This is a genomic window from Vibrio sp. Vb1337, from assembly GCF_033338715.1.
Taxonomy (GTDB): Bacteria; Pseudomonadota; Gammaproteobacteria; order Enterobacterales; family Vibrionaceae; genus Vibrio; species Vibrio alginolyticus.
Genome location: NZ_JAWOTD010000010.1, coordinates 1 through 57,671, shown reverse-complemented (window position 1 = coordinate 57,671; position 57,671 = coordinate 1). Strand labels below are relative to the sequence as shown.

The 57,671-nt window shown below is 44.5% G+C and carries 54 protein-coding genes and 1 tRNA gene (1 of these 55 running past the window's edge); 13 read left to right on the top strand and 42 right to left on the bottom strand.

The features are described from left to right. On the top strand, positions 1-222 hold the final stretch of the coding sequence (gene ebgR, locus R7E42_RS12955) for a transcriptional regulator EbgR (protein WP_005380173.1). 765 nt of this gene lie to the left of the window's left edge; the window shows 222 of its 987 coding nt (coding positions 766-987); its start codon lies beyond the left edge, outside the window; its stop codon occupies positions 220-222. A gap of 169 nt (positions 223-391) precedes the next feature. Here ebgR and R7E42_RS12950 read toward each other — a convergent pair whose 3' ends face one another. After that, positions 392-1,309: a LysR family transcriptional regulator gene (locus R7E42_RS12950; protein WP_005380171.1), complete on the bottom strand. Its 918-nt coding sequence runs from the start codon at positions 1,307-1,309 to the stop codon at positions 392-394. A gap of 112 nt (positions 1,310-1,421) precedes the next feature. On the opposite strand from R7E42_RS12950, the gene chrA reads away from it, so the two are divergent. Both chrA and R7E42_RS12940 read left to right on the top strand, forming a co-directional pair. After that, entirely contained in the window at positions 1,422-2,561 is a 1,140-nt protein-coding gene (gene chrA / locus R7E42_RS12945) for a chromate efflux transporter (RefSeq protein ID WP_137282332.1), read from the top strand. A 113-nt stretch (positions 2,562-2,674) separates the two neighbouring features. Beyond that, on the top strand, positions 2,675-3,790 hold the full coding sequence (locus R7E42_RS12940; protein WP_154205074.1) for a phosphatase PAP2 family protein: 1,116 nt from the start codon (positions 2,675-2,677) through the stop codon (positions 3,788-3,790). Positions 3,791-3,889: 99 nt separating this feature from the next. On the opposite strand, the gene R7E42_RS12935 is transcribed toward R7E42_RS12940, so the two are convergent. The 14 genes from R7E42_RS12935 to R7E42_RS12870 form a co-directional block, all read right to left on the bottom strand. Then, entirely contained in the window at positions 3,890-4,903 is a 1,014-nt protein-coding gene (locus R7E42_RS12935; protein ID WP_005386465.1) for a tetratricopeptide repeat protein, read from the bottom strand. 20 nt (positions 4,904-4,923) lie between these two features. Next, a complete protein-coding gene (locus tag R7E42_RS12930; RefSeq protein WP_005386462.1) occupies positions 4,924-5,865 on the bottom strand; it encodes a type II secretion system F family protein in 942 nt (313 codons plus the stop codon). A gap of 2 nt (positions 5,866-5,867) precedes the next feature. Next, complete coding sequence (locus R7E42_RS12925) at positions 5,868-6,836, bottom strand: type II secretion system F family protein (RefSeq protein ID WP_046875024.1); 969 nt, start codon at positions 6,834-6,836, stop codon at positions 5,868-5,870. Positions 6,837-6,845: 9 nt separating this feature from the next. Further along, a complete protein-coding gene (locus tag R7E42_RS12920; RefSeq protein WP_046875025.1) occupies positions 6,846-8,291 on the bottom strand; it encodes a CpaF family protein in 1,446 nt (481 codons plus the stop codon). A 12-nt stretch (positions 8,292-8,303) separates the two neighbouring features. Next, a complete protein-coding gene (locus R7E42_RS12915) occupies positions 8,304-9,512 on the bottom strand; it encodes an AAA family ATPase (protein WP_318072741.1) in 1,209 nt (402 codons plus the stop codon). Positions 9,513-9,516: 4 nt separating this feature from the next. Beyond that, a complete protein-coding gene (locus R7E42_RS12910) occupies positions 9,517-10,050 on the bottom strand; it encodes a TadE/TadG family type IV pilus assembly protein (RefSeq protein ID WP_005386454.1) in 534 nt (177 codons plus the stop codon). Then, positions 10,047-10,511, bottom strand: a complete 465-nt coding sequence (locus tag R7E42_RS12905) for a TadE/TadG family type IV pilus assembly protein (protein WP_031781046.1) — start codon at positions 10,509-10,511, stop codon at positions 10,047-10,049. The genes R7E42_RS12910 and R7E42_RS12905 overlap by 4 nt, the downstream gene beginning before the upstream one ends. Position 10,512: 1 nt before the next feature. Beyond that, a complete protein-coding gene (locus R7E42_RS12900; RefSeq protein ID WP_137282334.1) occupies positions 10,513-11,832 on the bottom strand; it encodes a pilus assembly protein TadG-related protein in 1,320 nt (439 codons plus the stop codon). A 25-nt stretch (positions 11,833-11,857) separates the two neighbouring features. After that, positions 11,858-12,082 (bottom strand): hypothetical protein, encoded by a 225-nt coding sequence (locus R7E42_RS12895; protein WP_031781045.1) that lies wholly within the window; start codon positions 12,080-12,082, stop codon positions 11,858-11,860. Positions 12,083-12,095: 13 nt separating this feature from the next. Then, entirely contained in the window at positions 12,096-13,559 is a 1,464-nt protein-coding gene (locus tag R7E42_RS12890) for a type II and III secretion system protein family protein (RefSeq protein WP_318072740.1), read from the bottom strand. 7 nt (positions 13,560-13,566) lie between these two features. Continuing rightward, positions 13,567-14,322, bottom strand: a complete 756-nt coding sequence (gene cpaB / locus R7E42_RS12885; protein WP_005386448.1) for a Flp pilus assembly protein CpaB — start codon at positions 14,320-14,322, stop codon at positions 13,567-13,569. 13 nt (positions 14,323-14,335) lie between these two features. Next, positions 14,336-15,649, bottom strand: a complete 1,314-nt coding sequence (locus tag R7E42_RS12880) for an AAA family ATPase (RefSeq protein WP_165401630.1) — start codon at positions 15,647-15,649, stop codon at positions 14,336-14,338. 62 nt (positions 15,650-15,711) lie between these two features. Continuing rightward, positions 15,712-16,200 (bottom strand): prepilin peptidase, encoded by a 489-nt coding sequence (locus R7E42_RS12875; protein WP_031781044.1) that lies wholly within the window; start codon positions 16,198-16,200, stop codon positions 15,712-15,714. Continuing rightward, positions 16,200-16,373: a Flp family type IVb pilin gene (locus R7E42_RS12870; RefSeq protein ID WP_031781043.1), complete on the bottom strand. Its 174-nt coding sequence runs from the start codon at positions 16,371-16,373 to the stop codon at positions 16,200-16,202. The genes R7E42_RS12875 and R7E42_RS12870 overlap by 1 nt, the downstream gene beginning before the upstream one ends. Before the next feature lie 336 nt (positions 16,374-16,709). Here R7E42_RS12870 and R7E42_RS12865 point away from each other — a divergent pair, with 336 nt between their 5' ends. Continuing rightward, entirely contained in the window at positions 16,710-17,435 is a 726-nt protein-coding gene (locus R7E42_RS12865) for a helix-turn-helix domain-containing protein (RefSeq protein ID WP_151515083.1), read from the top strand. Positions 17,436-17,583: 148 nt separating this feature from the next. Then, a complete protein-coding gene (locus R7E42_RS12860) occupies positions 17,584-19,275 on the top strand; it encodes an AMP-binding protein (RefSeq protein WP_031779037.1) in 1,692 nt (563 codons plus the stop codon). Between the two features lie 68 nt (positions 19,276-19,343). Here the strand turns inward: R7E42_RS12860 and R7E42_RS12855 are convergent, their stop codons facing one another. Next, positions 19,344-19,544 carry a DUF1127 domain-containing protein gene (locus tag R7E42_RS12855; protein WP_224721253.1) on the bottom strand — a complete coding sequence of 67 codons (201 nt, stop codon included), beginning with the start codon at positions 19,542-19,544 and terminating at the stop codon, positions 19,344-19,346. 106 nt (positions 19,545-19,650) lie between these two features. Here R7E42_RS12855 and R7E42_RS12850 point away from each other — a divergent pair, with 106 nt between their 5' ends. Further along, positions 19,651-20,598, top strand: a complete 948-nt coding sequence (locus R7E42_RS12850) for a LysR substrate-binding domain-containing protein (RefSeq protein WP_017820432.1) — start codon at positions 19,651-19,653, stop codon at positions 20,596-20,598. A gap of 118 nt (positions 20,599-20,716) precedes the next feature. On the opposite strand, the gene fusA is transcribed toward R7E42_RS12850, so the two are convergent. Together fusA and radA are read right to left on the bottom strand one after the other, a co-directional pair. Continuing rightward, a complete protein-coding gene (gene fusA / locus R7E42_RS12845) occupies positions 20,717-22,807 on the bottom strand; it encodes an elongation factor G (RefSeq protein WP_005386444.1) in 2,091 nt (696 codons plus the stop codon). A gap of 215 nt (positions 22,808-23,022) precedes the next feature. Continuing rightward, a complete protein-coding gene (gene radA, locus R7E42_RS12840) occupies positions 23,023-24,402 on the bottom strand; it encodes a DNA repair protein RadA (RefSeq protein WP_005386443.1) in 1,380 nt (459 codons plus the stop codon). A 136-nt stretch (positions 24,403-24,538) separates the two neighbouring features. Here radA and R7E42_RS12835 point away from each other — a divergent pair, with 136 nt between their 5' ends. Continuing rightward, positions 24,539-26,887 carry a PilZ domain-containing protein gene (locus tag R7E42_RS12835; protein ID WP_005380143.1) on the top strand — a complete coding sequence of 783 codons (2,349 nt, stop codon included), beginning with the start codon at positions 24,539-24,541 and terminating at the stop codon, positions 26,885-26,887. Positions 26,888-26,951: 64 nt separating this feature from the next. On the opposite strand, the gene serB is transcribed toward R7E42_RS12835, so the two are convergent. Next, entirely contained in the window at positions 26,952-27,932 is a 981-nt protein-coding gene (gene serB, locus R7E42_RS12830) for a phosphoserine phosphatase (protein ID WP_005386439.1), read from the bottom strand. A gap of 91 nt (positions 27,933-28,023) precedes the next feature. On the opposite strand from serB, the gene R7E42_RS12825 reads away from it, so the two are divergent. Continuing rightward, a complete protein-coding gene (locus R7E42_RS12825; RefSeq protein ID WP_005391677.1) occupies positions 28,024-28,629 on the top strand; it encodes a YtjB family periplasmic protein in 606 nt (201 codons plus the stop codon). Positions 28,630-28,724: 95 nt separating this feature from the next. On the opposite strand, the gene deoD is transcribed toward R7E42_RS12825, so the two are convergent. The 4 genes from deoD to deoC all read right to left on the bottom strand — a co-directional run bounded on the left by deoD (position 28,725) and on the right by deoC (position 33,079). Continuing rightward, a complete protein-coding gene (gene deoD, locus R7E42_RS12820; RefSeq protein WP_170890503.1) occupies positions 28,725-29,444 on the bottom strand; it encodes a purine-nucleoside phosphorylase in 720 nt (239 codons plus the stop codon). A gap of 143 nt (positions 29,445-29,587) precedes the next feature. Further along, positions 29,588-30,808, bottom strand: a complete 1,221-nt coding sequence (locus tag R7E42_RS12815; protein WP_170890504.1) for a phosphopentomutase — start codon at positions 30,806-30,808, stop codon at positions 29,588-29,590. A gap of 68 nt (positions 30,809-30,876) precedes the next feature. Then, positions 30,877-32,205, bottom strand: coding sequence for a thymidine phosphorylase (gene deoA, locus R7E42_RS12810; protein ID WP_025768209.1), 1,329 nt, complete (start codon positions 32,203-32,205; stop codon positions 30,877-30,879). Between the two features lie 97 nt (positions 32,206-32,302). Next, positions 32,303-33,079 (bottom strand): deoxyribose-phosphate aldolase, encoded by a 777-nt coding sequence (gene deoC, locus R7E42_RS12805; RefSeq protein WP_005380133.1) that lies wholly within the window; start codon positions 33,077-33,079, stop codon positions 32,303-32,305. Between the two features lie 90 nt (positions 33,080-33,169). Here deoC and R7E42_RS12800 point away from each other — a divergent pair, with 90 nt between their 5' ends. Next, entirely contained in the window at positions 33,170-33,304 is a 135-nt protein-coding gene (locus R7E42_RS12800; protein ID WP_005391675.1) for a hypothetical protein, read from the top strand. 358 nt (positions 33,305-33,662) lie between these two features. Here the strand turns inward: R7E42_RS12800 and R7E42_RS12795 are convergent, their stop codons facing one another. The 6 genes from R7E42_RS12795 to R7E42_RS12770 form a co-directional block, all read right to left on the bottom strand. Next, positions 33,663-34,946: a NupC/NupG family nucleoside CNT transporter gene (locus R7E42_RS12795; RefSeq protein WP_005380131.1), complete on the bottom strand. Its 1,284-nt coding sequence runs from the start codon at positions 34,944-34,946 to the stop codon at positions 33,663-33,665. Positions 34,947-35,150: 204 nt separating this feature from the next. Then, positions 35,151-35,924, bottom strand: a complete 774-nt coding sequence (locus tag R7E42_RS12790; RefSeq protein WP_318072739.1) for a TatD family hydrolase — start codon at positions 35,922-35,924, stop codon at positions 35,151-35,153. Further along, the gene (locus tag R7E42_RS12785) at positions 35,911-36,108 is read right to left on the bottom strand and encodes a DUF5363 family protein (protein ID WP_005380125.1); all 198 of its coding nucleotides are present in this window, start codon (positions 36,106-36,108) and stop codon (positions 35,911-35,913) included. The genes R7E42_RS12790 and R7E42_RS12785 overlap by 14 nt, the downstream gene beginning before the upstream one ends. A 94-nt stretch (positions 36,109-36,202) precedes the next feature. Then, positions 36,203-37,792, bottom strand: a complete 1,590-nt coding sequence (gene prfC, locus R7E42_RS12780; protein ID WP_005380123.1) for a peptide chain release factor 3 — start codon at positions 37,790-37,792, stop codon at positions 36,203-36,205. Between the two features lie 285 nt (positions 37,793-38,077). Continuing rightward, the gene (gene rimI / locus R7E42_RS12775) at positions 38,078-38,533 is read right to left on the bottom strand and encodes a ribosomal protein S18-alanine N-acetyltransferase (RefSeq protein ID WP_158174144.1); all 456 of its coding nucleotides are present in this window, start codon (positions 38,531-38,533) and stop codon (positions 38,078-38,080) included. Between the two features lie 12 nt (positions 38,534-38,545). Continuing rightward, on the bottom strand, positions 38,546-38,944 hold the full coding sequence (locus R7E42_RS12770) for a DNA polymerase III subunit psi (protein ID WP_017635885.1): 399 nt from the start codon (positions 38,942-38,944) through the stop codon (positions 38,546-38,548). 159 nt (positions 38,945-39,103) lie between these two features. Between R7E42_RS12770 and R7E42_RS12765 the strand changes: the two genes are divergently transcribed. Beyond that, positions 39,104-39,550 carry a hypothetical protein gene (locus R7E42_RS12765; RefSeq protein ID WP_176311148.1) on the top strand — a complete coding sequence of 149 codons (447 nt, stop codon included), beginning with the start codon at positions 39,104-39,106 and terminating at the stop codon, positions 39,548-39,550. A 62-nt stretch (positions 39,551-39,612) separates the two neighbouring features. On the opposite strand, the gene R7E42_RS12760 is transcribed toward R7E42_RS12765, so the two are convergent. Beyond that, positions 39,613-40,116 carry a GNAT family N-acetyltransferase gene (locus R7E42_RS12760; protein WP_005380119.1) on the bottom strand — a complete coding sequence of 168 codons (504 nt, stop codon included), beginning with the start codon at positions 40,114-40,116 and terminating at the stop codon, positions 39,613-39,615. After that, on the bottom strand, positions 40,100-40,627 hold the full coding sequence (locus tag R7E42_RS12755) for a ubiquinone anaerobic biosynthesis accessory factor UbiT (protein WP_005394645.1): 528 nt from the start codon (positions 40,625-40,627) through the stop codon (positions 40,100-40,102). The genes R7E42_RS12760 and R7E42_RS12755 overlap by 17 nt, the downstream gene beginning before the upstream one ends. Positions 40,628-40,990: 363 nt before the next feature. On the opposite strand from R7E42_RS12755, the gene R7E42_RS12750 reads away from it, so the two are divergent. The 3 genes from R7E42_RS12750 (at position 40,991) to R7E42_RS12740 (ending at position 45,076) form a co-directional block, all read left to right on the top strand. Next, positions 40,991-43,030, top strand: a complete 2,040-nt coding sequence (locus R7E42_RS12750) for a bifunctional diguanylate cyclase/phosphodiesterase (RefSeq protein WP_005380112.1) — start codon at positions 40,991-40,993, stop codon at positions 43,028-43,030. Positions 43,031-43,163: 133 nt separating this feature from the next. Beyond that, positions 43,164-44,177: a ubiquinone anaerobic biosynthesis protein UbiU gene (locus R7E42_RS12745; RefSeq protein ID WP_005380110.1), complete on the top strand. Its 1,014-nt coding sequence runs from the start codon at positions 43,164-43,166 to the stop codon at positions 44,175-44,177. A gap of 20 nt (positions 44,178-44,197) precedes the next feature. Next, positions 44,198-45,076, top strand: a complete 879-nt coding sequence (locus R7E42_RS12740) for a U32 family peptidase (protein ID WP_318072755.1) — start codon at positions 44,198-44,200, stop codon at positions 45,074-45,076. 53 nt (positions 45,077-45,129) lie between these two features. On the opposite strand, the gene R7E42_RS12735 is transcribed toward R7E42_RS12740, so the two are convergent. The 11 genes from R7E42_RS12735 to R7E42_RS12685 all read right to left on the bottom strand — a co-directional run bounded on the left by R7E42_RS12735 (position 45,130) and on the right by R7E42_RS12685 (position 57,539). Continuing rightward, on the bottom strand, positions 45,130-46,476 hold the full coding sequence (locus tag R7E42_RS12735) for an MATE family efflux transporter (RefSeq protein ID WP_062730457.1): 1,347 nt from the start codon (positions 46,474-46,476) through the stop codon (positions 45,130-45,132). Between the two features lie 124 nt (positions 46,477-46,600). Then, positions 46,601-47,023 carry a MarR family winged helix-turn-helix transcriptional regulator gene (locus R7E42_RS12730; RefSeq protein WP_005380103.1) on the bottom strand — a complete coding sequence of 141 codons (423 nt, stop codon included), beginning with the start codon at positions 47,021-47,023 and terminating at the stop codon, positions 46,601-46,603. A 99-nt stretch (positions 47,024-47,122) separates the two neighbouring features. Then, on the bottom strand, positions 47,123-48,043 hold the full coding sequence (gene nlpI / locus R7E42_RS12725) for a lipoprotein NlpI (RefSeq protein WP_318072738.1): 921 nt from the start codon (positions 48,041-48,043) through the stop codon (positions 47,123-47,125). A gap of 178 nt (positions 48,044-48,221) precedes the next feature. Further along, positions 48,222-50,357 carry a polyribonucleotide nucleotidyltransferase gene (pnp, locus tag R7E42_RS12720; protein WP_170890507.1) on the bottom strand — a complete coding sequence of 712 codons (2,136 nt, stop codon included), beginning with the start codon at positions 50,355-50,357 and terminating at the stop codon, positions 48,222-48,224. A gap of 292 nt (positions 50,358-50,649) precedes the next feature. Then, on the bottom strand, positions 50,650-50,919 hold the full coding sequence (gene rpsO / locus R7E42_RS12715; RefSeq protein WP_005380094.1) for a 30S ribosomal protein S15: 270 nt from the start codon (positions 50,917-50,919) through the stop codon (positions 50,650-50,652). A 141-nt stretch (positions 50,920-51,060) separates the two neighbouring features. After that, the gene (gene truB, locus R7E42_RS12710; protein ID WP_025768208.1) at positions 51,061-52,014 is read right to left on the bottom strand and encodes a tRNA pseudouridine(55) synthase TruB; all 954 of its coding nucleotides are present in this window, start codon (positions 52,012-52,014) and stop codon (positions 51,061-51,063) included. After that, positions 52,014-52,409 carry a 30S ribosome-binding factor RbfA gene (gene rbfA, locus R7E42_RS12705; RefSeq protein ID WP_005380087.1) on the bottom strand — a complete coding sequence of 132 codons (396 nt, stop codon included), beginning with the start codon at positions 52,407-52,409 and terminating at the stop codon, positions 52,014-52,016. The genes truB and rbfA overlap by 1 nt, the downstream gene beginning before the upstream one ends. Positions 52,410-52,523: 114 nt before the next feature. Further along, a complete protein-coding gene (infB, locus tag R7E42_RS12700; RefSeq protein ID WP_005380086.1) occupies positions 52,524-55,235 on the bottom strand; it encodes a translation initiation factor IF-2 in 2,712 nt (903 codons plus the stop codon). Between the two features lie 22 nt (positions 55,236-55,257). Next, a complete protein-coding gene (nusA, locus tag R7E42_RS12695; protein WP_005380084.1) occupies positions 55,258-56,745 on the bottom strand; it encodes a transcription termination factor NusA in 1,488 nt (495 codons plus the stop codon). A gap of 36 nt (positions 56,746-56,781) precedes the next feature. After that, positions 56,782-57,237 carry a ribosome maturation factor RimP gene (gene rimP / locus R7E42_RS12690; RefSeq protein ID WP_005386424.1) on the bottom strand — a complete coding sequence of 152 codons (456 nt, stop codon included), beginning with the start codon at positions 57,235-57,237 and terminating at the stop codon, positions 56,782-56,784. 225 nt (positions 57,238-57,462) lie between these two features. Further along, positions 57,463-57,539 (bottom strand) — tRNA-Met (locus R7E42_RS12685). Positions 57,540-57,671: the final 132 nt, after the last annotated feature.

Sequence of the window (57,671 nt, the reverse complement as noted above, 5' to 3'; positions counted from 1 at the left end):
GAATTTGGCTTAAAGATACCAGAGGATATTACGTTGATTAGTATGAATGATATTCCTACTGCTCGCTTTACCTTTCCGCCGTTGTCTACAATTCGTATTCACTCTGAGTTGATGGGAACTCAGGGAGTGAACTTACTGGTGGAAAAATACCGAGATGGACGCTTACAACCTCTTCATGTATACGTGCAAACAGAGCTTAAACTACGTGGTACAACTCAATGATACCTTTTCCATTAATCTCTTTTATGAATTAAATCTGGAACATCCCCCCCAACCAAAGACATTCATTTTGCTCAATCAGTACTGTTTCGGTATAACGCCGATAACTCAGCGGGTTGTAAGAAGTTCAACAACAAATAACTCTAAGCACCATGAGTGCCCCAAATGTTTATCATTTAGAGGTGATGGTCGAAGAAACCAACTCGCGTAGCCAAATGCCTTTGTCTTCATTGTTTCGGCTGGAATGCCACAGCATAGCAATATCAAAATCCGCAACGGCGATCGGCGGCTTAACGGTAACGAGATCGTCCGAAAAGCCCTCCGCCAATGCCATTTTTTCTGGCACGATGGCAATGAGATCGCGTTTTTTCAATAGATGCCGAATAGTGAGAAAGTTGCGCGACGCCACGGTGACTTTGCGGCTCAAGCCATGTTCTGCAAGCTTTTGGTCTACTTGTGTCTTTAAGCTCCCATCGGGACTTACCAGAGCTTGCTCTATGTTCGCGAACGCTTCCAGAGACAGCTGTGTTTCCCCTTGCAATACCTGTTTATCACACATGCACACGTGCTTTTCGGTGTACAAGTACAAGCTCTCAAAGTTGTCATCCAACACCGGCATGCTGCCAATAATGACATCGAGCTTTTCATGCTCAGTTAATGCCACGTAGTTGCTACGATTGACGTTAATAAAACTGATCTGCGCCTCTGGGGCGCGCTGGCGTATTTCGTCATAAAGCCGAGGAGCAAAGATAAACTCGGCATAATCCGTTAACCCGATGCGACATACACCCGCGTAATTTTCAGGTTGGAAGGCAGACTTAGTGAGCAAGTCTTTGGCGATAGAATCCAACAAGTGATGCACAGTTGGCGCGATGTGGTGAGCGTGCTCGGTGGGCTCCATCTTGTGCCCTTTTCGCTCAAAAAGCGGGTCGTCAAACAACAACCTTAAACGAGACAAACTATGACTCATCGCCGACTGGCTAACGTAACTTTTCTCTGCCGCGACGCTAACGCTTCGATAGCGATACAAGTAGGAAAACGTCACCAATAAGTTCAAGTCAATGTTGCGCCACTGAATGTCCTCTTTCACTCCAACATCCTCATCCCATTTCATTCATAGATGAAATTAAAATCATCAATTTGAGTCATTTTAGAGCATTCGATAAATTAGCAACAATGCTTTTTAGATAAACAGGCTCGACATGTTCACCATATTCAAAACTTTTTTCTGGCTGGGTTGGTTCAGCTTCGGCGGCCCGGCGGCTCATATTGGTTATTTTCGCCAAACATTTGTTGAGAAACTGAAATGGCTTGATGACAGCGAGTACGCGCAAATTGTCGCGCTCAGTCAGTTTTTGCCGGGACCGGGCTCAAGCCAAGTTGGCTTTGCTTTAGGCTATAAACGTGGCGGTTTAGGTGGCGCATGCGCAGCATTTGTCGGATTCACGCTTCCTTCAGTGGTCATCATGTTGGCGCTGGCGATGGTGAGCAGCCAAATCACCGACACCGCAGTGTTCCAAAACATCGTTCACGGCCTAAAACTGCTCGCAGTCGTCGTCGTGGCGGATGCGACTTGGGGCATGTACAAAAACTTCTGCCAAAGCAAACTGACCGCGGGTTTGTGCATCGCGACTGCGATTGCGTTGCTGGTGGCACCAAGCATCATGACGCAAATGTTCGTGTTGATCGCAGCAGGTTTTGTCGGAATGCGATATCTGAAGAAAGACTCCGCGCCATCAGCCGAGTCGTTTAAACCGTCTATCGCGGCATTGGCTCTATTTGCGATGCTTTTACTCGGCTTACCGTTAGTGGCTCATACGTTACCTTTGCTTGGGCTGTTTAGTGATTTTTTCCAAGCTGGTAGCTTAGTGTTTGGTGGCGGTCATGTGGTTCTGCCGCTTCTGCAAAACATTGTTGGCGACCAGCTCAGCCAAGATGCATTTTTAACAGGCTACGCCGCTGCACAAGCTGTACCAGGGCCAATGTTCACCTTTGCGACTTTTATCGGTTATGAGCTTTCGGATACGCCAATTTTAGGCGCTCTGATCGCAACGCTTGGCGTATTCCTCCCAGGGTTTCTTTTACTGCTTGGCGTTCTTAAAAACTGGCAAGCACTGGCAGGCAAACCGCTGGTTTCCGGCGCCATCAACGGTGTAAATGCCTCGGTAGTAGGGTTACTACTCGCGGCACTTTACCAGCCAGTATTTAGCAGCGCAGTTGTTGCTCCCATCGACATGGCGTTAGTGGTTGCAGGTTTTTATCTACACAAAAAGCTCAACCTATCGGTTCTGTGGATGATCGTGTTTTTTGTGGCGGCAGGCCTTGTCACGGGCATGATTTAGCCTGCTGATACGCCAACTATTGAATCCAGATAAACCACGGGCACTCAAATACGAGTGCCCGTTTTCTCAACTAAGCTTAATGATATTGGAAGGATAGAGATGACGGATCATCAATGGAACAAGACAACAATTACGAGCTCAACCTTAGCTGGCAGCAAAAAGCATCGGCTTTACTCACATCAGTAAAGAATGAGTTATTGAACGATAGGATTTTCTACACCTATTGCTTTATCTCGACTGCTGTCATTTATCTTTGTTCTTTGTATCTCGATTTCCCTATCGATTACTCTTTTACCACTTACCTTGAAACACTCATACAAGCTTTGTATGTCACAGGTTTAAGCTGGTGTATCTACTATTATTTCTATCTCATACTGCGCAAAGAAAAACAGCCAGCAAAGCGCTTCATACGAAAACTGAAGCATCTTATTTTTCCGCTGTACCGACCTGTATCAGTGTTTGTTTCGATGATGGCACTCAACCTGATTTTCTCTAACCACACGTTTTTGAAATCGCTGATTCCAATCATCAATCCATTCAAGTGGGATCTGACCTTTGCGAATATTGATTCGTTGCTACACTTCGGGTTTGCTCCGTGGGAGTTGACCCATGCATTATTCTCCAATGCTTGGGCCTCATTAGGGCTAAATGTAGCCTACAACGCATGGTTTTTTTGTATGTGGGGCATACTCATCTTTTTCCTTATCTACAAAAAATACCCGTTGGTAAGGCAACAGTTTTTACTCACGTTCGCATTGTCTTGGATGATTCTTGGTGTCTTCTTCGCCACGTTGCTTTCTTCAGCAGGCCCATGTTATGTGGAGCTTATCACTGGAGATGAACAGTTTGTTCCTCTGATGAAAACGCTCGAAGTCCAAAGCCAATATCTTACCAATGTAGACGCTGGGCAATTGTGGGCATTGCCTACACAGCAATATCTTTGGGATGAGTACATCGCGAATGCCAATGGTATTGGCTCTGGCATTTCGGCAATGCCGAGTTTGCACGTTTCCATTGCTGTTTTGATGGCGCTATCAATTTATAGACTCAACAAAACCATCGGCTACTTTGCTTACGCTTTCGCAGTCATCATTCAAATCGGTTCGGTACATTTAGCCTGGCATTATGCGATTGATGGCTACCTCGCAACACTCTTGACGGTGATGTTATGGAAGATAGTTGGTTGGGCTTTACGGCGCTATGCTTCTTACCCTGAAAGAAGCGAATGACGGCTAATTGAACAAACACCTTTGCAACGGACTACTCCCCATAAATGAAAAAGCCACTCTATCTTGCAGAGTGGCTTTCTTTTAAAAGGGTCTTCAAATTTATTGGAGAAGCGCGGTAGAGGTATCCCCTCGCTCTCTCACCATTGCCAATGCTCGTTCTAGGTTTTTATTTGCCAGTTCATAGTAGGCAGGGTTCTTATCAATAGCCTGTTGTAGATAAGGAATCGCCTCGCCTGGTTTGCCTTGAAGGATCAAGAAGTAACCAACATTATTGAGTGCTTCCGGCTCTGTCATGTGTCGACTAAAAATACTCAGAGCTTGTCGTGGCTGATCTTTAGCTAAAGCAATGAGACCTAAATTATTGATTCCTCTCTCATCTCCTGGCTTGATACTTAGTGCGGCTTGAGTAAAGTGCGCCGCTTTTGAGTAAGCTTTTTCCATGTAGTAGGAGTAGCCAAGGCTGACCAAAGCGTTTACGTTTCTTGAGTCAATATCCAACGCTTTTCGAATTAACGCCTGCGCAATATCGTGGTCGCCACGAATGTCGTAAAGCACACCTAGACCGGAGTAAGCAGAGACTGGTGATTTATCATCATAGCGATATGTTGCAACGCTCTCTGCAGTAATGTTGTCTTTAGTGATGGTAGGATCGCCATCCATGCGAATTTGGTCAGCATTCAAAGCGCGTATGTAGTAGCTTTTCCCAACGTCCTTTTCTCCACGCTTCGTGTATAAAGTACCAAGCTCAGTCAGGGAGCCAATATGATCGGGGTTCTCAGCCAAAGATGCTCGAAATGATTTATCGGCGAGTTCTGAATTCTCCCTAGCTAAATGGATGCGCCCCACGGTGTACAAGGTTTTATCTTTATGGACCGCATTCGGGAAAGAGAGCGAGCGAATATATTCATACAAGGCTAAGTCGACATTTTTGTTGCTTAATGCAATATCCCCTCGTGAGATTGCCTCTTCCTCTGTTTTGGGTGGTTCATCATTAGTGAGAGACTCAACGGGCTTACCTGAGTACAGCGTTGAATCGAAATCTGATGACTGTTCAGTTGTTGAACATGCGGTAAGCACCAACAACGAGATGATGACGTATTTCTTAATCCACATAACGATCCCTATTTTGCTTTTTAATTAGAAAATGCCTCAGCCAATGAAATTAACGCAGGTCCGATAGCCACTATAAAAAAGCAAGGCCAAATAAATAGCACCATTGGAAACATCATTTTGACTGGGATTTTTGCAGCAATTTCTTCTGCTGCTTGTTGACGCTTATCCCTGTAGTCTTCGGTATATTCACGCAAGGAGTTGACTAAACTCCCCCCTATTCGAGAGGCATGGCTAAGCATACTTACCAGCCCCATTAATTCTTCTAACCCTGTCCTTAATACTAGCTCCCTCAGCGCTTCTGGCATTGGTTTGCCCGCTTTAATTTTGTTGCACACCGTATCGATTTCATCAGCAAGCTCTGGGTGAGAGATAACCAGTTCATCAGCAACCCGACGCAACGCTGCATTAAAGCCAAGCCCTGATTCGGTACAAACCACCAGCAAATCAAGCATGTCGGGCACACCTGCACGAATCGCTTGCTGACGCTTGTTCACCATTCGACGCAAAATAAAATCAGGAAATAAAAGCCCAATAAATACGGATAACGCCATATACGTGTACAGGTATTTAGATTCCGGAACCGAGAAATACACCAGTGCCGCGACCATCACACCTAAGATTGTCGTGACCGATTTAATGGCATAAAACATCGATAATGCATTGCTTTCATGAAACCCAGCATGCATCAGTTTATTGCGTGTCGTTTGGCGCTCTTTTTCACTGGTTGGGGAAGTTAAAGGCGCTAACGACTCCAAGGTGTCTGACATTTTCTTGTTGTGATGAGAGACTTCTTTCTTATCACCAGACAATTCGGCTAACTTTCGTTTAATTGGCGAGTTAACCCCGATAATTATCGAGCCTAACGTCATCACAACCAACACTGTAGTGATGAGGATCAACCCCATAAGCAGTGTTTCTTGGCCGACAGCAAAATCGTTTAACCATCCTTGAATACTTTCCATGGCTACACCTCAATATTGACGATTTTACGAATCCAAAGCGTGCCGATAAACAACGCTACCATCCCACCAATGACCATTTTGATCCCCATTGGATGCGTGTGGAGTAACTCAATATACTCAGGTCGAACAAGGGAAATGATGACGTACAAACCAAAAGGCGCTAATACTAATACCCATGCCGACATTCGAGATTCCGCCGAAATGGTTTTTATTTTTCGAGCGAGTTTGAAACGAGCACGTAGGATATGGGAGAGCTTCTCAATGTTTTCGACTAAGTTACCACCCGTTTCCTTTTGCAGTAACACAGCACTGGAGAAAGCAAGCATAGATACGGTAGGAGTTCTCTCCGACATTTGCATAATCGCCAAGCGGAGGTCATAACCATAGTTGAGTAAGTTAAAGGTATTCATGAACTCAGGACCAAGCGGTGCACTAACCTCTCTGCCTACTTCTCCAAACCCCTGCGTAATTGGCTGCCCTGCCTGCAAAACTCGCTTGATGATATCGAGAGCCTCTGGCAGTTGCTCTTCAAATTTCATTAAACGATCAGCAATCCTTTTCTGTATGTAGAAGTAAACAGACACCCAGCAAGCAAACGCAACGCCAGCACAGAGGTACCAAACTTGCCCGAACAAGAACAGAAATAGACCAACCGCAGTCCCTCCGAGGAATGTGAGGAAAATAAACCGACTGAACCCCATGTGTATCCCAGCCAGTTCCAACTTCTTCTTAAAGTTATCGAACAGGCTAAACCTCACAAGCCATCGCTCTAATGGCGATAGATTCTTGAGCGAGTTTTCCCTTAATAAAGAAATACTCTCTTGATCAATATGTTTATGGCTTTCGTGTATCCGCTTGATTAATTGCTTATGCTTAACCTTTTTACCCGCAGAAGGCAGAATTAACGCTTGGCTAATAAAGAATACGGACAAAAACAGCAGTACAAGAAAAAGGGGGAATTGACTATCCATAGCAATCTCCTAACGGGCTTTTTCATTGAATATTTCAAATGGTACGTCTAAGCCTCGTTTTACTAATTGGTCATGGCAGCTTGGTACAATCCCTGTAGCCATGTAATCACCTAACACATTGCCTTCTTGATCGACCCCTCTTCTTTGGAAGGTGAAGATCTCCGACATGGTAATAACGTCACCTTCCATGCCATTGATTTCTTGTACGCTAACCATGCGACGTTTACCGTCTTCCTGGCGATCCATTTGCACAACAATATTGATGGCAGACGCGATCTGCGCTCTCAAGTTTTTTGTCGACACATTCCACCCTGCCATCGAGAACATATTCTCAATCCGGCTCAACGCATCTCTTGGTGTATTCGCGTGGATAGTAGCCAAAGACCCATCATGACCCGTGTTCATTGCGGATAGCATATCCACCGCTTCTGAGCCACGAACCTCACCAACAACTATCCGATCGGGACGCATACGTAGTGAGTTTTTTACTAAATCACGCTGAGAAATTTCACCCTTACCCTCGATATTGGAAGGACGTGTTTCCAAACGGATAATATGTGGCTGTTGGAGTTGTAACTCTGCCGAGTCCTCAATGGTTACAATGCGTTGGTCGCTAGGAATAAAGCTCGACAAAATATTTAGCGTGGTTGTTTTACCAGAACCTGTACCACCAGAAATCAGGATATTCATTTCCCCCACAACCGCCGCATTAAGAAACTTCGCCATTTCAGGAGACAACGATCCAAGTTCTAATAGGTTATCCATATTCAAACGTTCAACCGCAAAACGTCGAATAGAAACTGAAGGCCCATCAATAGCAAGAGGAGGTATAATCGCATTAAAACGTGAGCCATCTTTTAGTCGAGCATCCACCATGGGTGAAGCCTCATCGATCCTTCGACCCACTTGGCTTACAATACGGTCGATAATGTTGCGCAAATGGCGTTCGTCTAAAAAGGTGTGCGGTGTTTTCTCCAACTTACCAAAACGTTCGACGAAAATATTTTTCGGGCCATTTACTAAGATATCTGAGATTGTTTGATCTTCAAGAAGTGGCTCAAGAGGCCCTAGGCCGAACACTTCATCTTCAATTTGATGTATTACGCGGTTTCGCGCTTCTGAACTCAATGGGTGTGTTTGATCTTCCGCGATGAGCTGAACAACCGCTTCGCGCAACTCCTCTTTCGCGCGATCTTCTTGCAAGTGCGATAGAAGCCCGAGATCCAAGGTATCCAGTAGTTTCTTGTGGTAGTAGTGTTTTATCGAGAGATCTTGTTCTAATTGCTTTTTCTGCTCCTCGATCGCTTTCATCTTGGCTTCTACCGGCGACAAAGACTTTTGCTCATCTGACGTGTCTTCATCAGATTTTGCCAACTCGACATTCACAACTTTGGATTCTTTTGTTTCATCTACGGAATTGAAAGAACTCCCGACGCCTTTCCGTTTGAAAAACATAACTCCCCCTTACTAAGAAAATAGTTTTTTTATCCAACTTTGATTCTCTTTGGTCGGACTTTCTAATAAGTGCGATATTTCAGCCAAAGACGCTTTCAGCGCACTATTTTTCTTAGATTGAACAATTGGGTTGCCCAAATTAGCGCTCTCGATAGCAATAGCAAAGTTATTAGGTACTAAGTGTATTGCATGTCCACTAACCGCATTTTCAATGTCTTTCAACGATATTGTCGATTTCTTTTCAAAACGATTAACAATTAGTTCAACCTGATGACTACTTAAACCATAGTCTAATTCTAAAGAACGTATATAACTAACAGCATGCTTCACCGAGGTAACATTCTGTTGCAGAATCAAAAAAACATGTGTTGCCGGAGAAACAATTTGTTGATAAACGTGCTCAACGCCATGAGATAAATCCACAATAATATGTGAGTAAAACTGCCTCAAAATAGGTAATAATTTACTAACTTGAACCGCATGCTTGTAATTACCTTTTGGATCATTTTGGTTAAAACACAAATAATTCAAACCTGAAGGATGCTGGTAGACTAGTCCTTCTAGTGATAATTCATCTAAATCATTAACAGAATCAATCACATCATTAATATTGTATTTAGGCTTACAGTTTAAATAATCAGCGGCATCACTAAACTGCATATCCAAGTCAACGAGCAACACTTTACTCTTAGCATAGCTTGATAATTCTATTGCTGTATTAATAGCCAAAGTGGTTGCTCCAGAGCCGCCTTTTGTATTAATAAACAATGTTAGATCGCCCATTTTCTTATTGGCAATCTTTTCATCCGCGGTAGATTTTAATAAAGGATATAGCTCGCCAAAATCAACCGAACGAGACAAATAATCTGTTGCCCCAAGCCTTAATGCCATTTTAAGGGATGCAGTATCGTTCTCGTCGCCAAATACAATCAAAGCGGTATGATTATGCTGTAAACTGCTGTCACTAGAATAAACATGAGCCACTTTCTGAGCCCAGCTTTCACCGGTTTCAATATAAATGAGATCAGGAACTTGCTTATTTTTCACAAAGTCCAAGTTAAAGGTATCTAGCTCTATCCAATCAATATTTATATTTACACACCTTGATAGTTCATCAGCAATGTGAATTTTAAAATTTGATGTAGAGTAAACTATCCAAATAATCAAGTTAGTTTTTAAACTTTTATGTGTTTCATTATCCATTTTGACTGGTTTCAACATAAAGCTACTCCGCGGAACAATCCGAATAAACAGCTGGGTTATCAGCTTCAGGCTTTAATACACCTAAGCTTTCTGCCGGCAATACAGTTTCAAAAGCAGGCGTTTTTCCTACTGCACTAATAAGCGCAGCTAACACAAAAAACTTAAATTCATAATCAACTGCTCTTGCTTGAACATATTTTATTTTTGAAAACTGAGCATCTAACACTGTAGATGCTGCAGGTGGAGTACTCAAAAAGTCCGACACATCAACAGTTGCACCTGTATCGTCTAAATATTCGATTTGTAAATTATTAGCGGTAAAACCTGAAGGATATAGACTCTCCAAAGCTTGATGATTAGGTATTTCATCACGTTCAGAAATAAAACAAACCGTGGCAAGTCGTGCCGCTCGCCTGGTAATTTCGTTGACCATTTGCACTGAATAAAAGTAGATTGCAAACTCAATAATCATGAACAGTACTAACATTACCGCAAGTGCAATTAACGAAAACTCAACTTGGGTCAGTCCTTTCTGTTTCCTTATCCATTGTTTCATGGGCTAGTCCTCATTGACGCAGAAGAGCCAATACTGAAAGCCAAAGAGGTTCCGGTAAAAGGTAAGGTTGAGAAAATAGGCTCATAATTATAAGTAGCCGATATGGTGACAACCTTATTGGTGTCCGTTGGTTGAGTCACAATAATGTCAGCAGCTTCAATATAGTCGATTACCGGCGTACCAACGCCACTCGGCGTGCCATAGATCACCACATTTTTAATATCAGATTCTTCAGCTATACCTTCAAAATCTAACGTGCCATAAGTATCAACCACGGCATACCGTGCGCCATTTTGCAACGCTTTGTTGACCTCTGTGTATTGAATAAAAGCTCGGCTCACGTCGATAACTAATACGGTCAGCATCAGTAGCACTGGCAATGCAAGAATAAACTCTATAATTGCCAGTCCTTTCTGGTTAGCCATCTTTTTCATCTGATGCTTTCTATTGGAGTACATCATATTAAGACCCTCCACTTGACGGGTCTTTGTATAGAACGATTTTGTATGGCCCAACTCCATCTTCATCCGGATCTACCCCAGACGACGCATTTTTTACCGTACAATCCTCTAGAAACTGACCGAATATTTCCGATTCATTCCCCTTGTTTTGCACTTCCTGAGTAACAAAAAAGCATCCTAGGCCCAGTACTTCTAAATCCATCTTGCCGCCTTTTTTTGGAGCTTCATCACAACGAACGATCGGCACTCGTAATACCCTTCGATCGGTTTTCCCATCCGCTCGGTAATATTGCGACTTGCACGCGCCAGGCCCCCCCGTACAAGCGGCTAACCCTTCGACATAATCGGCATAATAAAACGCATCGTTATCAACGGCCGGATCTTCCGCATCCTGATATTGTTGTTGGTAATTGTCGTATGTTACGTTGGACTCTTCGATGTACTTATCTGAAGTAATGCCTTCATCTGGCTTACCCCCATCAAATCTCGTATTTAGACCTTGAGCTACTGGTCCCGTACCTTTACCAGTCTCTGTTGTGACTAAATCACCGACTGTTATGCACTCCTCAGTATCCCCTGCCAGCATTTCTCTTACTGTATTTTTACCGGAACCAAAGTCTAAAAGGTGGTAGTTACCCGAACCAATGCCACCATCCGTGTGCCCTGATGGTTTCAATACATGAATAGTGTCAGCATCTCGATCTTGTGCGCCATTGTAGTTTGGGTTTGAAGAAGGAATGTATCCCCACGCCAGATCAGCTGAGCCTACATCGCCACACATAGCAATAGGCGACACGTTACATGTAGTAATGCTTGGCGCACTTGGTCCTGCAACAGCACTTGCTGACACCCCTTTGTCGAGCCCAAACATGCCACTTAAATACTGTGTCAAAAGAACATTACTAACGGCAACACGAACATAGATGTCGCTGTCACTGCCCAAAGAGAACTCTCCAGCTTCAACAAATGAGCCTTTAGCGTTCGAATTTGAGAAAGTTACATCTATGTTTTCCCCCGTGTAAACTAATTCTTGGTTACCATCAGACGCAGCAGAATGAGTCAGAGCATCATTCGCCGCTTGCGTCGCTAAACTAAGCCGCTCAGCCAAATCTGCCGCGTCGGTCCTTTCATCGACGACAACCGCAGCCGCTAATGCAGCGGAGTCGACCGCGTTTTGTAGTCTTGTTTTATTGAGTACTTGGTGATTCAAATCAATACCAAAGGCTGCAACACCAAGTAAAAATAATAAAACTAAACTAATTAATACCAAGGTAATCCCTTTCTGAGCTCTCCTTGGCGCTATATGCATATTCCTTCGCATAGCCCCTCCTAAGTGAACGTATCACTTAATCATCTTTGGCTACCCCATTGTTGTTATATACCTCTAAGCTAACTTGTGTGCGCTCACCACTACCTTCCGGTAAGTAGCCCAAATTCTCATACCAGGCTTCTGGATTCAGAGTTTGTTCAGCGCGCAGCTGGCTAACCGAGATACCAAGCTCGGGGTCATTCGCACAGCCAAACAAGCCGAATGATGTGAAACAAATGGTCATTATCATTATGCTTTTCATCTTGTTCTCCCACTTATAGACTGTGCCCAAACTTGCCCTCAGAGCCACCTTCTGACGAACCGTATTGAATATAATTGTTGTTAGTATCTTCTTCACTAATGTCGTTTAGCTGGTACCTATCGAAATCCAACTCAGCACCTTTACCAAGCAAATAGAACTCCACATCGTTTGGAGCAACAAAACCATCTGTTGGTAGAGTGATTCGACGTCGATCAATTGGGGTTGCTAATCGAGGAGTAACCAGAATGACTAGTTCTGTTTCCCCAGAGGTAAATTCTTCACTCTTAAACAAGCGGCCTAACACAGGTAGATCACTCGCACCAGGTATACCATTCGCAACGTTACGCGCGTTTTCACTCAATAGCCCCGCAATACCAATGGTTTGACCATCTGCTAGCTCAATCGTTGTACCAGCACTTCGTTTTGTGATTGGTGGAATAAAGAAAGTGGCATTCACTTCGTTTGGATTAAACGTCAACACACCAGAATTGGAAATTTCACTCACATTGACGTTCAGTTTGAGATTGATTCTCTTATCGCTCAAAATAAACGGAACAAAGTCGAGTTGAACACCGTACTCTTTGTAGTCGATGGTAATGCCATCTTCATTTGGTACTGGAATTGGGAATTCACCACCAGCGACAAACTCGGCTTGCGTACCACTTAATGCGGTAAGGCTAGGCTCTGCCAGCACTTTCGCTACGCCATTTTGCTTCGCCACATCAAGCGCAAAGGTAAACAAGGTATTACTGTCGATAAACGATCCGAGAAAACCGAAATCTTCGACTGTTGGGACGTTCAAAATCGGTCCAATGCCATCAATACCGCCACCAGCAGTCGTACCACCCCAAGTAAAATCCCCACTTCTTTGGAAAAAGTGGAAGTTTGAGTCGAAGCGTCTTACAAGTGTGCGCTGTACTTCGGCAACGGTAACTTCTAGCGTCACCTGCTGAGCACCACCAATAGAAAGTAGATTGATGACCATACTTTCATCATCTTTAGAGCTATCATCTTCTTCATCTGCCGCTTCACCCAAAGCAAAGGTTTCAGCAATTTTGACCGCAGTGTCCATGTTTTGCTGACTGCTGACCAAGCCTCTAAGTACCACTTTTTCTTGCGCACTGTGCACTTCGATATTTTCATCCGGCAAGAACTGATAAAGCTTCGACTTAAGCGTATTTAGATCATGCGTGACTTCCACGTTAAACTGCTCAATTAACCGGCCTCTGCGATCCCACACCGACACATTCGTGGTACCTAACTTCTTACCAATAAGAAACAGCTCGTTCGATCTGAGCACTAAAATATCCAAGACTTCTGGATCCCCTAACGTCACTTTCTTTGCTTGGCCTGATATCATCAATTGAGTTGATTGGTGATGTGCAACGGTTACGACTTTTCCTGACTGCGCCGTAGCTGCGTTAACAGACAAGCTGACGAAAAGTAACTGGCTAACAAGTAATATTATTGTTTTCATAATTCACCTAATTGCTGACTCGGACACTGGATGCCTGAGATCCCTTAATAATGGTCACACTAGGTCGTGGCGTGTATTTTCTTGCTACAACAGGTTTATCCACTTCATGAGGGTTGCGCAGAGCAAGCTGTATATCGCCTTTGCTGTTCGCCGATAAGAGCTTTTCTGCCTCTTTCGGTGTTACTTCTAAAGTCACAGCGCGTACAATCACAGGTTTGTTATCATTCGTTTTGGCTGTTTGGTCCACCGCAAGAACATTGATATTTTTAAGCACTGTTTTTGTTGTGGCGTTTTTACCTTGTCCATAACTCACTGTATTCAGGACATCGACCTTGTTGCCTGGTAACAAAAAACCTGCCACACCGATAACGTCATTTACGCGAATAGTGATTGCTCGCTTGTTTTCTGGAATTAATGCAGCAAGTGTTGCGCCTTCACCAGGTAGGGCAAGGCGATGAGGGTTAACAAGTTCACCCGCGTAAATAGTATTGGCAACGATTCTTCCCAATGCCTGTTCTTTTACTTTCAATGTTTCATCATCTATCCAGTCCACTTCCATGAGCTTAGTAGACAAATGTTTCTCAGAGAGAATAGTTCCTGGTTCTAGCTCCATGGCGGCAACTAAAACGGGATGCCTTTCGACCTCTTCTAACTCGACTGTTGGTTGGTTTCTGCCATCCATCCATTGTTTAGCTATCAACACGGCAGCAAGGCCGAAAACAATGGAGAGTAGCAATAGCATGATGACTTGAGTCCGACTCATAATTTAGATCTCCCTATTCATCCACTGTGAAATACAGTCCCCAGGCACGAGTTAAAATGTCTGATGAGACGACTTTTCGTTTTCCTTCAAAAACGAGAACGTCTCTGCTAATGCCCAAAAGATCTTTAGGTAAGCATGGATAATTAGGCATTTTATTTTCACGGTGCAATTGATTTAATGTGTCAAAAAATTCAGGCGACAACGCGAGTTGCAAGTCTTTGGACAGCGATAACCAAAGCGCTTTATAGTCATCATCACCAAGTGGCTTAAACTCAATTTTGTACCCCAGACGGCGTAAAAAAGCAGGGTCAGCAATTTTGCTTGGTGCAAAATTGGATGAGAATGCCAAAGTAAGCATAAATGGCACCGTTACTTGTTGACCATTTGGCAGCGCCAGATGGTCAAATAAGTATTCCATTGGAACGATCCATCTATTTAGCAAGGCATCAACAGGCATTGACTGACGACCGAGATCATCAATCACTAAGATTCCGTTGTTAGCCATCATTTGAAGTGGCGCAATCCATACACGATTATGCTCGCTGTGGTTTACCTCAAGCATCTCCAATGTCAGCTCACCGCCCACTTGAATGTTTGGTCTTTCACAAAGAACCCAGCGTTTGTCGTAATGGGTTTCCAACTTAACGAAAACCTGAGAATGGGAGTTGTCTAAACGACGGTGATGATGCTCTGAGAACACTTTGATGATGTTGCCATCGGCATATACGGCGTAAGGAATAAACACCGAAGTGTTCATTGCATTGAGCACTCTTGATGCAACGTAACTTTTACCAGTACCCGCGTGGCCGTAAAGCAACAAAGCTCGTCCAGAGTTGATAGCAGGTCCGAGAACAGGAACTAAGTGATCCGAGCCAAAAACATCAGATAATGCACGCTCTACATCGATACGGGTAACAGGGTTTTTGCGTAGATCTTGTCCTTCAACAACGGTCCAATACTCTTCCAAAGAAACTGGAACAGGACCGATATATGGATCTTTTCTATATGCAATGTCTGCTTCCGCAAGTCCTAATTCCGTTAGACTATAACGAATGTTCGAGTACGAATGGTTTAGCTTCTCAGATGTAGGCTGATATACCTCAACCCAGCTTCGTTTCCTCAACTGCGCCAAAGCAAGTTCAACAATATTTGAAACCACACATAACCGCTGTGTTAACTCGATCAAATCACATTTCGGATAAGCTGACAGGTGTTTCAACACTAAGTTTTCAACGACTGAAGCCGGTATGCCAAGACCTTCTACCGATGAAGGTACTTTTGGTGGATTTATTTGTGGCACGAGTTTTTCCCAATACACAGAGCCCATCACACTTCCCCTCCTTGAAGTTGCTTAGCCAACTGATGCTGCATGCCATTTATTATTTTTATTTAGTGGGTATAGGAAAAATAAGCTAATCCAATTACGATTATCGGCGCGAATGGAATGACTAACGGCTTACTGGACCTAAAACCTGGTGTTACTTTTTCTAAGCAATACCCTTTAATCTGATGTGATAGAGCAACACTAGTCGATGACACATGTAGCATTAGATAAAAAATGCCGACAATGCCTCCAGCGAGTATTATCCCGGTAGACGCTTCCCCAAGGTTACTCAATCCCAACCATGCCCCTATGACGGCGAGTAACTTAACGTCTCCTCCAGCCATTACTTTGAAAAGATACAGCGCGAAACACACCGCAAACGCAACCAACCCACCATATAAATGATCCAAACCAGTTGTGGCTGGGTTGTAAATTACGTTTGCAGTTACTGCAACCAAAAGCATAAGCACCGCTTTATTCGGTATTCTGTGTTTCTGTGCGTCTGAAACTCCAATCGCAATAAGTAATGACCAAATAATTAACTCGCTAACCATTACGAAGAGCTAATACGACCAGCTACTGAAGTGAACTTGTTAGACAAGGTTGTCCAGAAGCCTGAAGTCAAGAATGCAGTAACAATTAGTGCCGCACCTAGGATGTACTCCAAAAGTGTTAGCCCCTCTTCGTCTTCCATGAAGTCCTTGATTAGATTGCGAAAGTTATCCATAAGATTATCCCCTTTATTTAACCAAATCTCGCTTGTCCATGACGCAGGTATCATATACACCCGAATCATGCTTAAACATTAGTCATCAAGAATTAGGGGGGTTAGGACTTTTTTGCCAAAGGTTAGTACTTTCTTGCCTGTCTGCGCTTCAGAGGCGAAATGTATCATAAATAAGACACATCACTGTAAGCTATGTGACACATTTCACACTTGCAGTATGACTATATAAGCCTAAGCTTAATAAACGAAAGGGTGAGGTCTGAAGCTCAAGGAATGAGGCTCGACTGACCTCAATGCATACTAACATTGGTGTAGTACGTACTGAGCAGGATTCATATGGATAAACAGACCAAAGCTTACTGGATAGGAGAGACCCTTTGCTCGCTGCCGGAACAATTTCGTTGTGAGTTTGATGGGTGCTTTGACATTATGGACTGCAGTAAAGATATCTCAGTCCTCAGCGATAAAGAACATAGCTATTTCTTTTACTACATAACCTGTGATCATCAAGAGCACTTGAAAGGTGTTATAACGCTCTGTAAAAACCTCGACAAAAAACTAATCGTCGTATCTCCAAAAGATACGGTTCCCCACTTGCCGCCCAAGCATATTTGTGCGGAATATTATAAGTTGAACGAGCTCACTCTTCCTATCTGGCTTTCACAGATAAAATTGAAATACTTTTTGCATAGTAAAGTAGACGAAGAACAAATCTCGGTAGATAAACTTTTCTCTCGAAGCGGCAAGTCAAACTTTTCAGACGTAGTCCATTACATCGCCAATAACGTTCATAAGGACCTAAGAGAAGAGGAAGCAGCCGCTCTTTGCCATTACTCGCCGAACTACTTTTCCAAAGTTTTCCACCGTAAAGTGGGTATGTGTTTTCGTGATTATGTCACGGCGAAACGCATTTCATTAGCTAAGAAAATGCTAATTGAAAATGAATCGATGAAAATTGCTTACATTGCTTATCAGTGCGGGTATCGAGACGTTTCTTACTTTTCTCGAATTTTTAAGAAAAAAACAGGTCTGTCTCCAGCAAATTATCGACAGCAGTTTTAGGCTTTATTTGTAGCAACTGTCAGGACAACTAACGCTATCTTCCCCACATATTTCATCAAAATGCATTCCCGTGTCGCGATTTAACATGCTAAAGTTAACAATGCGTTAACAATTATAAATACAATGAGAAGACATGGAGTCACTTAAAATGAATCAGCCGAATCTAAATAGCGCTGCTGGTTGCGCTCTCCCACCACCAAATGAAATGATCCTCAAATGGGCTCAAGAGCGTCCAAATGAGGTCTACCTAAAACAAATTATTAACCGACAGTTTGTTGAGTACACATTCTCTGATGTTGCAGATCAAGCCTTAAAACTTGTCAGCGCACTACGCTCGCTTGGTGTAAAGCCTGGCGACAAAGTCGCGTTAGTATCTAAAAACTGTGCAGAATGGTTTATTTGCGATCTTGCTATGATGCTTGGTGACTATGTCAGTGTGCCAATCTTTCCTACCGCCGGTGCAGACACCATCGAATACTGTGTGACTCATAGTGAAAGTAAAGCGATCATTGGCGGAAAACTCGATGATCCCAAAGCAACTCAGCAAGTCATTGATGCTATGCCTGAACTCATTAGCATCGCTCTACCTTATGACACGGCACCTAAGTGTAAGCACGAATACCAAGCGCTCATTGCTGATGCAGTGCCAAGTGAAGAGCGTCCGCAGCATTACGATGACAAGCTAATGTCGTTGGTGTATACCTCAGGCACATCAGGGTTACCGAAAGGTGCGATGCTAACTTACGGCGCATTCAGTTGGTCTGTTCAGCAACTGATCAATCATATTGGTATCCAAGAAAACGACCGATTGTTCTCTTATTTACCGCTCGCTCATATTACAGAGCGTGTTTATATCTTCGGTTCATCGATTATGGGTGGCGTGCCAACAGCATTTCCAGAGTCACTGGACACTTTTATCGAAGATGTGAAGATGCACCGACCAACTCTGTTTATCTCCGTCCCACGATTATGGACGCTATTCCAGCAACGTATTCAAGACAAACTTCCACAGAAGAAGCTCAATATTCTGTTGAAAATCCCATTCGTCAATTCTTTGATCAAGAAAAAGCTAGCAGATGGTCTAGGTTTAGATCAGGCTCGAGTATTAGGCTGTGGCTCTGCACCTGTCTCGCCAGCGTTGTTGGAATGGTACCACTCAGTGGGCCTTGATATCACAGAGGCTTGGGGGATGACGGAATCATTTGCCTACAGCACGCTCAACTACCCATTTAGAGCTGACAAAATTGGTAGTGTCGGTAATGCAGGGCCAGGCATTGAGTTAAAAATCGCAGCCGATGATGAAATCATGGTGCGTGGCAAAGGGCTATTTTCTGGCTACTACAAAAATGATATTGCCACCCAAGAGTCTTTTGATTCAGAGGGCTGGCTACACACAGGCGATATCGGCGCTATCGACTCAGATGGTTATCTAACGATTCAAGGCCGTAAAAAAGATAACTTCAAAACCGCCAAAGGTAAATTTGTCTCTCCGGTTCCTATCGAGAAAAAGCTTTTCGAGTACAGTCGCGTAGAGATGATGTGTCTCATCGGTTTAGGGCTACCCGCTCCAATTCTTTTGGTTGTGCCACATGACTTCCCTAACTTTGATCGAGAGCGATACGCACGTACCACACGTAAAGTTATTGCCAGGATGAATCAAGAACTCGCCTCTCATGAGCAAATCAAAGGTGTGTTAATGATTAAAGAACCTTGGAGTATAGAAAATGGCGTACTGACGCCAACGCTTAAAATTAAACGTCATGTGCTCGAACAAAAGTATCATGAGATAGGCCACAATTGGCCAAAAGATGAATTGGTCGTGTGGGAAGAAGACTTGTAATTTTGCTTGCACTCCTCAACACCATTGGGGAGTGCAACTTAACTTTGAGCTTGAATCAAACTCATAGACTACTCTCTCCAGAATGGCTTACTCACTTCACAACTAATCTCCCTTTCACCTAATCCAATATCGTCCCAAAGGTGCTTTGGTAACTCTCTCAAGTGACGACGTGTCTTATAGTTCCTTCTCCAAGCCGCCAGTTTAGAATAAATTAACTGTAACCCGCTCTGATGGGCAGTAGGTATAGTACGCTCACAAGTGTGTGTCATGTTTTCCATTTCAAAGTTCCCTATACAATGTTGACCACTTAATAATCAGCGACTACGCTGATATCCTCAAACGATAGAATCTGCCATAGAGTTAAGGAAAACTAATGTGAAAGATCGAATGCCTCCCTTACAGGGCTTGTATTACTTTTTCGTTGCAGCAAAGGAAGGAAGCTTTAAAACGGCAGCAAAAGAACTGTTTGTTACGCCAGCGGCCATTAGTCAGCAAATTCGTCATTTAGAAGAGTTCTTAGGCACGGACCTATTTGTTCGTCAGCACAGAAAAATCGTGCTCACACCAGAGGGAGAGCTACTGTTTAGTCAGGCAGAAAGAGGGTTTGCTCATTTGCAGCAAGGGGTTAGATTAGTCAATCAAGATCCAAACCCGAACCACCTTTCGATATCAACACTCCCCTCTTTCGCTCATCATTGGTTAGTCCCGAAAATTACGGCTTTTCGCCAGCGTCACCCTGATATCGCCTTGCTATTAGAACCAACCAATGATTTGGTGTCTTTTCAAGATAGTCAGATAGATTTATGTGTTCGTTACGGTTTAGGAAAATATCCCAATTTAGAATCACAATGGCTGATGGACGAAGCTTTTTATCCTGCTTGTCATCCGGTGTACCAGAAAGAGCACGGGATCTATAACATCGAGGATTTAAGCAAAGCTGAGCTGATTGAAGATGTTTGGCCTGATCTTGATTGGAATATGTGGTTAGCAACCTTGGGTCACTGCGCAGCAAAGCCTACCTTAAAATACAGTGGATCACATCTCGTGCTTGAGGCTGCACTATCACTTCAAGGCGTGGCATTAGTAAAACACAGTTTAGCCCATCAATATTTTCGTTCTGGCAAATTGGTCCGAATTGGAGATATCGCTATCAAGCCCAACTTTGCGTATTACTTGTGTGCGCCAAAAGGCTACTTAAAAAGACCTAAAGCTCAATTGTTTGCGCAATGGTTGAAGGAAGAAATAGAAATATTTGAAAAGTCAGTGGTACCAGACTTTAAGACCATTGACCTAAAAGGCAACAGTACTAGAACGGCATCATAACAATCGTCAAAACAAACGCTAAATAGGAATAAAACAAACACGCTCTGCGTATAAGACTGCTAAATACAAAAAGCCCCGCACTAAGCGGGGCTTTCAAGTTATAGAGTTAACTTAAGAATTACTTCTTAGCGTTACGCTCTTTAACGTCAGCAATTACTTGCTCTGCAACGTTTGTTGGACATGGTGCGTAGTGTGAGAACTCCATAGAGAACTGACCACGACCAGAAGTCATAGTACGTAGAGTACCGATGTAACCAAACATTTCTGATAGAGGTACATCACCCTTGATACGTACGCCAGTAGACGCTGCTTGTTGGTCTTTGATCATACCACGACGACGGTTAAGGTCACCGATTACGTCACCAACGTGATCTTCTGGAGTGAACACGTCAACTTTCATGATTGGCTCAAGAAGTTGCGCGCCAGCTTTAGGCATAGACTGACGGAATGCACCTTTCGCTGCGATTTCGTAAGCGATAGCTGAAGAGTCAACTGCGTGGAAACCACCGTCGAATAGTTCAACTTCAACGTCTAGAGTAGGGAAGCCAGCTAGAACACCGTGCTCCATCATTGACGCAAAGCCTTTCTCAACTGCAGGCCAGAATTCTTTAGGTACGTTACCACCAACAACTGTTGATTTGAACGTGAAGCCAGAGTTTGGCTCACCTGGTTTGATGCGGTAGTCGATCTTACCGAACTGACCAGAACCACCAGACTGTTTCTTGTGCGTGTAGCTATCTTCGATTGCTTGAGTGATAGTTTCACGGTAAGCAACCTGTGGAGCACCAACTTCTAGCTCAACGCCGTAAGTACGCTTAAGGATATCTACCTTGATGTCTAGGTGAAGTTCACCCATACCTTTCAGGATAGTTTCGCCTGAATCTTCATCAGTCTCAACTTGGAATGATGGATCTTCTGCAACCATTTTACCGATCGCGATACCCATCTTCTCAGAACCGCCTTTATCTTTAGGCTTAACTGCGATAGAGATTACTGGATCTGGGAAGATCATTGGCTCAAGAGTACATTCGTGCTTAGGATCACATAGAGTGTGACCAGTTTGAACGTTCTTCATACCAACTACAGCGATGATGTCACCAGCTTGTGCTGAATCGATCTCGTTACGCTCGTCCGCGTGCATCTCAACCATACGGCCGATACGCTCTGTTTTACCAGTTGCAGAGTTAAGGATTGTGTCACCTTTCTTCATCTTACCAGAGTAGATGCGGATAAAGGTTAGAGCACCGAAGCGGTCATCCATGATCTTAAATGCAAGAGCACGTAGTGGCTCGTCTGCAGATACAGTCGCAACTTCACCAGTTGGCTCACCAGTCTCTGAATCAGTTAGAGGCTGTGGATCAACTTCTGTTGGAGATGGTAGGTAATCAATTACCGCGTCAAGAATAAGTTGGATACCTTTGTTCTTGTACGCTGAACCACAGTAAGTTGGGAAGAATGCTAGATCACGAGTACCTTTACGGATACAACGTTTGATGTCTTCTAGAGATGGCTCTTCGCCTTCTTCTAGGTAAGCCATCATTAGATCTTCGTCTTGCTCTAGAGCAGTTTCGATTAGCATTTCACGGTATTCAGCAGCTTTCTCTACCATGTCTGCTGGAATATCTTGAACTTCGTAGTTCTCTGGTTGGCCAGACTCATCCCATACGTAAGCTTGTTGGCTTAGTACGTCTACAACACCTACGAAATCTTCTTCGATACCGATAGGTAGAGTCATAACTAGAGGTGTAGCACCTAGTACGTTCTGTACTTGATCTACAACTTTGTAGAAATCTGCGCCCATACGGTCTAGTTTGTTAACGAAGATCAGACGTGATACGTGTGATTCGTCAGCGTAACGCCAGTTAGTTTCTGACTGAGGCTCAACACCACCAGAACCACAGAATACACCGATACCACCGTCAAGTACTTTTAGAGAACGGTAAACTTCGATAGTGAAGTCAACGTGTCCAGGAGTATCGATGATGTTTAGACGGTGATCGTTCCAGAAACAAGTTGTTGCTGCAGACTGGATTGTGATACCACGCTCAGCTTCCTGCTCCATGAAGTCAGTAGTAGTTGAACCGTCGTGAGTGTCACCGATCTTATGGATCTTACCAGTTAGCTTTAGGATACGCTCTGTAGAGGTAGTTTTACCCGCGTCTACGTGAGCAAAAATACCAATGTTTCTGTATTTTGATAAATCAGTCATTGTCTTACTCTGTTAATAAGGTATAAAGTGCGCGCAGAGTATATCACATTCTGTCAATACTGATACCCTTGCGTGCGGATGGAAGAAAAAAAATTTTAACGTGAAATTTCCGTCCCCAAAGCATAGTCAAACACAGCAATTTATGTACTTTATTCGCATTTTATTGAGGACGAATAGAACAGTTTGTGATTGCACAAATACCATTCTTATGAGCATTACAGCTCGTCAAAAGCCTCTATAGCTTCCGACAATTTCTTAACGCCGTGAATTTGCATGCCAGGGATGCCACCTTTCGGCATGTTGGCTGCTGGCACGATGGCTTTCTTGAAACCATGTTTGAACGCTTCATTCAAACGCTCTTGCCCACTTGGCACTGGACGGATTTCGCCCGCAAGCCCTACCTCACCAAAAATCACCACATCTTTAGGGAGTGGACGGTCACGAAAACTCGATAAAAGCGCCATAACTAAAGCAAGATCAGCGCTCGTCTCCGTCACCTTAACACCGCCAACCACATTAACAAAGACATCTTGGTCTGCCATTTGTAAGCCACCATGCTTATGCAACACAGCGAGCAAAAGTGATAGGCGGTTCTGCTCCAAGCCGACCGCAACACGACGAGGGTTGGCTAACTGCGAGTAATCCACCAGCGCTTGAATCTCTACTAGCAGAGGGCGCGTGCCTTCCCAAACCACCATGACGGAAGAGCCTGATGTTTCTTCTTCACCACGAGAAAGGAAGATCGCTGATGGGTTACTCACTTCTTTCAATCCTTGGCCTGTCATTGCAAAGACACCAAGCTCATTCACAGCGCCAAAACGGTTTTTATGACTACGCAAAGTGCGGAATCGGCTATCCGTTCCACCATCGAGTAGTACCGAACAGTCGATAATGTGTTCAAGAACTTTGGGGCCCGCAAGGGTACCATCTTTTGTTACGTGACCAACAATAAATACCGCAACATTATTCTGTTTTGCGTATCGTGTCAGAGCCGTCGCAGATTCACGTACCTGAGCAACACTGCCAGGCGACGATTGAACATCAGAAACGTGCATCACCTGAATCGAGTCTATTACCATTATACGAGGCTGCTCTTTTTCGGCGATTTGGCAAATTTTGTCGACGTTCGTTTCCGATAGCATTTTTAAATGATCTTTCGGCAAGCCCAATCGGGAAGCACGCATTGCCACCTGCTGTAATGACTCTTCACCGGTTACGTAAAGCGTTGGCATTTGCGCAGATAAACTACACATGGTTTGCAACAGAAGGGTTGATTTACCTGCACCAGGGTTACCACCAATCAAAATTGCGGCACCTGGCACAACCCCACCACCCAACACGCGGTCAAGCTCTTTAAACCCACTGGTGAAGCGAGGTACTTCTTGCAGATCAATTTCGGATAGCGTTTGAACCGTAGCTTCTGTTGCGGAACCAGCGTAGCCGCTTAAGCGTTCATTGCGAGCAACGGTTGGCGATGCAGCGATACGTACTTCTGTTATCGTATTCCATGCACCACATGCGTTACACTGCCCCTGCCAACGGGGAAAGTCCGCGCCACAATCATTACAAACATACGCTCGTTTTGCTTTCGCCATGATGCCTCAATTTTTTCTACAAATGTGACTAAGCACAGCCAAGTCAGACCTGAACTGAAATGAACTATTGATATACTTAAGTATTACTTCGCTTAGCCGATACAATTTAAAGTAACGACATACTCTAACAGAAATAATGCAGCAATCTGAAATTCTCTCGCTCGCAGAACGACTCATTCCCGTTTACGGTACGAATGACTTTGACTTTGTCCTTGGCCAACTGACCGAGGAAGAGCCGCCTTCGGCCAAAATTTTGGTTAAAATGGAACTTAACCGCTTAATGGCTCCATGCAAAAAAAGTATTGATTTGCGAGGTCGCGTTCAAGGCGAATGTCGCGAGTATATTTTGGATGGTATTCCACATTGGTTGGATGATGTTGCTTTCAACGCTTACCATAAAAACATCAAAAAGTTTGGCTGCTACACGGAAGGAATGTGGGAAGCATTGGTCAACACGCGAAATAACTTTCGCGTAATGAGCAAGCGCCTTACTCAGCAAAAAACGCAATCGTTAACGGATCCTAAAAGCCCGTTCTTAGCAGAACCCGTTCACCTAGGCTACGATTTAAAGCGCCAAGAAAAACGCTTGAAAGTCCAATCTCAAGTTGAAATTTGCCGTTCTAAAGGACAGCTTCTTCATGGATTAAGCATTGATTTATCTAGCTCTGGCGCAAAGTTTAAAGTCCCTAGCGCATTTAAATATAACCTTGGGGAAATTATTCAGGTCACGTTTACTGAATTTGCCAGCAAATCTAACGTTGCAGGTATAGAGAAACCGCTTGCATACCGCATACTCGCGGTTGATGACTGTTACGAAAATGATTCAGTTCGATACCTCAGAACCATACGCTTAACTGACACCAATGTCGTCACCCGAGTGATAGATGAAGCGCTCAACAGTGCTGCTAAAAGGGCTCGTCACGACAATCAAGACAAGATTATTCGAGCTCGAACTCGCGGTTATGAGCATATCGCACTAAAGCACACCAGCAGCTTGCCTCTATTCTTTGATGGTAGTGACCTAAAATTAGCAATGTTAACGCCAAACAATCAAAAGCTTTGGCAATACTGGCACGATGAGAGAAACCAGCAAATGTTTGGTTCTTTATTCAACGAGCAACGCATCGCGTCACTCATTAAGCCTGGTGTTAAAGGAACAACCAATGTCCTTTATTCATTTACTCACGAGCACGAGAATCGAACCTATTTCTATTCGATGTTTCGCCCAGAAGCAACTCGCGAACAGCGCCAGCTATTTTGGCATTTAGGTGGCAAACGAGAGAGTTGGCGCGCCTTTAGAATTTCAATCTTTGAACTATCAGAGCAAGAGCAGGAAGACCTAGCAGCTTTCTCTCCAGAGTTGGCAGAAACGTCTCAATCACTGACTCATATTGGTATTTTGCAAGAAATTGCTGACGAAAAATCAGGGCAGGATTACCTGCTAACTGAAAAGCCGCGCTTACCCGCTAATACGTTAAACGCGTTTCGTCATCCGAGAAGAGTTATCGGCAATCCAAAGGGCATTTATTTTGATGCAAAGTCTCGTCGTAAAGAGCCTCGTTATCGTTTTAAAACACCTTTAGAGTTGTACTCAGGACAAACTAAAACAGGCGGCTGTACTGTTGACCTTTCCAAACGAGGACTCGGAATTAGGCTAAGTGAGCCCACGATGTTACGTTCTGGGCAAGAGGTAAGAATCAACTTTCGAGAATTACAACTCTACGATAAAAAATTGCCGTTAATGTCGGTGCCATATCGAGTAATTCGTGTAAGCCCAGATGGTTGTAGCGTGCAGCTAGTTATTGATGAAAGCAGCCAAACCATGAAGGTAATCGCTTTTTTCAACAGCATTATCGAGCACAATCAAGACAAGCTAATCCCGCAAAAAGAGACGCTACCAAGTAATGCTCTACTTGAAAGGCTGCACTGCATGTTGCTCTCGCGTACGCTGAGCACGCCCATTTTTATCAGTAAGAGTACGTCATCTTCAATCAAAACCCCCGTTATCGGGGTGAACTTGCCGCTACCTAAACACATTGAGCTTTTTGCCCGTCTTGGGCATGACCAACTGTTGTCACTTGAACCTATCTTTAAAGGCCGGACAAGCACATTAATCGCAGAGCCAATAAAACGTGTAGAAGGTGCTCAAGCCAGACATCAGGATATCTACATAAGCGCCGCAAAAGTAGGCAATAAAATTACAGGTATTGAGTCAAAGCTTCATCAAGAGTTCAACAGCGTAAAAGAGCGGATTCAATTTATAAAGAAAGCGCGAATGATGGGTGACTTTTACGTGATTCGCCTTTCTACTGCGCCAATTTTCGATCCGATGACATCATTACTGCAACAAGATTTAAGTGACTTAACCCAATTTGGCGTACATCAAGCGAGCAAGTTAGAAAAAGAGTTAACAGCGCTCGTTGGTTACAGTGAATTTGAAGACATTACTGAAGAGGTTGTAATTAGATTGGAGTTAACCGAGTAAATTCAAAGTCATACCAAATTGAAAAAAAAACACCGCCTTTCTAGCGGTGTTTTTGAATGGATGGTTAAGGTTTAGCTTTCCAGCTGACCTTTTGCTGCTTCACCAATGCGCCAGATAAAATACAGAGCACACCGCCCAACCCTGCAAAGCGAATCGCTGATTGCGCTTGAGCTTCCACTTTTGGTTTTGCGTGATACGCAATCCCTAATCCTGCCACCGACATCATCACAAGATCATTAGCGCCATCACCGACAGCAACCGTGTTGTGCTGCTCAATTTCATATTCATCCGCCAGTTCCACTAGAATGTCAGACTTCATCTGCGCCGTTACCACATCGCCAAGTACGTTACCCGTGAGTTTGCCGTCAATAATTTCTAATTGATTGGAGCGAGCAAAGTCTAAGTCGACTTTATCTTTGATGTAATCAGAGAAGTAAGTAAAACCACCGGAGGCAATCGCTGTTTTCCAGCCCAAGGCTTTCAACGTCGCAATTAGCGCTTCAAAGTCCGGCATGAATGGTAACTGGGAACGAACTTGTTCAAGAATTGATTCATCGGCACCTTTGAGCTTACCAACTCGCTGACGTAAACTTTGCTCAAAATCCAGCTCACCTTGCATGGCACGTTCAGTGACTTCAGCGACCTCATCCCCTACTCCTGCCAGTTTCGCGATTTCATCAATACACTCTATCTGGATCGCCGTTGAATCCATATCAAATACAATCAACCCTTGGGTTGATAGATCGGGCACTTCATTAAGCGAGGCGTAATCTAGGTTGAGACTTTGTAAGATCGTTTCATGTTGAGGAGTCAACTCTCCGGCCATCAGGGCTACTTCATATTGGCCAACTTTCCAAGTTTCTAGTATCGGGTTGTAAAAGCCGGTGAAGAAATCAATGTCTTCGAAGTGACTTGGCGAAAGGTACTCAGCAAATACGATCCAGTTTGCTTTTGCTTTATCTAATTGGGAGGCAAATCGAGTCTCGGGTAATCGTTTTAAAAGTGTCGTATGTTTTCTGATAGGCAAGCTTTTTGACGCGTCCATGTATATAATCCCTTATGACTTTGCTAAAACGTTACCTCAACAAACTAAAAAGGCAAGTCTTTGTTTTATTTTAAATGGATGAGTAAAGAGCATGAGTGAATCTTTGTTCTCAGTAAGGAATGCCCTAAGAATTCTGGCACTAATCCTACTGTGTGTGATGTTGTTTATCACAATAAAAAACAGTGTTGTGATCAGTAAGGGTAATGAGAAAATTCAAGCACAACAGCTTGAAACACTCACCAAAGTTTTGATTTCACAGGCGTCTCTTTCTGCCAGTGAGATGATTTTAACTAAAGATCAAGAACGATTACTTCAGCTAACAAACCAACTAGCACAAGACCGTTTAGTGTTTGATGCAACAATCTACGATGCACAGGGTGTACGTTTAGCGTCTAGTGAAGAGGCATTATCGGTACGCGAAGTTCTTGGCCTGGATACGCCTTTGGCAACAGCTTCCATTGGTCGCCAGCAGTTGGTTGAACCAGTTTTTGCAGATGGTGCGCTTATCGGTTTTGTTCGCGTGACTTTTGAGACGGGCCGGGTGACGGCTATTTCTGACCACCACTATCGCAAGAGCGATCGTTATATGTACATGATGGTCTTAATGAGCTTTGTCTGTGGCATGTTGTTCATCTTGATTTTACGTCGACAACCGATACGTCGTAAAAAAGCGCCAAACCTGCTGCTAACCAAGTAACTAGGTAGCGCTAACAACTCATATAAAAACAGCCCGCAATGTGCGGGCTGTTTTTTTAGCTCTTGAGAGAGAAAAATAGAATGACTCTTCGTCGCTTACTCTTCGTCACCAAGCAATACTGAATCTAGTGCGATTAGCATCATGTCGTTGAATGTCGTTTGACGCTCGTCAGATGTAGTCTGTTCGCCAGTCTTGATATGATCAGAAACCGTACAGATTGTCAGAGCTTTTGCACCGTATTCTGCCGCAACACCGTAAATACCAGCCGCTTCCATTTCAACACCAACAATGCCGTACTTGTCCATTACATCGAACATTTCTGGATCTGGCGTGTAGAAAAGCTCTGCTGAGAATAGGTTACCAACTTTAACGTCAATACCGCGAGCTTTTGCAGCGTCTTCTGCTGCACGAACCATGTTGTAGTCTGCGATTGCCGCGAAGTCATGACCTTTAAAGCGGATACGGTTCACTTTAGAGTCAGTACATGCACCCATGCCGATCACAACATCACGCACTTTGATGTCTTTATTCACTGCGCCACAGCTGCCAACACGGATGATTTTCTTCACGCCGAAGTCTTTGATTAGTTCAGTCGCGTAAATCGAGCATGATGGGATACCCATACCGTGGCCCATTACCGAGATCTTACGGCCTTTGTATGTGCCTGTGTAACCAAACATATTACGAACGTCACACACTTGAACGACATCTTCAAGGAAAGTCTCTGCGATGTATTTTGCACGTAGTGGATCGCCAGGCATCAGTACGACGTCTGCAAATGCACCCATTTCAGCATTGATATGTGGAGTTGCCATTTTCTTTTCCTTAACCTTTCTCTAGCGCTCCGCGCTTAAGGCGATATAAGCCAGAGTATTCTCATTTCCGACAAGCAGCATTTACATACTGCAAACATAAAACTAGGAGCAATCAAGCTCCTAGTTTTCAAAAACCTAACTAATTATAGGAAGTTCTTACCGTAATCCATTGGAGAAGTACCGAAGTAACTTGCCAATGTTTGACCGATATCTGCGAATGTTTCGCGGCGGCCAAGAGAACCAGCTGGTACTTTTTGACCATAAACCAATACTGGGATGTGCTCACGAGTATGGTCAGTACCTGGCCATGTTGGGTCACAGCCGTGGTCTGCCGTTAGGATAAGCACATCGTCTTCTTCCATAATCTCTAGCACTTCGTTGATACGACCATCGAAGTACTCAAGTGCCGCTGCGTAACCCGCTACGTCACGACGGTGACCGTAAGCTGAGTCGAAGTCTACAAAGTTAGTGAATACGATCGTGTTGTCGCCCGCTTCTTTGATTTGCTCTAGCGTTGCTTCGAACAATGCAGGGATACCTGTCGCTTTCACTTTCTTAGTGATGCCGCAGTTTGCGTAGATATCAGCAATCTTACCAATAGAAACCACGTTGCCTTGCTTCTCATCAACGAGCTTCTGAAGAACCGTTGCTGATGGTGGCTCTACAGAAAGATCACGACGGTTACCGGTACGCTCAAATTGACCTTTACCAGCACCAACGAATGGGCGCGCGATAACACGACCAATGTTGTAATCTTCTAGCTCTTCACGTGCGATTTGGCAAAGCTCTAGTAGACGGTCTAGACCGAAAGTCTCTTCGTGACATGCGATTTGGAATACAGAGTCAGCAGACGTGTAGAAGATTGGTTTGCCAGTCTTCATGTGCTCTTCACCAAGATCGTCAAGAACTTGAGTACCAGACGCGTGACAGTTACCTAGGAAACCGTCAAGCCCCGCACGCTCAAGAATGCGGTCAGTCAATTCTTTCGGGAAGCTGTTTGCTTTGTCAGTGAAGTAACCCCAGTCAAACAGAACAGGAACACCTGCGATTTCCCAGTGACCAGACGGCGTGTCTTTACCTGAAGAAAGCTCTGCTGCATGACCGTATGCACCAATGATTTCAGCGTCTGCGTCTAGTCCAGGTGCGAAGCGACCTGTCGATTCTTTATGCGCCATTGCCAAACCAAGTTTCGATAGATTTGGAAGGCGAAGTGTGCCTTGGCGATTGTCGTTATCTGCTAAGCCTTTTTCACATTGGTCAGCGATGTGACCTAGTGTGTCTGAACCTACATCACCAAATTCTTTAGCGTCGGCAGTTGCACCGATACCGAATGAGTCTAGTACTAAAATAAATGCTCTTTTCATTGCTCGTTCCTTAGGCCCACTCGGCTTTTTATTATGGTTGAGTAGGCCTTGTGTAATTGCTTGTTCTATTAGATATCTTCTGCACGAATTTGGCGGTAAACCTCTGGAGTTGGTGTGTATTCACCACCTACTTTGATTGCACTGCGCAGTGCTTTTGCCGCTTCTTCCCATTGCTCTTCAGTGCGAGCGTGGATGACCGCAAGAGGTTTATCACTGTCTGCGACCTCACCTAGGCGGATGAACTCGTCGAAACCAACTGCGTAGTCGATTTCATCAGTAGCAACACGACGACCACCACCCATAGCAACCACAGCCATGCCGATAGCACGTGTATCCATTGCAGAGACAATGCCCGTTTCTGTTGCGTAAACTGGCTTGATGATTGCTGCTTTTTCTAAGTAGTTGTCGTAGTTTTCTACGAAGTCAGCAGGGCCGCCTAAGCCAGCAACCATCTTGCCGAAGCACTCAGCCGCTTTGCCGTTATCCAGCACTTCCATCAGTTTTGCGCGTGCGTCTTCTGTGTTCTCAGCAAGCTTGCCAAGTACTAACATTTCAGCACATGAAGCCATGGTCACTTCAAGTAGACGAGGGTTACGGTATTCACCTGTTAAGAAACGAACCGCTTCACGAACTTCTACTGCGTTACCCGCTGAAGACGCCAATACTTGGTTCATGTCCGTAAGAATTGCCGTAGTCTTAGTGCCAGCACCGTTTGCTACCGCAACGATTGATTTTGCTAGCTCTTCAGACGCTTCGTAAGTTGGCATAAATGCACCTGAACCCACTTTTACGTCCATCACTAGCGATTCCAGACCCGCCGCCAGTTTCTTAGAAAGGATCGACGCCGTAATCAGGGAGATATTGTCTACCGTTGCGGTAATATCACGAGTCGCGTAAACACGCTTATCCGCAGGAGCGAGGTCACCAGTTTGACCGATGATCGCCACACCAGCGTCTTTGGTTACTTGACCAAAAACATCGTTGCTCGGCGTAATGTTGTAACCAGGGATAGATTCAAGTTTATCCAGCGTACCGCCTGTATGACCAAGACCGCGGCCAGAGATCATAGGTACGAAACCGCCACACGCTGCCACCATTGGGCCAAGCATTAAAGAAGTTACGTCACCCACACCACCGGTTGAGTGTTTGTCGACAATTGGACCACCGAAATTCATGTGGCTCCAGTCGATAACCATGCCCGAATCACGCATTGCACACGTTAAGGCGATGCGCTCATCCATGGTCATTTCATTAAAGAAAATCGTCATAGCAAACGCCGCAATCTGACCTTCAGATACCGTGTTGTTCGCTACGCCTTGAATAAAGAAGTTGATTTCATCGGCGGTTAGGACTTCGCCGTCACGTTTTTTACGAATGATTTCTTGTGGTAAATACATTAGTGCCTCCCAAGCTCTTTTGAGCCATGGTTGTAGTAGGATAGAAGAGGTTTGGTAGCACCCGTTTAGGTGCTACCGTTCAGACGTATTATTGGAATTAGTACGCTGTTGGATCAGCGACGTCGTCCGATACTTCTAATGTATTTAGTAGGTTGGTTAGCAGGCTAGACGCACCAAAACGGTAGTGACGAGCATCAACCCAGTTGTCACCTAGGATTTCGTCAGCCATTGCTAGGTATGCTGCTGCGTCTTCAGCAGTGCGCACACCACCTGCTGGTTTGAAACCAACAGTTTCTGCAACACCCATGTCGCGAATAACTTCAAGCATCATGCGAGCGTATTCTGGTGTTGCGTTTACTGGCACTTTACCAGTTGAAGTTTTAATGAAGTCAGCACCTGCTTCAATACAGATTTGAGATGCTTTCTTGATTAGTGCTTCTTCTTTTAGTTCACCTGTTTCGATGATCACTTTAAGAAGAATGTCACCACAAGCTTCTTTACATTGCTTAACTAGTTCGAAGCCTACTTTCTCATCACCCGCCATTAGCGCGCGGTAAGGGAAAACTACGTCAACTTCGTCTGCACCGTAAGCAACCGCCGCTTTTGTTTCAGCAACTGCGATTTCAATGTCGTCGTTACCATGTGGGAAGTTCGTTACTGTTGCAATACGAACCTCTGGCGTACCTTGCTCACGAAGTGTCTTCTTAGCAATAGGAATAAAGCGAGGGTAAATACAAATTGCAGCTGTGTTGCCTACTGCTGTTTTCGCGTCATGACATAGTGAGATAACTTTTGCATCAGTGTCATCGTCATTCAACGTAGTTAGGTCCATAAGTTTAAGTGCACGTAGCGCTGCTGCTTTTAAATCGCTCATTTCTATCTCCGATCAATATTCAAAAAATTCACTACTCAGCCTTACATCACGTCTTTAACTATAATCAACAAGTCGAGACAATGTGAGTAAATGGCTAAACAGTCTATTAATGAACGGACTTGGTTCCCTGAAGACTCGGCATATACAGCGAAAATTTATCATATGCCAATTGCTATCCTTGTCACCGCACAGTACCAGTTTGGCCTATGGCACAACAATCTATGATTGCGGTGTCTTTAATATCACATCACAAAGCAAAACGCCTATTAGATCTGATATTGCAGGGCAATTCATTTGCCCATCGATTATGTAATATTCATTACGTGATTAAGAATCAAGCTTAACCACTATCCTGTGATTAATACATTATAGAGTTTCACCGCAAAACTGTAGCACCAAATAGAGCGCAAACGGTTTGTATCTCAAAATTTCCTAGCCCCTATTCCATTGACTGCGTAATACCTCGACTAAGGCAAACACCCGATGAAATTTTGGAGCCCGAAAAACGAAAAATGCCCCGCAGCAATCTCTTGCTACAGGGCATGATGTAAAACGGCGTCTATATATTAAGAACCGATTCTAATTATAGTGCTGCAAGGCTTAAGCAGAAGCCTGCAATTGTCGCTGCCATAAGGTTAGACAACGTACCTGCAAGAACTGCTTTAACACCCATGCGAGCGATGTCACTACGACGGTTTGGTGCAAGGCTACCTAAACCACCAAGTAGAATCGCGATAGAAGAAAGGTTCGCGAAACCACATAGTGCGAATGAGATGATAGCTGTTGTCTTCTCAGACATGACTTCACCAGTTGCCGCGATTACTTGAGCGTTTTCACCTAGGTATGGTGTGAAGTTCAAGTAAGCAACGAATTCGTTCACTACGATTTTCTGACCGATGAATGAACCAGCTGTTACAGCTTCTGCCCATGGAACACCGATTAGGAATGCTAGTGGAGAGAACGCGTAACCTAGGATTAGCTCTAGTGTTAGTTCTGGCATGCCGAACCAACCACCGATGCCACCTAGCATACCGTTGATTAGCGCGATTAGACCAACGAATGCGATTAGCATTGCACCTACGTTAAGCGCAAGTTGTAGACCAGAAGCCGCACCGCCCGCAGCTGCGTCGATTACGTTAACTGGTTTGTCGTCACCGCCGTCCATCGCTTCTTCGATACTTTCGTGAGGCTGGTCAGTCTCAGGGTGAAGGATTTTAGCGAACAGTAGACCACCTGGTGCTGCCATGAATGATGCCGCAACTAGGTACTCTAGTGGAACACCCATAGATGCGTAACCAGCTAGTACACCACCAGCAACAGAAGCTAGACCACCACACATTACCGCGAATAGCTCTGATTGAGTCATTTTTGGAACGAATGGACGAACAACTAGAGGTGCCTCAGTTTGACCTACGAAAATGTTAGCTGCCGCTGACATTGATTCCGCACGCGAAGTGCCTAGCGCTTTTTGTAGTGCGCCACCAAGAATCTTGATAACCCATTGCATAACGCCAATGTAGTAAAGAACTGAAATCAGTGCAGAGAAGAAGATCAGTGTAGGAAGAACACGGAATGCGAAGATGAAACCGCCGCCGCCGAATACTTCGAACATCTTGTCAGAAACAAGACCACCGAACAGGAATGATGAACCATCGTTACCGTAGTTGATAACGTTAGAAACACCTGAAGAGAAACCGTTTAGTAGATCACGGCCCCAAGGTACATACAGAACAAATGCACCTAATGCGAATTGGATAGCGAATGCGCCACCCACAGTTCTAAAGTTGATAGCTTTTCGGTTGTTAGAAAATGCCACTGCAATCGCAAGAAGCACTACCATACCGATTAGGCTCATAAACAGGCTCATAGTTTATGACTTCCTTATAAGTTATTTATTGGCGTGTTACAAAATGGAGCTATAAAGCGGGGGCAATTATACTCATGCAGAATCAATTAAAGTAATGCCAGCCTCACACTTTCCTATAAGATTCATGATTGATTCAACCAGCTTTGTGAGTTAATTCACAATAAGCAGGAAAACGTTTTCGATTTCAAACCACATCTTTAGATTTTATTCACATATCGAGAAAGCAAAATTGCTATTTTTCCACAGTTGAGAGGCAATCGATTGCTTTCGGCCGTTATGCAACTCTACGAGCTCATTAAAGACGTGAATGAGTTTGGCTGGGTGATTTGACTCCCCTTGATATCCAAGTATAGGCATATCTGGTGCGTCTGTTTCGATTACTAGGTTTTCGAGTGGTAATTTTTGAATTGCGTCGCGTGTTTTCTTGGCTCTTGGGTAGGTAATCGTTCCTCCTACACCGATAAAAAAACCTAATTTGACCCACTCCATGGCTTGCTGATAACTCCCAGAAAAAGCGTGTAGCACACCACCTCTAGGGAGATTCGCCGCTTTCACCATTTGAATGAGGCGATTGTGCGCTTTTCGGCTATGTAAAATAACTGGGAGTTCGAAGCGTCTAGCCAGCTCAAATTGAACTTCAAGTATCTTTTCTTGCAACTGTGGCTCAACATCAATGGCAAAATCTAAACCACACTCTCCTATTGCCACGCACTGCTGCCCTTTTTGATTTAGATAGCCTTCTAGCTCTGTAAGGTGCTGCTCAACGTTATCTTCAAGAAAATACGGATGAAAGCCGAGCGCATAATACAAATTGGCATGTTGCTCTGCCAAAGTTTGAATACGAGCCCAGTTTTGCGGACCGACGGAAGGAATCAAAATTCTTGCGACGCCTTGCGTTTGAGCAAGCTCAAGTTGATATGCAAAGTCATCTTGAAACACATCAAAATCAAAGTGGCAGTGCGTATCAAAGAGCTTCATCTTGACGCTTTTTATCTGTATCTGCGGGCAGAAAATCAGAGGATGGTTGGGCTTCACTCTTCTCTTCAGTTTGATGGGCTGGGTCTTTTCGATATGGGACACAACTGCGTTTCTGATCGGGAGTTAACCCCATCTCTTTACACCAGTTGTCGTAACGCTTTAGCCCACGTTTAAACCAATTCATATCTTATCCTTATATAAAAACGCCCTTGGCTAAGTTTATAGCCAAGGGCGTTTTAAAATCTAGTTTGCGTTAAGGCTTACCCTAACCGCGCAAATTAGTGCTCACGCGTCGCACGGAAATCAACGTCAGGGAAACGCTCTTTCGCCAAGTTTAAGTTAACCATTGTTGGAGCGATATACGTTAGGTTATCACCACCATCCAATGCTAAGTTCGCTTGATTCTTGCGTTGGAACTCATCCAGTTTCTTCGCATCACCACACTCAACCCAACGCGCAGTTGCAACGTTAATGCCTTCATAAATCGCTTCAACGTTATACTCAGATTTCAAACGAGCCACAACAACATCGAACTGAAGTACACCAACGGCACCAACGATCAGATCGTTGTTCTGTAGAGGACGGAATACCTGTACCGCACCTTCTTCTGATAGCTGAACCAAACCTTTGAGAAGCTGCTTCTGCTTTAATGGATCTTTCAGGCGAATACGACGGAATAGTTCCGGAGCGAAGTTCGGAATACCAGAGAACTTCAGTGATTCACCTTGAGTAAAGGTATCACCAATCTGAATAGTGCCGTGGTTGTGTAGACCAATGATGTCACCGGCGTAAGCGTGTTCCGCACGTGCACGGTCACCAGCCATAAAGGTTACTGCATCAGAGATACTCACTTGCTTGCCAAGACGAACGTGGTTCATCTTCATACCTTGCGTGTAAGTGCCCGATACAATACGCATGAATGCGATACGGTCGCGGTGTTTTGGGTCCATGTTCGCTTGGATCTTAAATACGAAACCAGAGAACTTCTCTTCAGTCGCTTCAACTTCACGTTCAACCGCTTGACGAGTTTTCGGCGCTGGAGCCCATTCAGTTAGACCGTCTAGCATATGATCCACACCAAAGTTACCTAATGCAGTACCGAAGTAAACTGGCGTAAGATCACCGGTTAAGAACATTTCCAAATCAAACTCAGGGCAAGCACCCATGACAAGCTCAAGCTCTTCTCGAACACTTTCCGCAAGGCCTGCACCAACTTTTTCATCAAGCTCTGGGTTGTCGAGACCTTTGATGATTCGAACTTCTTGAATCTCATGACCGTGACCTGATTCGTATAAAATCGTTTCATCACGGTGAATGTGGTACACACCTTTAAATTCTTTACCACAGCCGATTGGCCATGTAATTGGCGCACACATCATGCCCAACTCGTTTTCTACCTCGTCCAATACTTCCATTGGATCACGAACGTCACGGTCAAGTTTGTTCATGAAGGTTACGATTGGCGTGTCACGCAGACGCGTTACTTCCATCAGCTTACGTGTACGATCCTCGACACCTTTCGCCGCATCGATAACCATCAAACACGAGTCTACTGCCGTTAACGTACGGTATGTATCTTCCGAGAAGTCTTCGTGTCCAGGCGTATCAAGTAGGTTTACCAGACAGTCATTGTAAGGGAACTGCATTACAGAAGTGGTTACCGAGATACCACGTTCTTTTTCCATTTCCATCCAGTCTGATTTTGCATGCTGTGCGTTACCACGACCTTTAACCGTACCTGCTTTTTGGATCGCGTTTCCGAATAAAAGGACTTTTTCAGTAATGGTGGTTTTACCCGCATCCGGGTGAGAAATAATAGCGAACGTTCTGCGCTTAGACACTTCGCCTAAAAAAAGGGGATTTGACATTAGTTAATCTTCTAAATTACTTTCATGCTCACAAAATAGGCAAGCATATCTACTATTCGATATTGTGCGGTATTCTCGCTTATTATCGCTGTGCTAGCAAACTGGAAAGACATGAACTGAATTTACTCGGCTCACCAGCCTTTACCTGCAACTAACAAGGGAAAGCTAGCTCCACACAAAGAGATGTAAAAATTCAAAAAATTATTATTACATATTCAAAAGCCTCGAATCCGGATACGCATTTAAAGCATAAGTGTTGATGAGGTAATTAGTAACGGCCTAAAACTAACTCAAAAATAAGTAACTCATGATAATGGCGTCTTCCTTACCATTTCCCGATTTAGCTGGGTAATAGTTGTAACGACGGTCCACTTCATTAAAACCTGCTTGCTCATAAATATGGATAGCTGGGTGATTACTTTCACGCACTTCTAACCAAGCACTCTCTGCTTTGGCTTGTTCACAGTGTTCAATAAACGCGTCCAGCAATTTTTGCCCTAGCCCTCTGCCCTGTTGAGAAGGCGCTACTGCAATATTTAATAGTGTCACTTCTCCAACAATATTCTGTCCATAGAAGTAACCAACCACTTGAGAGCCTTCCAGCATCACATGATGGCAAGCACCGCGACTGGATAAGTCACGAACCAAAGATTCGGCCCAAGGGTGAGAATGTGCTTGCTGCTCGATTTGCCAAACTTGGTCGAGGTGATCTGCACACATCGGCGTAATTTCAATTGTCACGCATTAGCTCCGTTAAGAGTACGAACAGATTTGTTGCCACAATGCGCGGCGCTGTTCGTTATTACCATCAATATCTTGTAATAGTGGCGAGGTCAGGTGCTTTGCCTTGATGCTTTTATCAGCCTCACAGCCTGCAAACCACACCCACTCTAGCTGATGTTCACCCAGCATGGATAAGCGCTCAGGCTCTAGGTGTAGCGCATCATCAAGCGTGAGCTTAATGCTTTTTAATACGCGCTCAAACATCAATGCCGTCTCGTTTTCTGGACATATTGGCGATACCAATAGGAGTTTACATGAACTTTGCAAATCCAATAATGGCGATTGATAGCCTTCCAGTCTTTCAGGGTGTACCAGCTCCCATGTGCTGATCCCCATTTCACGTAAATACTGTTTCTCGTTAATTGACATTTTCCGTCACCTATTTGAACGAGGGCAATCCTATCAAATTATCGCGATTATACCTAAAGGACTTCAAGGAACACCTGAACACAATGAGATGATTTGGATATTCCTTAACATAGCGTTTTGCCAACGGCCACACATTGGGTATGACATATGAGGTACATTATGAAATTCTTAAATACGCTACTGCTTTGCACACTGGTAGCCGCCACCAGCATGAGTGTTTTTGCTAATAACAGCGATGAGTGGGAGCTGATTGCAACGAAAACCGTTAACTTTCATACAGAAACAGATACCGTGACACCAAATAGTCTATTCCGAAACCGAAGCTTCAGTAAAATAAAACTAAAATGTGTGCAAGGAACGGTAGACATTAATGGTTTAAAAGTCGTCATGACAGATGGTAGTGAGAAAAAGCTTTCCTCTATGGGCGTACTAACAAGCGGATTGTCGACTCGTGCCTGGAGCCTTCCAGGTACAAAAGAAGCCAAGCTAAAACAGATTGAAATGACTTACAGTAGCTGGGGAAGCACAAAACTCAGCCTGCTAGGGGTAAGTAAAAAAGCGAAAATAGAGGTCTGGGGCAAAAAGAAAAGTAACCCGTCATCCTAACCTCCCTATCTCAGTTTTCAGTGAATAAGAAAGAAGCCCACTTAGTCGTGGGCTTCTTTCATTTACAGTTCAGAGAACTCTGGCGCATAGTCTATGCGTCCGGAGCGTCCAGCACATTGACCTTCGACCAACTCTGCGACTCGAAATGCACCTTTAGGGACATCCCAAGCACATTCAAAGCCCATCTCGTCGCATGATTGAAAACCCTGGCGCGCGTAATAATCAGGATCGCCCAACACCACACACACTGGGTAGCCAAAATCACGCAGTGAATCGAAACCTTCTTTGATCAACTCTGCAGCGATGCCTTGGCGACGGTAATCTTCATGAACAGCTAATGGCGCTAGCCCTTGCCATGACAAATCTTCACCATTTAAGGTCACAGGGCTAAATAAAGCATGGCCTATCACCTCTCCCTCATCTGTACACGCGACTAAGGAAAGCGTGAATTTGCTGTTTTCGCGCAAACGCATCACAAGCTCAGCTTCAGCTTCCGTCGGGAAGGCGTGTTTCAATAAGCGGTCAATGGTAAGAATGTCCGCTGGGGCTTCAGTTCGAATAAGCATTCGCTACTCCGGTTGGTTGTGCAGGCGCTTGAACTCCTTTCTGAACAAAATCAGCCAATTGATTCAAAGCGACTTGCATTGCTTTCGGTAACTGCTCTAAGTCGACACTGTCCATTAAGTTTTTCACTTCTAAGCCAAGCTCAGTATCACCTTCAATTGAAAGGCGACGTTGGAAGAACAGTGTGTCAGGGTCTTCTTTACGACCAGCAATCAGTACTAGGTCGTTTAGATTACCACTAAAACTCACATCTTCCTGAACTGGTTTTTCAGCTACCACCAATTTTTCGTCTTGATAGCTGATGTACCATGCTAAGTTCAAGTCTTTAATCGCAACTTTTAACCACTTGTCTTCAAGGAACTCAAAGTCACCATCTTCCAAGGCTTCTTTAAACACCATTTTTAGCCCTTCCAGCAACGCTTTTTGCTGAATTGGCTGTGGTAATAACTGGACTGGAGAACGCAAAATATTAGCTGCGTTCTTTACTAGTTGACTGCGAATCTTGTTTAACACGTTCATTATCCGTTACTTTGTCATTAGGTTGCTTATATTAAGCAATCGTGGCGATGAGATTACTGTTATGTATCAATAAAGTGCTTATTTTAGATTGGTGGTTTATTGCTCACTAACGCTTCTTTTTTTGAACTTACGTGTATTATTGATGCGAACAGGTGGATAAACACTTTTACAACCGTATTTTCAAAGTTATAGTTATCTGAGCGTATCCATGTGATTGTCGACTGCACAGCTAAAACCGCGAGCCCTTTAATGGCAAGTAACACTTTGGCTTGGTGGTAGACCGCCGCAGGCTTATCAGGGTGTCGCTTTTTATACACGGACGAATAATCTGGCTCATTGGAGATCGGTAATACCCTAATGCCTTCCCAGCAATTAAAACATTGGTTTGCCACGCTAACCTCAAATAGCCCTTTCTTCTTTGCCATTCTTGATAAAAAACACAATTATCGAATGGTAAGTGACCGTTACTGCGATATCGCAGGTTTAAGTCATGAGGAAATCGTCGGCTTAAACGATTGCCAAGTGCTGGGTGAACAGTTTTATAAGAAGCTTGCACCATACTATCAGCGCGCGTTCAAAGGGGCACATGTCGAAGCCGAAATCACGCTCGATGAAACCGACCTTGAAACCAGTCTTCACTTTAGTCTTTCGCCAGTTTTTGAAGGTAACGACATTCGCTTTGTTGTTTTTCACGCTGTCGATACTTCAGAAAAGCAGATACTCGTTCGCTCCTTAGAAGAGTCCGAAAGTAAGTTTGCGAAGTTAACACAACTGCTACCAGACGGCTTACTGCTTATCGAGGATGATATTGTCATCTCTGCGAACCCCGCATCAGCGCGCCTTCTCGGACTTAACTCTCCTCATGAATTGTTGGGCGAAGAGCTAAGTCGTTTATTCATCGATGAAAACAGTAAAAAGGTATTTAGTCATCGATTGAGTACATTAATTTCTGACAAACCTTTTGTCTGCTTAACCAGCGCAAGATGCGGCTTTGAACGGAAAGTTCAGCTACACGCGGATTCCACGGCGATATTAGGTAGCGAATCTCAAATTATCCTAATCCAAGATGCTGATGATGCGCCCAAAAACCTGTCTTCTGCATCGAATGAAGACATACACATTGACTCGCTCACCAAACTCTACAACCGCTTTGGCTTCACCAAACGTTTGGAACAGCTGATCAAAAAGCAAACACCGCTTCTGGTGTTCTATTTGGATATCGATAACTTCAAAAACATTAATGACTCACTTGGTCACCATATTGGCGATAAAGTGATTCAAGAGGTATCGGCCCGTCTTAAACGGTTACTACCAAACCAAGCGATTATTGGTCATTTGGGTGGCGATGAGTTTGGCGTCATTCTGCCGGAGCCAGAAAATACCCGCATGGCTGAAATTTTGTCCGATCGCATTATCTCGTTGATCAACCAACCTTTCGACTTGCACCACTTCAGCAAACGCCTTGCCTGTTCAATTGGTAGCGTTCGATACCCTGAAGACGGACAAGATGCGCGAATCCTACTACAAAATGCCGATACTGCGATGTATGAAGCCAAAGATCGTGGTAGAAATCGTCTGATCAAATTTAACGATCAAATGAACAAAGAAGCGCGTATGCGTTTGTGGCTTGAAATCGAACTGCAAAAAGCATTGCAGCAGAACGGTTTGGAAGTGTGGTATCAACCTAAGGTTAACGCGCGAGACTTCAGTATCAACGGCGCAGAAGCGCTCGTTCGTTGGAAGCATCCAGTCGAAGGGTACATTAGTCCTGGCTCATTCATTCCTGTCGCCGAGCGCGCTGGGTTAATCGAACACCTTGGACGTGTCGTGATGCGTGATGTTTTCAATACGGTAAAACGTTGGAAGCAACAGGGCATACTGCCAGGCCGTGTCGCCATCAACCTCTCTCCCGAGCAATTTGGCAACCCACAGCTGATCGACTTTATGGAAAAGTTGCTTCGCACTACCGAGCTTGATCCAAGCTGCATTACCTTCGAGCTAACCGAAAGTGCCGTGATGAGTGATAGCGAACATACACTGCAAATGTTGAATGCGATTAAAAAGCTTGGCTTCGCTCTCTCTATCGATGACTTTGGTACCGGCTACTCTTCTCTTTCCTACTTAGCGCGTTTCCCTATTGACGAGCTAAAAATCGACCGCGCTTTTATTAATGATATCGACACACTACCGAAACAAGTCACTGTGATTGAAAACATCATTAATCTGGGTAAGTCGCTCGACTTAACTGTCGTTGCCGAGGGGGTGGAAACCCACCAGCAAGCTACTTTGCTCTCTAACCTTCAATGTAATGCGATTCAAGGATTCCATTTTTATCGCCCACAGCCAAAACACGAAATTGAAGAGCTGTTTGTACAGAATCGTCGTCACAAGAACTAACCCCGACCCGATACCCTTACTCGCAAGGGGTAAATATCGACTTTATTGAGCTAAACCTAACTTAGGTCAATTTCGCTATTCATAATTCTTCATAAAATGCGGACACCTTTTTATTCTCAATGATTGTGAGCATATGGAACTCTTGTGTCCCGCGGGTAACCTGCCTGCGTTAAAAACTGCGATTGATTGCGGTGCCGATGCCGTCTACATTGGTTTCAAAGATGATACCAACGCCCGTCACTTTGCTGGCCTCAACTTTAACGGCAAAAAGTTAGAAAAAGCGGTGCAATACGTTCATGACCGCAATAAAAAAATTCATGTCGCGTTGAATACCTTCGCTCATCCCAATGGCTTCGAGCGCTGGACGAACGCAGTAGACAATGCAGCGGCACTGGGTGTAGACGCGCTGATTGTTGCAGACATTGCAGTGCTGGAGTACGCGGCTCGCAAATATCCCGATCTGGAACTACACCTTTCAGTGCAAGCATCAGCGACCAACGTCGCAGCCATTGATTTTTACAAACAAAACTTCAACGTAAAACGGGTAGTGCTACCCCGCGTTTTATCGATTCATCAGGTCAAACAGCTCTCACGCAACATCACTAGCGATGTCGAGTTAGAAGTCTTTGCTTTTGGTAGCCTTTGCATCATGTCTGAAGGTCGCTGCTACCTATCGTCATACATGACAGGCGAGTCTCCAAACACTGTGGGAGCATGCTCTCCAGCTAAGTACGTTCGCTGGCAAGAAACAGAAAATGGTCTGGAATCCCGCCTTAACGACATTTTGATCGATCGCTACAGCACCGGTGAAAATGCGGGCTACCCTACCTTGTGTAAAGGTCGTTTCGAAGCAGAAATCGAAGGCGAGAAAAAACGCTACCACGCACTGGAAGAACCAACCAGTTTGAACACCCTCTCTATGCTGCCAGAACTATTTGCTGCAAATGTGGCTTCTGTAAAAATTGAAGGTCGCCAACGTAGCCCTGCTTACGTAGAACAAGTCACTCGAACATGGCGAGCCGCGATTGACCGTTACCAAGCAAACCCAGAAGCTTACCAAGTCGAAGCGGCTTGGGATGCCGCATTGGCAAACGTGTCTGAAGGTACGCAGACCACACTTGGTGCTTATCACCGCAAATGGCAGTAGAGGTTAAGATGGATAATTCAATGAAATACGCGCTTGGCCCGCTGTTGTACTTCTGGCCAAAACAAGACATCGAAGCGTTTTATGAACAAGCGAAATCAAGCTCCGCGGACATCATCTATCTTGGGGAAACCGTATGTTCAAAACGTCGAGAAATGAAGCCTTCGCATTGGCTTGAAATCGCAAAAGAGCTGTCTGCATCTGGCAAGCAAGTGGTGCTATCAACAATGGCACTACTAGAAGCTCCGAGTGAAGTAAACATAATGAGGAAGTACATCGACAACGGTGACTTCGCGATTGAAGCAAATGACGTATCTGCTGTTCAATTGGCATCAGAGCATAAAGTGCCTTTCGTCGTTGGCCCTGCAATCAATACTTATAACGCACACACGCTCAACTTATTTTTGAAGCAAGGTATGATGCGTTGGTGCATGCCTGTCGAACTCTCTCGCGAATGGTTAAACGATACTTTAGTTCAGTGTCACGAGCTTGGTATTCGTAACAAGTTTGAAGTTGAGGTATTTAGCCACGGTTATTTGCCTTTAGCGTATTCCGCTCGCTGTTTCACAGCCCGAGCTGAAAACCTAGCGAAAGACGATTGCGAAACCTGCTGTATCAAATACCCTACGGGTATCCAGGTCAGCAGCCAAGAAGGACAAGAAGTCTTTAACCTTAACGGCATTCAAACGCAATCAGGGTATTGTTATAACCTGATCAATGACTTACCAAGTATGCAAGGCCTGGTTGATGTGGTCCGATTAAGCCCTCTCGGTGTGAGTACACTTTCTGAGTTAGAGCATTTTCGCTCAAACGAGCACGGCGACAACCCTGAAAAACTTGAAAGCCGCCAATGCAATGGCTATTGGCATCAGCTAGCTGGCTTAGAAGTAAAAAACATTTAGCTCCCCAAAAAAGAAAAGCGAGGCCCAACCTCGCTTTTCTCTATCAGCCATTGTTAACAGGCTTGCACTGTTGGCTCAGCCGAAGTTTCATTAAGCAGCTTTTTCACATCTCGCCACAACATACTGATCACGACCAAACTCAATGCAATGTTAGACAATGGGAAAGCTAACCAAATGCCTGTCACGCCGAAAAGTTTCGGCATAATGAATAAGAATGGCAACTGGACCAGCATGTTGCCTAGTGTTACAAACATAGCTTTGCTGCCTTTGTTTACTGATTGATAGTACGCGGCCGCCACAACTAAAAAACCATCTAAGAACAACGCAAACATGTGTAAACGAATCCCGATCACAGTGCTATCAATCAACTGTTGGTCAGCATTATTAAACACCGCAACCAGTTCGTACGGGAAAAGGTTCATCAAAACAACGAACGCCACCCCACCAAGCACAGATGTCCCCATCGCGACCTTTAATAACTTTCTGATGTTCTCCTGATTACGTGCACCGTGGTTGAAGCTCACTAAAGGCTGCATACCATTCGCAATTCCTTCGGCTATCAGATAGTAAACCGTCACGATGTACCCCAAAATGGCGTACGCTCCGATCAACATTGCACTTCCGTATTGAGCAAATAACGCGTTGTGCAGTGCCACCATCACAGAGCCGTAGGCGTACATAAAGAAACTTGATGTACCTATCATGATAATCTTTGGTGCAGCATCAACCTGAACTTTGAAGTCGCGGATACGAAGGCGTAATGTTGCTTTTGAAGTAAAGAAGTAACCAATACCGAGCACAGTGACCACTAATTGTGCAAGTGCAGTGGCAATAGCGGCTCCGGTTAACTCCCACTCCAACCAAGCAATAAATACGTAGTCTAATACGATGTTAATAACGGCACCGATGACCATCAAAATCGTTGCTAAGTTCGGGCTGTCGTCATTGCGTAACAGAAACGGAACTGCGATAGAACCCAACGTGAATACGCACGCGACAATCAGAATATGCAAATATTGCAGCGCAAGTTCAAACACTCGCCCTTCCGCACCTTGCCAGCGAATAAATTCATCCGAAAACAAGAACAATATTGTAGCAACGACCGGCATCAATGCCGCTAACAACGTCAATCCGGTCGTTAGGATTCGCTTAGCGCCTTCATGATCGTTCTCTCCTTGCTTGATCGAAGTCAGCGCGCCAGTCCCCACCCCAATCATCATTCCTATACCGAGGATCGAACCGATAATAGGCCACGCAACATTGATCCCAGCTAATCCGTCAGCGCCAACATAACGGCCAATAAAAATGCCATCAACTATTTGATACAAACCGTTTACGAGCATTGCTGCGACGGTTGGAATCGTATATTTCCAAAACTGTCTATAAATTGAGTTTTGCATGACTATCACCAGTAGTTAGCAAAGCTAACCATTTAATTAGCAAGACTAACTAAATGGTTAAATTAAATAAAAGAAAGATGAAACAACAAAAACTAAACCATACAGCTGAGGCCTTTGCTTTAGTTTAAAATGACTTATTACTCAATGCTTTATTCAATAAAGCTTGTAACTGTTCAGCTTCTTGCTGATTTAATTGTTGCATCATTTGGTCAGAGATATCTTTGTACACTACCTGCTCCAAAGACATTTTTTCTGCGACTTCTTCCGTAAGCAACACACGCTTAGCACGAGCATCCTCATTACATGCGATGCGTTTCACCAAACCCTTTTTTTCCAAACGCACAACCATTGTCGATGCGGAAGGCTTAGTCACTTGCAGCTCTTCTGCAAGATCGGTTATTCGCACACCCTCAGGGTAAACCTGAATCACACGTAAATAATCGAACTCATTAAAGCTTAGATGTGATAATGGATCTTCTTTGGCATAGACACGCCAAGCTTTGGCGCAAAAACGCTCTAAATCAATCAAGCTTTCTTCTAATGCCATAAAAGCCACCACCACTTAGTTAGCAAGACTAACTATTTTAAATGAGTCACTCATCAAGTTCAATCATAAAAAAAGCCGCTCTCATCGAGCGGCTCTAAATCATTCAATTTCCAGCTTCTTGGCAGCCTTTAACTTGGCCAATCTATCTTGCTGTAATTGATCGTAAATTTGCGCCAACTCCAAGAAAGAATAGCGATGCTCAACATAATCGTAAACGTTGAACGAAATCGCGAGCTTATAAAGTGAGATGGCACTTGCGATATCACCTTCAAGCTGATTACGCTTTCCAAGGTAGAAATACGTTTCCGTCAATCGTTCAGCTAGGCGATAGTTCTCTCTCGTTCCATCCATAATTGCTTTAAGCGCGTCTTCGTCCGAGACGTCTCGTAGCATGATGGCAACAAGAACCCATCCCCACTCTTCACTACGATCTCGTAAATAACGCTGTTGAAGATTGGCTTTTGCTTGATCTGGATTTTGCTCAGCTTCGATGATGTACAGCCATAATGAACGAAAAGGATCCGTTGGCATTTCTTGATAATGCTTGGTCATATCTTCTAAAGCGAGATCGATTCGGCCACCATAATACAGTGCAATCGCACGGTTGCGCTCAGCATAGGTATTATCAGGAGCCAACTCTATGGTCGAGTCAAACGCTTCATATGCCGCATCAAACTCTCCTACTTGGGTAAAGTATACTCCCAAAAGATTGAAGATGTCCGGCTGAGCAGGATTCAACTGCAAAGACTGGTTAAAGTCCAAACGGGCAAGATCACGCAAACCAACGCTGTCGTAGTAGCTACCGCGCTCATAATGCATTTTAGCGCGCACTTCATCACTAAGGTCGGGACGTTGTAGCAACTGCGAGAGACGCGCGATTTGTACTTCTTGTTGAACACTAGGCTGAAGTGGCACCGCCATCGGTGGATATAACCACTTTTGTGCTGATTGTTGAGAAGTATTTGCACAACCGGTCAGCGCGATAGCAACACATAAAATTGCGGTTTGAAACCATTTCACTAATTGATACTCCTGTTTGGACCGCTCAAGATTTGTTTCTCTTAATGCAATATAGGCGGTAACCTCGTTTGAGGTTAATACATCGAAACAAACCAAAAAAGGGGAGCGAAAATGCTCCCCTTTTATAACATGCTTTCAGGCCCTTAATCTAATAAAAGGCGGAAAGTCTCATTTTGTCTTACTCGTCTTTAGCAGTTGGTGCTTCAGCAGCAGCTTCTTCAGCTGGCTTTTCTACCGCTTCTTTCATGCTTAGACGTACACGGCCTTGGCGGTCGATTTCAAGAACTTTAACTTGAACTTCTTGACCTTCAGCTAGGTAGTCAGACACTTTTTCTACGCGTTTTTCTGCGATTTGAGAAATGTGTACAAGACCATCTTTGCCTGGAAGAACCGTTACGAATGCACCGAAGTCTGCTAGACGTGCAACTTTACCTGTGTAGATACGGCCCACTTCAACTTCAGCAGTGATCTCTTCGATACGGCGGATAGCTTCTTTCGCAGCAGTGCCTTCAGTTGCCGCAATCTTGATAGTACCGTCGTCTTCGATTTCGATAGTTGTACCAGTCTCTTCAGTTAGAGCACGGATAACTGCACCACCTTTACCGATAACGTCTTTGATCTTCTCAGCGCTGATCTTCATCGTGTGAATACGCGGAGCAAATTCAGAGATGTCTTCACGAGCACCAGAGATTGCTTCATCCATTACAGATAGGATGTGCTTACGTGCGCCTTGAGCTTGGTTAAGCGCAATTTGCATGATTTCTTTGGTGATGCCTTCGATCTTGATGTCCATTTGAAGTGCAGTGATACCAGTGTTAGTACCTGCTACTTTAAAGTCCATGTCACCTAGGTGGTCTTCATCGCCAAGGATGTCAGAAAGAACAACGAAATCGTCACCTTCTTTAACAAGACCCATTGCGATACCAGCAACAGATGCTTTGATTGGTACACCTGCGTCCATAAGCGCAAGAGAAGTACCACATACTGAAGCCATTGAAGATGAACCGTTAGATTCAGTGATTTCCGATACAACACGTACTGTGTATGGGAACTCATCAACAGAAGGCATTACTGCAGCAATACCACGCTTTGCCAGTTTACCGTGGCCGATTTCACGACGCTTAGGAGAACCTACAAAACCAGTTTCACCTACACAGTATGGAGGGAAGTTGTAGTGCAGTAGGAAGTGATCTTTACGCTCACCAGTTAGCTCATCGATGATTTGAGCATCACGCTGAGTACCTAGCGTTGCAGTAACGATCGCCTGAGTTTCACCTCGAGTGAATAGCGCGCTACCGTGAGTACGAGGAAGAACACCAGTACGTACATCTAGTGCACGAACCATGTCTTTTTCACGGCCATCGATACGAGGGTTACCTGCAATAATACGGCTACGTACTACTGTCTTCTCTAGATCATGGAAGATAGTGTGGATTTCTTTTGTATCTGCTTCAGGATCTTCAGCAAGAAGAACTTCATTTACTTCCGCAGCGATCTCATGGATGCGGTCGTAACGAGCCATTTTCTCAGTAATTTGGTAAGCTTCAACAAGTTTAGCTTCTGCTAGATCAGCAATCTTATTTTTAAGCGCTGTGTTCTCTTCAGGAGCAACCCAATCCCAAGCAGGAGTTGCAACTTCTGCTTTGAATTCGTTGATAGCTTGAATAGCAACTTGTTGTTGGTCATGACCATAAACAACCGCCGCTAGCATTTCTTCTTCAGTTAGGTTGTCCGCTTCTGACTCAACCATCAGTACTGCTGACTCTGTACCTGCAACAACAAGGTCAAGCTTAGAAGTTTCTAGTTCAGTTTGGCTAGGGTTAAGTACAAGCTGACCATCGATATGACCAACACGCGCCGCACCGATAGGGCCGTTGAATGGAATGCCAGAGATAGCAAGAGCAGCAGAAGTACCGATCATTGTAACGATATCTGGCTGAACATCTGGGTTTACAGACATTACTGTCGCGATAACCTGAACTTCGTTTTTAAACGCGTCTGGGAATAGCGGACGGATTGGACGGTCGATTAGACGAGCTGTTAGCGTTTCGCCTTCAGAAGGACGACCTTCACGTTTGAAGAAGCCGCCTGGGATTTTACCCGCAGCGTAAGTACGCTCTTGGTAGTTAACCGTTAGTGGGAAGAAGTCTTGACCTGCAACGGCTTCTTTTTTACCTACAACAGATACGAATACAGACGTATCATCCATTGTGACCATAACTGCTGCTGTAGCTTGACGTGCAATAACGCCAGTTTCTAAAGTAACTGTGTGGTTACCGTACTGGAACGTTTTAACAACTGGTTTTTCGAACATTGTTATTCCTTGTTTCTAATCTTCCTTTAGTGCTTAAAGAAATCTTAGATGTGTTAATTGACACTCAAGGCATTACGAATCGCGACTAGTAAAAAGAAACTCGGAAATTCCTTTTGAATAGTCGCGACCTTTTGGTCGACGTGGTTGACTGTAATGCTATGAGCTTTTGAGAAAACCTCTTACAAGGTTTAGCCGCCAGTATTATAACGGCATAAGTCTAATTTGGCTAAATTTAGGCAACAAAAAAGGGGCATAAAGCCCCTTTTTAGACAAACTGCTATGCAGTCGCTGATTAGCGACGTAGGCCTAGACGTTTGATTAGGTCTTGGTAGCGAGCTAGGTTTTTACCTTTTAGGTAATCTAGAAGCTTACGACGACGAGAAACCATGCGTAGAAGACCACGACGGCTGTGGTGATCGCCTTTGTGCGCTTTGAAGTGACCTTGTAGGTGGTTGATAGAAGCTGTAAGTAGAGCTACTTGAACTTCTGGTGAACCAGTGTCGCCTTCGCCTTGTGCGTATTCTGCAACGATTGCTGCTTTAGTTTCTGCATTCAGAGACATAATTCTCTCCTAATAAGAGTAGGTTTAAAGTTGTAGCAGCCAATCTCTGATTCAGCCGCTACGCGAAGCGCGGATTATAGGGAAATTTCCTATCTCGTGCAATATAAAAATACCGACACTCAGGTCGGTATTTTCAATCATTTACTTGGATGCAACGTCATCTCGGAACACGACCAATCGCTTAGGAGCGATTTTGCCATCTTCGTTCATTTCGCCAACGCCAATAAATAAGCGTTCTTCACCCATAGTAAGGCGAAGTGAGCCCTCTGTCGGAGCACCAAATACTTGAACGGGCTGCCCATGTTGGACCATATCCGCCAGTTCAGGCACCAAGTTGACTTCTGGTAAGTCTTCTACCGCTGTATCCATTGGCAAAAGTAGCGGGTCCAGTAGTTCTCGAGGCGCTCGTTCCTCGCGGTGAGCTTGCTCTAGCAACTCATTTAGTTGCTCAAGTGTTACCATATTCTCGTAAGGGTATTTAGCAACACCAGTACGACGAAGCATAGTTACGTGCGCACCACAACCTAACATTTCGCCCAGATCATCAACGATAGTACGAATATAGGTACCTTTAGAGCAGTGCACTTCCATCTCTACTTCATCGCCTTCAAAACGGTGAAGAACAATCTCATATACCGTGATCTTACGAGATTCGCGCGGAACTTCGATGCCTTTACGAGCGTATTCATACAAGGGTTTCCCTTGATATTTCAACGCTGAAAACATGGAAGGTACTTGATCAGATTCGCCACGGAACTGATCGATGCACGCTTTTAGTTTGTCTAACGTAACATCGACTGGACGCGTCTCTACAACTTCACCATCCGAGTCAGACGTATTAGTACGTTCACCCAGCTTTGCGATCACGCGGTAGCGTTTATCAGAATCAAGAAGAAACTGAGAAAATTTTGTCGCTTCACCCAAGCAAATTGGCAGCATGCCTGTCGCTAATGGGTCCAAGGCTCCAGTGTGGCCTGCTTTCTCGGCAAAGTAGATTCGCTTTACTTTTTGCAGTGCATCATTGGAAGAGATACCTGTTGGTTTGTCCAACAGTATAACGCCATTAATTGGACGACCTTTACGACGACGAGCCATTATTCTTCGTCCTCACGACCAGAATCTTTTTGCTTTTGTTTGTCTGAACTAACGACTTCAGACACTAGGTTAGACATACGCATACCTTCAACAAGCGTATTGTCATAGTGGAAGCGGATTTCTGGCGTTAAACGTAGACGAATACGCTTACCTAACATCATGCGAATGTGCACTTCGTGCTCACGTAGCGCTGCTAGACATGATTCAGGTGTTTGCTCACCCACACATAGGAAGGTCACAAATACTTTTGCGTAAGCTAGGTCACGAGAGACTTCTACGTCTGAGATCGTCACCATGCCAAGGCGAGAGTCACGAACTTCACGTTGAAGGATCATCGCTAGTTCTTTTTGCAGCTGCTGTGCAACGCGCTGCGTGCGGCTAAATTCTTTTGACATATCTTTACTCTTATATAGAAAGAATGGGGGGTTGGTCAAAGCCAGCCCCCCATGGTGTATTCAACAACCAATTACTACTTATCTTTCAAAGACAATATTAGTAATTTTAGTCAATTAGTCTAGAGTACGTTTAATTTCAACGATTTCGAAGACTTCGATTTGGTCACCAACGCGAACATCATTGTAGTTCTTAACGCCGATACCACATTCGTAGCCATTCTTAACTTCTTGAACGTCATCTTTGAAACGACGCAGTGACTCTAGTTCACCTTCGTAAATAACAACGTTATCACGTAGTACACGGATTGGGTTGTTACGCTTGATCACACCTTCTGTAACCATACAACCAGCGATAGCGCCCAGTTTCGGTGACTTAAACACGTCACGAACTTCAGCAAGACCAATGATCTCTTGCTTGAATTCTGGAGCAAGCATACCGCCCATTGCTTGTTTCACTTCGTCAATCAATTGGTAAATGATTGAGTAGTAACGTAAGTCAACAGCTGCGGCTTCAACAGCACGGCGAGCAGAAGCATCTGCACGAACGTTAAAGCCAAGGATGATTGCGTTTGAAGCTTCCGCTAGTACTACGTCAGTTTCCGTAATACCACCAACACCAGAACCAACGATGTTCACTTTAACTTCGTCAGTAGATAGCTTAACTAGTGAGTCTGCGATTGCTTCTACAGAACCTTGAACGTCTGCTTTAAGTACAACGTTAAGTTCAGCAACTTCACCAGCAGTCATGTTAGAGAACATGTTCTCTAGTTTAGATTTCTGCTGACGAGCAAGTTTCACTTCACGGAACTTACCAGCACGGTAGTTAGCTACTTCACGCGCTTTACGCTCGTCACGAACTACTGTTGCTTCATCACCTGAAGATGGTACACCTGAAAGACCTAGGATCTCTACAGGGATAGATGGGCCAGCCGAAGTAATTTCTTTACCTAGCTCATCACGCATTGCACGAACGCGTCCGTATTCTTGACCACAAAGAACGATGTCGCCTTTGTTTAGTGTACCTGATTGAACAAGTACTGTTGCAACTGGACCACGACCTTTATCTAGGCGAGATTCAACAACAACACCAGATGCCATGCCTTCAGCTACAGCTGTAAGTTCAAGAACCTCAGACTGAAGAAGGATTGCTTCTAGAAGACCATCGATGTTTGTACCCTGTTTAGCAGAGATGTGAACGAACATGTTCTCACCGCCCCACTCTTCAGGAATAACGTCGTATTGAGCAAGCTCGTTCTTAACGTTATCTGGGTTCGCGTCTTCTTTATCGATCTTGTTCACAGCAACAATTAGAGGAACGCCTGCCGCTTTCGCGTGCTGAATCGCTTCTACTGTTTGTGGCATTACGCCATCGTCTGCTGCAACTACAAGAACAACGATATCTGTCGCTTGAGCACCACGAGCACGCATTGCAGTAAACGCTGCGTGTCCAGGAGTATCAAGGAACGTGATCATGCCGTTGTCTGTTTCAACGTGGTACGCACCAATGTGCTGAGTAATACCACCCGCTTCGCCAGAAGCAACGTGTGTGCGACGGATGTAGTCAAGTGTTGACGTTTTACCGTGGTCAACGTGACCCATGATAGTAACAACTGGAGCACGTGGAACTGCTTCCGCGTTAGTGTCACGGTCAGATAGTACCGCTTCTTCCAGTTCGTTCTCTTTACGAAGAACTACTTTATGGCCCATTTCTTCAGCAACAAGTTGTGCTGTTTCTTGGTCGATCACTTGGTTGATAGTCGCCATAGCGCCCATCTTCATCATTACTTTGATAACTTCTGTCGCTTTAACCGACATCTTGTTAGCAAGTTCTGATAGAACGATCGTTTCGCCAATTACAACGTCTTGCTTAGCAACCGTTGCTGACTTATCAAACCCGTGCTGCATTGAAGTCGGCTTAGCAAGTTTGCCCTTACGACCTCTACCGCCACGTTGGTTGTTACGGCCACCGCGAGCTTGGTCGTCTTTACCCGAAGCTGCTTTTTTCTTCTTACGACGACCGCCTTCTACTTTGCGATCTGCTTCATCTTCGGCTTCACGTGCGTATTGTGAAGTCGTTACATGGTAATCTGTATCTTCCATATCACCCTTTTTCTCTTCTGCAGCAGACCAACGCTCTTTATTCTTTTCAGCCAATTCGCGAGCTTCTTCAAGCTTGCGCTGACTTTCCTCTTCAGCCTTACGCTTAGCTTCTTCTTCCTGACGACGTTTAAGCTCGTCGGCCTCTTTTCGCGCTGCTTCTTGCTTAATTTTCTCTTCAGCATCACGCTTTGCTTTTTCTTCAGCATTACGTTGTGCATTCGTATCTACGTCTCGCTTCGCTTTTTCTTCAGCTTCACGTTTCGCTTTTTCTTCCGCTTCACGTTTTGCAGCTTCTTCAGCTTCACGTTTCGCAGCTTCTTCAGCTTCACGTTTTGCAGCTTCTTCTGCTGCACGTTTTGCTGCTTCTTCTGCTTCACGTTGTGCTGCTTCTTCAGCTTCACGTTTCGCTTCATCTTCAATTGTGCTGCGCTTCACGTATGTACGTTTTTTGCGCACCTCAACCTGAACATTCTTACTCTTACCACCACCCGCGTTCACACTAAGTGTACTACGAGTTTTACGCTGAAGCGTAAGGCGAGTCGGCTCTGAATCACCTGATTTATCACCGTGTTCTTTCTTTAAATGAGAGAGAAGCTTCTGCTTCTCTTCATCAGTAACATTGTCAGAGCTCGCCTTTTTAATGCCAGCGTCAGCAAGTTGTTCAATCAAGCGGTCGACTGGCGTACCAATCTCATCACTCAGTGCTTTAACTGTTAATTGTGTCATGCCGCTTCCTCCTTGCCGAAAATTATGCTTCTTCGCCGAACCAACAGATGTTACGTGCGGCCATAATTAGCTCACCTGCACGTTCTTCGGTCAGGCCTTCGATACCTTCTAAATCGTCAATACCTTGGTCAGCAAGATCTTCCAGTGTCGCTACACCTTTCGCTGCCAATTTAAATGCCATCTCACGCTCAAGACCTTCAAGTGCAAGTAGGTCCTCAGCTGGTTCTAGACCTTCAAAAGACTCTTCTTGTGCTAGTGCGATCGTCGTTAGTGCATCTTTTGCACGTCCACGAAGCTCTTCGATTAGTTCTTCATTCAAACCATCGATTTCTAGTAGCTCGTTAACTGGCACGTATGCGATTTCTTCTAGCGTTGAGAAACCTTCTTCAACAAGAAGTTGAGCGAAGTCTTCTTCAATATCTAGGTACTTCATGAAGTTTTCAATAGATGCTTGTGATTCTTCAGCGTGTTTCTTCTGAAGATCAGCAACTGTCATAACATTCAGTTCCCAACCGGTTAGTTGAGATGCTAGACGCACGTTTTGACCGTTACGACCAATAGCTTGCGCTAGGTTGTCAGCTTCAACTGCGATGTCCATTGAGTGTGCATCCTCATCAACGATGATAGAAGCAACATCAGCTGGCGCCATTGCGTTGATAACGAATTGAGCTGGGTTATCATCCCAAAGCACAATATCGATACGCTCACCACCAAGTTCGCCAGAAACAGCTTGTACACGTGCACCACGCATACCAACACACGCACCTACAGGGTCGATACGTTTGTCATTTGTTTTGACAGCGATCTTAGCGCGAGAACCAGGATCACGTGCCGCGCCTTTCAGCTCGATAATATCTTCTGCGATTTCAGGCACTTCAACACGGAACAGTTCTGCCAACATTTCTGGCTTAGAACGAGTGATGAACAATTGGAAACCACGTGCTTCAGGCGCGACTTTGTAAAGAAGGCCACGTACGCGGTCGCCTGGACGGAAGTTTTCACGAGGAAGTTGGTCATCACGCAGGATTACCGCTTCAGCGTTATTACCAAGATCAAGCACGATTGTGTCACGGTTTACTTTTTTCACGACACCAGTGATTAGATCACCTTCATTGTCGATGAACTGTTCAACGATTTGTGCGCGCTCAGCTTCACGAACTTTTTGTACGATAACTTGCTTAGCAGTTTGAGTCGTAATACGGTCAAACGTTACTGATTCGATTTCGTCTTCTACGTAGTCGCCAAGCTCGATTGAGTCATCTTCGTATTGCGCTGCTTCTAGTGAGATCTCTTTTGTAGGGTTCTCAACGTCATCAACAACTAACCAACGGCGGTAAGTTACAAACTCACCGGTTTTACGGTCAATGGCAACACGTACGTCGATTTCGATTTCGTATTTTTTCTTTGTAGAAGTTGCTAGAGCAATCTCAAGAGCCTCAAAGATACGCTCACGAGGTACCGCTTTTTCGTTCGATACCGCTTCTGCTACCGCTAAAATTTCTTTACTCATTGTATTTAGCCTCTAAGCTTAAACTTTTTTAGGGAACTAAAATTTAGGGATCAGGTTAGCTTTGGAAATGTTACTTAGAGCAAACTCTTCTTGCTGACCGTCTACAGTAATTGTCACTGTTTCGCCATCAACACCGTGGATAATACCTTTCCACTTACGACGGTTTGCTACAGCCATTTTCAATACGATGCTGACCTCGTGACCAATAAATTGCTCGTAATGTGCTGCTTTAAAAAGTGGTCTTTCTAAACCTGGAGAAGACACTTCTAGGCTGTAAGCAACAGAAATTGGATCTTCAACGTCTAAAACTGCACTAACTTGGTGGCTAACTTCTGCACAGTCGTCTACGTTAATACCATTTTCATGGTCAATGTAGATACGTAACGTTGAGTGCGCGCCTGCACGAATGAATTCTAATCCAACTAACTCATAACCTGATGCCGCTACTGGCGCGTCAAGCATTTCAGTAAGTTGTCTTTCTAAACCAGTCATTTAACCACTCCAGAAACAAAAAAAGGGCTCAGAGCCCAATCAAAAAACCAAGCAGTATCTGAGCTATTTCAAAAAGCTCAGATAACAAAAAACCCCGATAGTCGGGGTTTTATGCTGCTGGACCCTGATACGTTAAGAATAGCCAACAATTGCTTTTCTTAACTCGCAGTGTGGTTAGCACTACGCAAACTTGCCAATCTACGATTTCCTTTTAAAGAAAGAGATTGGTTGCGGGGGCCGGATTTGAACCGACGACCTTCGGGTTATGAGCCCGACGAGCTACCAAGCTGCTCCACCCCGCGTCCGACTTGCTGAGCATTATACTCGCAAACAAGTGATTTACAAGTTTGTAAATACATGGTGCCGAGAGAGGGACTCGAACCCTCACACCTAAGGCACTAGCACCTCATGCTAGCGTGTCTACCAATTTCACC

Coding starts and splice junctions, on each gene's coding strand:
- R7E42_RS12795 (WP_005380131.1), bottom strand. CDS start 34,946: ATGAGCCTGTTTATGAGCCTAATCGGTATGGTAGTGCTTCTTGCGATT.
- R7E42_RS12835 (WP_005380143.1), top strand. CDS start 24,539: ATGCAGCAATCTGAAATTCTCTCGCTCGCAGAACGACTCATTCCCGTT.
- R7E42_RS12920 (WP_046875025.1), bottom strand. CDS start 8,291: ATGTTTTTCAAACGGAAAGGCGTCGGGAGTTCTTTCAATTCCGTAGAT.
- R7E42_RS12875 (WP_031781044.1), bottom strand. CDS start 16,200: ATGGTTAGCGAGTTAATTATTTGGTCATTACTTATTGCGATTGGAGTT.
- deoA (WP_025768209.1), bottom strand. CDS start 32,205: ATGTATTTACCACAAGAAATCATTCGTAAAAAACGTGACGGCGAAGTC.
- R7E42_RS12730 (WP_005380103.1), bottom strand. CDS start 47,023: ATGGCATTAGAAGAAAGCTTGATTGATTTAGAGCGTTTTTGCGCCAAA.
- R7E42_RS12815 (WP_170890504.1), bottom strand. CDS start 30,808: ATGAAAAGAGCATTTATTTTAGTACTAGACTCATTCGGTATCGGTGCA.
- R7E42_RS12935 (WP_005386465.1), bottom strand. CDS start 4,903: ATGTGGATTAAGAAATACGTCATCATCTCGTTGTTGGTGCTTACCGCA.
- R7E42_RS12740 (WP_318072755.1), top strand. CDS start 44,198: ATGAAATACGCGCTTGGCCCGCTGTTGTACTTCTGGCCAAAACAAGAC.
- R7E42_RS12910 (WP_005386454.1), bottom strand. CDS start 10,050: ATGAAACAATGGATAAGGAAACAGAAAGGACTGACCCAAGTTGAGTTT.
- R7E42_RS12880 (WP_165401630.1), bottom strand. CDS start 15,649: ATGGGCTCTGTGTATTGGGAAAAACTCGTGCCACAAATAAATCCACCA.
- rpsO (WP_005380094.1), bottom strand. CDS start 50,919: ATGTCTCTGAATGCAGAAACTAAAGCAGCAATCGTTGCAGAATACGCA.
- R7E42_RS12760 (WP_005380119.1), bottom strand. CDS start 40,116: ATGCTTATTCGAACTGAAGCCCCAGCGGACATTCTTACCATTGACCGC.
- truB (WP_025768208.1), bottom strand. CDS start 52,014: ATGGCTCGTCGTCGTAAAGGTCGTCCAATTAATGGCGTTATACTGTTG.
- R7E42_RS12800 (WP_005391675.1), top strand. CDS start 33,170: ATGGCTAAACAGTCTATTAATGAACGGACTTGGTTCCCTGAAGACTCG.
- rimP (WP_005386424.1), bottom strand. CDS start 57,237: ATGACTGGTTTAGAAAGACAACTTACTGAAATGCTTGACGCGCCAGTA.
- R7E42_RS12925 (WP_046875024.1), bottom strand. CDS start 6,836: ATGGATAGTCAATTCCCCCTTTTTCTTGTACTGCTGTTTTTGTCCGTA.
- pnp (WP_170890507.1), bottom strand. CDS start 50,357: ATGTTCGAAAAACCAGTTGTTAAAACGTTCCAGTACGGTAACCACACA.
- deoD (WP_170890503.1), bottom strand. CDS start 29,444: ATGGCAACTCCACATATCAATGCTGAAATGGGTGCATTTGCAGACGTC.
- deoC (WP_005380133.1), bottom strand. CDS start 33,079: ATGAGCGATTTAAAAGCAGCAGCGCTACGTGCACTTAAACTTATGGAC.
- nusA (WP_005380084.1), bottom strand. CDS start 56,745: ATGAGTAAAGAAATTTTAGCGGTAGCAGAAGCGGTATCGAACGAAAAA.
- R7E42_RS12940 (WP_154205074.1), top strand. CDS start 2,675: ATGGAACAAGACAACAATTACGAGCTCAACCTTAGCTGGCAGCAAAAA.
- infB (WP_005380086.1), bottom strand. CDS start 55,235: ATGACACAATTAACAGTTAAAGCACTGAGTGATGAGATTGGTACGCCA.
- serB (WP_005386439.1), bottom strand. CDS start 27,932: ATGGACGCGTCAAAAAGCTTGCCTATCAGAAAACATACGACACTTTTA.
- fusA (WP_005386444.1), bottom strand. CDS start 22,807: ATGACTGATTTATCAAAATACAGAAACATTGGTATTTTTGCTCACGTA.
- R7E42_RS12895 (WP_031781045.1), bottom strand. CDS start 12,082: ATGAAAAGCATAATGATAATGACCATTTGTTTCACATCATTCGGCTTG.
- R7E42_RS12745 (WP_005380110.1), top strand. CDS start 43,164: ATGGAACTCTTGTGTCCCGCGGGTAACCTGCCTGCGTTAAAAACTGCG.
- chrA (WP_137282332.1), top strand. CDS start 1,422: ATGTTCACCATATTCAAAACTTTTTTCTGGCTGGGTTGGTTCAGCTTC.
- R7E42_RS12825 (WP_005391677.1), top strand. CDS start 28,024: ATGAGTGAATCTTTGTTCTCAGTAAGGAATGCCCTAAGAATTCTGGCA.
- prfC (WP_005380123.1), bottom strand. CDS start 37,792: ATGTCAAATCCCCTTTTTTTAGGCGAAGTGTCTAAGCGCAGAACGTTC.
- cpaB (WP_005386448.1), bottom strand. CDS start 14,322: ATGAGTCGGACTCAAGTCATCATGCTATTGCTACTCTCCATTGTTTTC.
- R7E42_RS12790 (WP_318072739.1), bottom strand. CDS start 35,924: ATGAAGCTCTTTGATACGCACTGCCACTTTGATTTTGATGTGTTTCAA.
- R7E42_RS12860 (WP_031779037.1), top strand. CDS start 17,584: ATGAATCAGCCGAATCTAAATAGCGCTGCTGGTTGCGCTCTCCCACCA.
- R7E42_RS12915 (WP_318072741.1), bottom strand. CDS start 9,512: ATGTTGAAACCAGTCAAAATGGATAATGAAACACATAAAAGTTTAAAA.
- R7E42_RS12765 (WP_176311148.1), top strand. CDS start 39,104: ATGAAATTCTTAAATACGCTACTGCTTTGCACACTGGTAGCCGCCACC.
- R7E42_RS12735 (WP_062730457.1), bottom strand. CDS start 46,476: ATGCAAAACTCAATTTATAGACAGTTTTGGAAATATACGATTCCAACC.
- R7E42_RS12930 (WP_005386462.1), bottom strand. CDS start 5,865: ATGGAAAGTATTCAAGGATGGTTAAACGATTTTGCTGTCGGCCAAGAA.
- R7E42_RS12890 (WP_318072740.1), bottom strand. CDS start 13,559: ATGAAAACAATAATATTACTTGTTAGCCAGTTACTTTTCGTCAGCTTG.
- R7E42_RS12900 (WP_137282334.1), bottom strand. CDS start 11,832: ATGCGAAGGAATATGCATATAGCGCCAAGGAGAGCTCAGAAAGGGATT.
- R7E42_RS12855 (WP_224721253.1), bottom strand. CDS start 19,544: ATGACACACACTTGTGAGCGTACTATACCTACTGCCCATCAGAGCGGG.
- R7E42_RS12785 (WP_005380125.1), bottom strand. CDS start 36,108: ATGAATTGGTTTAAACGTGGGCTAAAGCGTTACGACAACTGGTGTAAA.
- R7E42_RS12870 (WP_031781043.1), bottom strand. CDS start 16,373: ATGGATAACTTTCGCAATCTAATCAAGGACTTCATGGAAGACGAAGAG.
- R7E42_RS12865 (WP_151515083.1), top strand. CDS start 16,710: ATGGATAAACAGACCAAAGCTTACTGGATAGGAGAGACCCTTTGCTCG.
- radA (WP_005386443.1), bottom strand. CDS start 24,402: ATGGCGAAAGCAAAACGAGCGTATGTTTGTAATGATTGTGGCGCGGAC.
- R7E42_RS12770 (WP_017635885.1), bottom strand. CDS start 38,944: ATGTCAATTAACGAGAAACAGTATTTACGTGAAATGGGGATCAGCACA.
- rbfA (WP_005380087.1), bottom strand. CDS start 52,409: ATGTCAAAAGAATTTAGCCGCACGCAGCGCGTTGCACAGCAGCTGCAA.
- R7E42_RS12750 (WP_005380112.1), top strand. CDS start 40,991: ATGCCTTCCCAGCAATTAAAACATTGGTTTGCCACGCTAACCTCAAAT.
- R7E42_RS12905 (WP_031781046.1), bottom strand. CDS start 10,511: ATGATGTACTCCAATAGAAAGCATCAGATGAAAAAGATGGCTAACCAG.